The 57,671-nt window shown below is 66.2% G+C and carries 50 protein-coding genes and 1 tRNA gene; 36 read left to right on the top strand and 15 right to left on the bottom strand.

What is annotated here, in order from left to right; translation table 11 throughout:
• Positions 1–111 precede the first annotated feature (111 nt).
• The 6 genes from pgl to serB all read right to left on the bottom strand — a co-directional run bounded on the left by pgl (position 112) and on the right by serB (position 8,802).
• Positions 112–930: a 6-phosphogluconolactonase gene (pgl, locus tag RH857_RS00910; protein WP_310536093.1), complete on the bottom strand. Its 819-nt coding sequence runs from the start codon at positions 928–930 to the stop codon at positions 112–114.
• Between the two features lie 95 nt (positions 931–1,025).
• Entirely contained in the window at positions 1,026–2,513 is a 1,488-nt protein-coding gene (zwf, locus tag RH857_RS00905) for a glucose-6-phosphate dehydrogenase (RefSeq protein ID WP_310536099.1), read from the bottom strand.
• Positions 2,514–2,569: 56 nt separating this feature from the next.
• Positions 2,570–4,216, bottom strand: a complete 1,647-nt coding sequence (locus tag RH857_RS00900; RefSeq protein WP_310536092.1) for a phosphoglucose isomerase-related protein — start codon at positions 4,214–4,216, stop codon at positions 2,570–2,572.
• A gap of 97 nt (positions 4,217–4,313) precedes the next feature.
• On the bottom strand, positions 4,314–5,435 hold the full coding sequence (gene tal, locus RH857_RS00895; RefSeq protein ID WP_310536091.1) for a transaldolase: 1,122 nt from the start codon (positions 5,433–5,435) through the stop codon (positions 4,314–4,316).
• Between the two features lie 75 nt (positions 5,436–5,510).
• The gene (gene tkt, locus RH857_RS00890; protein ID WP_310536090.1) at positions 5,511–7,640 is read right to left on the bottom strand and encodes a transketolase; all 2,130 of its coding nucleotides are present in this window, start codon (positions 7,638–7,640) and stop codon (positions 5,511–5,513) included.
• 148 nt (positions 7,641–7,788) lie between these two features.
• Positions 7,789–8,802 (bottom strand): phosphoserine phosphatase SerB, encoded by a 1,014-nt coding sequence (gene serB, locus RH857_RS00885; protein ID WP_310536089.1) that lies wholly within the window; start codon positions 8,800–8,802, stop codon positions 7,789–7,791.
• Between the two features lie 112 nt (positions 8,803–8,914).
• Between serB and RH857_RS00880 the strand changes: the two genes are divergently transcribed.
• The 3 genes from RH857_RS00880 (at position 8,915) to RH857_RS00870 (ending at position 12,204) form a co-directional block, all read left to right on the top strand.
• The gene (locus RH857_RS00880) at positions 8,915–9,700 is read left to right on the top strand and encodes an ABC transporter ATP-binding protein (RefSeq protein ID WP_310536088.1); all 786 of its coding nucleotides are present in this window, start codon (positions 8,915–8,917) and stop codon (positions 9,698–9,700) included.
• A gap of 4 nt (positions 9,701–9,704) precedes the next feature.
• Positions 9,705–10,598, top strand: a complete 894-nt coding sequence (locus RH857_RS00875; RefSeq protein WP_310536087.1) for a sulfite exporter TauE/SafE family protein — start codon at positions 9,705–9,707, stop codon at positions 10,596–10,598.
• A 94-nt stretch (positions 10,599–10,692) separates the two neighbouring features.
• The gene (locus RH857_RS00870) at positions 10,693–12,204 is read left to right on the top strand and encodes a SulP family inorganic anion transporter (RefSeq protein WP_310536086.1); all 1,512 of its coding nucleotides are present in this window, start codon (positions 10,693–10,695) and stop codon (positions 12,202–12,204) included.
• Positions 12,205–12,293: 89 nt separating this feature from the next.
• Here the strand turns inward: RH857_RS00870 and RH857_RS00865 are convergent, their stop codons facing one another.
• The 3 genes from RH857_RS00865 to RH857_RS00855 form a co-directional block, all read right to left on the bottom strand.
• Positions 12,294–12,677, bottom strand: a complete 384-nt coding sequence (locus RH857_RS00865; protein ID WP_310536085.1) for an FBP domain-containing protein — start codon at positions 12,675–12,677, stop codon at positions 12,294–12,296.
• Positions 12,678–13,012: 335 nt separating this feature from the next.
• A tRNA-Leu gene (locus tag RH857_RS00860) sits at positions 13,013–13,098 on the bottom strand.
• Between the two features lie 80 nt (positions 13,099–13,178).
• Positions 13,179–13,436, bottom strand: coding sequence for a type B 50S ribosomal protein L31 (locus RH857_RS00855; protein ID WP_310536084.1), 258 nt, complete (start codon positions 13,434–13,436; stop codon positions 13,179–13,181).
• 186 nt (positions 13,437–13,622) lie between these two features.
• On the opposite strand from RH857_RS00855, the gene RH857_RS00850 reads away from it, so the two are divergent.
• A complete protein-coding gene (locus RH857_RS00850) occupies positions 13,623–14,951 on the top strand; it encodes a M20/M25/M40 family metallo-hydrolase (RefSeq protein ID WP_310536083.1) in 1,329 nt (442 codons plus the stop codon).
• Positions 14,952–15,040: 89 nt separating this feature from the next.
• Here the strand turns inward: RH857_RS00850 and RH857_RS00845 are convergent, their stop codons facing one another.
• Positions 15,041–15,286, bottom strand: a complete 246-nt coding sequence (locus RH857_RS00845; RefSeq protein WP_310536082.1) for a DUF5703 family protein — start codon at positions 15,284–15,286, stop codon at positions 15,041–15,043.
• Positions 15,287–15,393: 107 nt separating this feature from the next.
• Between RH857_RS00845 and RH857_RS00840 the strand changes: the two genes are divergently transcribed.
• A complete protein-coding gene (locus RH857_RS00840; RefSeq protein ID WP_310536081.1) occupies positions 15,394–15,666 on the top strand; it encodes a hypothetical protein in 273 nt (90 codons plus the stop codon).
• Between the two features lie 96 nt (positions 15,667–15,762).
• The gene (mshC, locus tag RH857_RS00835) at positions 15,763–17,037 is read left to right on the top strand and encodes a cysteine--1-D-myo-inosityl 2-amino-2-deoxy-alpha-D-glucopyranoside ligase (RefSeq protein ID WP_310536080.1); all 1,275 of its coding nucleotides are present in this window, start codon (positions 15,763–15,765) and stop codon (positions 17,035–17,037) included.
• A gap of 166 nt (positions 17,038–17,203) precedes the next feature.
• Here the strand turns inward: mshC and RH857_RS00830 are convergent, their stop codons facing one another.
• Positions 17,204–18,055 carry a proteasome assembly chaperone family protein gene (locus RH857_RS00830; protein WP_374761097.1) on the bottom strand — a complete coding sequence of 284 codons (852 nt, stop codon included), beginning with the start codon at positions 18,053–18,055 and terminating at the stop codon, positions 17,204–17,206.
• A 136-nt stretch (positions 18,056–18,191) separates the two neighbouring features.
• Between RH857_RS00830 and RH857_RS00825 the strand changes: the two genes are divergently transcribed.
• From RH857_RS00825 to RH857_RS00765, 13 genes are all read left to right on the top strand, one after another.
• Entirely contained in the window at positions 18,192–18,893 is a 702-nt protein-coding gene (locus RH857_RS00825) for an HAD family hydrolase (protein ID WP_310536078.1), read from the top strand.
• Entirely contained in the window at positions 18,890–19,951 is a 1,062-nt protein-coding gene (locus RH857_RS00820) for a tRNA (adenine-N1)-methyltransferase (protein ID WP_310536077.1), read from the top strand. The genes RH857_RS00825 and RH857_RS00820 overlap by 4 nt, the downstream gene beginning before the upstream one ends.
• A complete protein-coding gene (gene arc, locus RH857_RS00815) occupies positions 19,944–21,491 on the top strand; it encodes a proteasome ATPase (RefSeq protein ID WP_310536076.1) in 1,548 nt (515 codons plus the stop codon). Before RH857_RS00820 ends, arc begins: the two co-directional genes overlap by 8 nt.
• The gene (gene dop / locus RH857_RS00810; RefSeq protein ID WP_310536075.1) at positions 21,488–23,224 is read left to right on the top strand and encodes a depupylase/deamidase Dop; all 1,737 of its coding nucleotides are present in this window, start codon (positions 21,488–21,490) and stop codon (positions 23,222–23,224) included. Before arc ends, dop begins: the two co-directional genes overlap by 4 nt.
• A 101-nt stretch (positions 23,225–23,325) precedes the next feature.
• The gene (locus tag RH857_RS00805; RefSeq protein WP_310536074.1) at positions 23,326–23,526 is read left to right on the top strand and encodes a ubiquitin-like protein Pup; all 201 of its coding nucleotides are present in this window, start codon (positions 23,326–23,328) and stop codon (positions 23,524–23,526) included.
• A gap of 3 nt (positions 23,527–23,529) precedes the next feature.
• Complete coding sequence (gene pafA / locus RH857_RS00800) at positions 23,530–25,017, top strand: Pup--protein ligase (protein ID WP_310536073.1); 1,488 nt, start codon at positions 23,530–23,532, stop codon at positions 25,015–25,017.
• A gap of 48 nt (positions 25,018–25,065) precedes the next feature.
• Positions 25,066–26,271: an FKBP-type peptidyl-prolyl cis-trans isomerase gene (locus RH857_RS00795; protein ID WP_310536072.1), complete on the top strand. Its 1,206-nt coding sequence runs from the start codon at positions 25,066–25,068 to the stop codon at positions 26,269–26,271.
• A gap of 6 nt (positions 26,272–26,277) precedes the next feature.
• A complete protein-coding gene (locus tag RH857_RS00790) occupies positions 26,278–26,682 on the top strand; it encodes an FKBP-type peptidyl-prolyl cis-trans isomerase (protein WP_310536071.1) in 405 nt (134 codons plus the stop codon).
• Positions 26,679–28,664: a helix-turn-helix transcriptional regulator gene (locus tag RH857_RS00785; protein ID WP_310536070.1), complete on the top strand. Its 1,986-nt coding sequence runs from the start codon at positions 26,679–26,681 to the stop codon at positions 28,662–28,664. The genes RH857_RS00790 and RH857_RS00785 overlap by 4 nt, the downstream gene beginning before the upstream one ends.
• Positions 28,665–28,730: 66 nt before the next feature.
• Complete coding sequence (gene tatA, locus RH857_RS00780) at positions 28,731–29,024, top strand: Sec-independent protein translocase subunit TatA (protein WP_310536069.1); 294 nt, start codon at positions 28,731–28,733, stop codon at positions 29,022–29,024.
• 9 nt (positions 29,025–29,033) lie between these two features.
• Positions 29,034–29,885 (top strand): twin-arginine translocase subunit TatC, encoded by an 852-nt coding sequence (gene tatC / locus RH857_RS00775; RefSeq protein WP_310536068.1) that lies wholly within the window; start codon positions 29,034–29,036, stop codon positions 29,883–29,885.
• A 67-nt stretch (positions 29,886–29,952) separates the two neighbouring features.
• Positions 29,953–32,658, top strand: a complete 2,706-nt coding sequence (pepN, locus tag RH857_RS00770; protein ID WP_310536067.1) for an aminopeptidase N — start codon at positions 29,953–29,955, stop codon at positions 32,656–32,658.
• Positions 32,659–32,666: 8 nt separating this feature from the next.
• Entirely contained in the window at positions 32,667–34,034 is a 1,368-nt protein-coding gene (locus RH857_RS00765; protein ID WP_310536066.1) for a sodium/glutamate symporter, read from the top strand.
• A 5-nt stretch (positions 34,035–34,039) separates the two neighbouring features.
• On the opposite strand, the gene RH857_RS00760 is transcribed toward RH857_RS00765, so the two are convergent.
• Positions 34,040–36,103 carry an acyl-CoA dehydrogenase family protein gene (locus RH857_RS00760; protein WP_310536065.1) on the bottom strand — a complete coding sequence of 688 codons (2,064 nt, stop codon included), beginning with the start codon at positions 36,101–36,103 and terminating at the stop codon, positions 34,040–34,042.
• Between the two features lie 135 nt (positions 36,104–36,238).
• On the opposite strand from RH857_RS00760, the gene RH857_RS00755 reads away from it, so the two are divergent.
• The 7 genes from RH857_RS00755 (at position 36,239) to hemW (ending at position 44,765) form a co-directional block, all read left to right on the top strand.
• Positions 36,239–37,531, top strand: coding sequence for an acetyl-CoA C-acetyltransferase (locus RH857_RS00755; RefSeq protein ID WP_310536064.1), 1,293 nt, complete (start codon positions 36,239–36,241; stop codon positions 37,529–37,531).
• 14 nt (positions 37,532–37,545) lie between these two features.
• Positions 37,546–38,919 (top strand): 3-oxoacyl-ACP reductase, encoded by a 1,374-nt coding sequence (locus RH857_RS00750; RefSeq protein ID WP_310536063.1) that lies wholly within the window; start codon positions 37,546–37,548, stop codon positions 38,917–38,919.
• A gap of 3 nt (positions 38,920–38,922) precedes the next feature.
• On the top strand, positions 38,923–39,864 hold the full coding sequence (locus RH857_RS00745) for a MaoC/PaaZ C-terminal domain-containing protein (protein WP_310536062.1): 942 nt from the start codon (positions 38,923–38,925) through the stop codon (positions 39,862–39,864).
• Positions 39,865–39,908: 44 nt separating this feature from the next.
• Positions 39,909–40,913: a DNA polymerase III subunit delta gene (gene holA / locus RH857_RS00740; RefSeq protein ID WP_310536061.1), complete on the top strand. Its 1,005-nt coding sequence runs from the start codon at positions 39,909–39,911 to the stop codon at positions 40,911–40,913.
• Between the two features lie 184 nt (positions 40,914–41,097).
• Entirely contained in the window at positions 41,098–41,358 is a 261-nt protein-coding gene (rpsT, locus tag RH857_RS00735) for a 30S ribosomal protein S20 (protein WP_310536060.1), read from the top strand.
• Between the two features lie 263 nt (positions 41,359–41,621).
• Positions 41,622–43,475: a translation elongation factor 4 gene (lepA, locus tag RH857_RS00730; protein ID WP_310536059.1), complete on the top strand. Its 1,854-nt coding sequence runs from the start codon at positions 41,622–41,624 to the stop codon at positions 43,473–43,475.
• A gap of 3 nt (positions 43,476–43,478) precedes the next feature.
• On the top strand, positions 43,479–44,765 hold the full coding sequence (gene hemW, locus RH857_RS00725) for a radical SAM family heme chaperone HemW (protein WP_310536058.1): 1,287 nt from the start codon (positions 43,479–43,481) through the stop codon (positions 44,763–44,765).
• 33 nt (positions 44,766–44,798) lie between these two features.
• Here hemW and RH857_RS00720 read toward each other — a convergent pair whose 3' ends face one another.
• Positions 44,799–45,191, bottom strand: coding sequence for a DUF4870 domain-containing protein (locus RH857_RS00720; protein WP_310536057.1), 393 nt, complete (start codon positions 45,189–45,191; stop codon positions 44,799–44,801).
• A 129-nt stretch (positions 45,192–45,320) separates the two neighbouring features.
• Positions 45,321–46,196 (bottom strand): DUF3097 family protein, encoded by an 876-nt coding sequence (locus tag RH857_RS00715; protein WP_310536056.1) that lies wholly within the window; start codon positions 46,194–46,196, stop codon positions 45,321–45,323.
• Between the two features lie 111 nt (positions 46,197–46,307).
• Here RH857_RS00715 and hrcA point away from each other — a divergent pair, with 111 nt between their 5' ends.
• The 9 genes from hrcA to RH857_RS00670 all read left to right on the top strand — a co-directional run bounded on the left by hrcA (position 46,308) and on the right by RH857_RS00670 (position 55,447).
• On the top strand, positions 46,308–47,336 hold the full coding sequence (hrcA, locus tag RH857_RS00710; protein WP_310536055.1) for a heat-inducible transcriptional repressor HrcA: 1,029 nt from the start codon (positions 46,308–46,310) through the stop codon (positions 47,334–47,336).
• 12 nt (positions 47,337–47,348) lie between these two features.
• Complete coding sequence (dnaJ, locus tag RH857_RS00705; RefSeq protein WP_310536054.1) at positions 47,349–48,476, top strand: molecular chaperone DnaJ; 1,128 nt, start codon at positions 47,349–47,351, stop codon at positions 48,474–48,476.
• On the top strand, positions 48,473–49,252 hold the full coding sequence (locus RH857_RS00700; protein ID WP_310536053.1) for a 16S rRNA (uracil(1498)-N(3))-methyltransferase: 780 nt from the start codon (positions 48,473–48,475) through the stop codon (positions 49,250–49,252). The genes dnaJ and RH857_RS00700 overlap by 4 nt, the downstream gene beginning before the upstream one ends.
• A gap of 33 nt (positions 49,253–49,285) precedes the next feature.
• Entirely contained in the window at positions 49,286–50,338 is a 1,053-nt protein-coding gene (locus tag RH857_RS00695; RefSeq protein ID WP_425573397.1) for a PhoH family protein, read from the top strand.
• A complete protein-coding gene (gene ybeY / locus RH857_RS00690; RefSeq protein ID WP_310536051.1) occupies positions 50,335–50,832 on the top strand; it encodes an rRNA maturation RNase YbeY in 498 nt (165 codons plus the stop codon). Before RH857_RS00695 ends, ybeY begins: the two co-directional genes overlap by 4 nt.
• Positions 50,833–50,840: 8 nt before the next feature.
• Entirely contained in the window at positions 50,841–51,839 is a 999-nt protein-coding gene (gene era, locus RH857_RS00685) for a GTPase Era (RefSeq protein ID WP_310536050.1), read from the top strand.
• 273 nt (positions 51,840–52,112) lie between these two features.
• Positions 52,113–53,849: a 2-isopropylmalate synthase gene (leuA, locus tag RH857_RS00680; protein WP_310536049.1), complete on the top strand. Its 1,737-nt coding sequence runs from the start codon at positions 52,113–52,115 to the stop codon at positions 53,847–53,849.
• Positions 53,850–53,865: 16 nt separating this feature from the next.
• Positions 53,866–54,612, top strand: a complete 747-nt coding sequence (gene recO, locus RH857_RS00675; RefSeq protein WP_310536048.1) for a DNA repair protein RecO — start codon at positions 53,866–53,868, stop codon at positions 54,610–54,612.
• A 46-nt stretch (positions 54,613–54,658) separates the two neighbouring features.
• A complete protein-coding gene (locus RH857_RS00670; protein WP_310536047.1) occupies positions 54,659–55,447 on the top strand; it encodes an isoprenyl transferase in 789 nt (262 codons plus the stop codon).
• A 16-nt stretch (positions 55,448–55,463) separates the two neighbouring features.
• Here the strand turns inward: RH857_RS00670 and RH857_RS00665 are convergent, their stop codons facing one another.
• On the bottom strand, positions 55,464–56,498 hold the full coding sequence (locus tag RH857_RS00665) for an alpha/beta hydrolase (protein ID WP_310536046.1): 1,035 nt from the start codon (positions 56,496–56,498) through the stop codon (positions 55,464–55,466).
• Positions 56,499–56,561: 63 nt separating this feature from the next.
• On the opposite strand from RH857_RS00665, the gene RH857_RS00660 reads away from it, so the two are divergent.
• Positions 56,562–57,644, top strand: coding sequence for a quinone-dependent dihydroorotate dehydrogenase (locus tag RH857_RS00660; protein WP_310536045.1), 1,083 nt, complete (start codon positions 56,562–56,564; stop codon positions 57,642–57,644).
• The last annotated feature ends 27 nt before the right edge of the window (positions 57,645–57,671 follow it).

The raw sequence follows: 57,671 nt of genomic DNA, 5'->3' as shown, positions 1-57,671 counted from the left end.
TCGTCTTCATGGTGGGAGGAACAAGTGAACGCACGGTGAATGAGGGATGATCCCCGGGTGATATATGGATGAACCTCCCAGTACACTGCGCTGGGAGGGGCGAGACCGTCCTTAGCTCAGACGAGAGGCCGCCGCTGCATCGATGTGCCAGACCGTCTCCAGCGTCCCACGGGCGTTGCGAGCCGGAATCTCCTCAACCGGTGTCGTCTCGGCGAAAGCCTTGGCCACTGCCTCCGCTTTGTCCTCGCCGGCTACCACGGTCCAGACCCGAGCAGCGGTGTGCACAGCGTCAAAGGTCAGGGAGACCCGCAGGGCGGGAGGCTTCGGGGAGTCTTCCTCCCCCACGGTGGCCGCTCCTTCGGCGTGGAGGGCCGCCTTGCCCGGGAAAAGGCTGTTGATGTGCCCATCGGGTCCGACGCCCAGGAGCATGAGGGCAAAGCCCGGCATCTTCAGGGCTGAGGCTCCGCCGGCTGGAGCGGCGTCCTCCGAGGAGGCGTGAACTTCCAGCTGCTGAGCGTACATCTCGGCGCCAGCCGCAGGATGTGCGGCCTCTTCGGAGGTGGGCATCGGGTGGATGTTCTCCTCGGGGAGTCCGTGCTCTGCTACGAGGAAATCCAGCAGTGCCTCGCGCGCCTGGTGATCATTGCGCTCTGGGTCGCGAGCCGGCAGAAGCCGTTCGTCTCCCCACCAGAAGTGCACACGCCCCCAGTCGGGGGCGGACGCGCCCTCGCGGAGCAGGGCACCGAGCGCAGAGAGCGCCCCGATTCCGGCGCCGCCCCCTGTGAGGCCCACATGCACGACGCCGTCAGCCTCGCTGGTCTCCCGAAGGACAGCAAGCATCTTCCGTGCCACGGCCGCGGTCAGGGCGTCCTTGTCGTCGAAGAACTCCGTGCGCGGGGCTGCAGCAGCGGGATTGATCTCAATGGCCATGGGTCGTGATGTCCTTACGCCTCGGGGGTCTCGTCATTGGCGAGGCTAGCCGTTCCAGCTCCATGTCAGGTGGACGCTCGAGGTGGGCGCCAGTGTTAGGGAATGCGCCACTCGCGTCCGTCGCGGGCGAGCATCTGGTGGGCCGAATCCGGACCCCAGGAGCCGGGCTCGTAGGGATCGGGCTGGGAATCCAGGGACTCCCAGCGCTTGATGAACGGGTCCAGGATCCGCCAGGACAGCTCCACCTCCCGGTGCCTGGGGAAGAGCGGCGGCTCGCCGAGCAGCACGTCCAGGATGAGTCGCTCGTAGGCCTCGGGGCTCTCCTCGGTGAAGGAGCGCCCGTAGCTGAAGTCCATGTTGACATCGCGGACATCCATCTGAGTCCCCGGGACCTTGGAGCCCAGGCGCAGCGTTGCTCCCTCATCCGGTTGGATGCGGATGATGAGGGCGTTCTGCCCGAAGTTCTCCTCCGTAGTGTCGGTGAAGAGCAGGTTGGGGGCTCGCTTGAACACCACCGCGATTTCCGTCACCCGGCGTCCCAGGCGCTTGCCGCTGCGCAGGTAGAACGGGACTCCGGACCAGCGCCGAGTGTGCACGTCCAGCTTGAACGCCGCGTAGGTCTCCGTGGTGGATCCTGGGTCGAAGCCCTCCTCCTCGAGGAAGCCCACCACCGGTTGGCCGTTCTGCACACCGGAGGTGTACTGACCCCGGGCGCTGGCCGAGGCCAGGTCCTCAGGGACACGGACAGCTTCGAGCACCTTCTCCTTCTCGCGGCGGAGGTGATCGGCGTCGAAACTGATGGGCTCTTCCATCGCAGTCAGCGCAAGCAGCTGAAGGAGATGGTTCTGAATCACGTCGCGGGCTGCTCCCACGCCGTCGTAGTAGCTGGCACGCCCGCCAATACCGATGTCCTCGGCCATGGTGATCTGCACGTGATCCACGTGCTGGTTGTTCCACAGCGGCTCGAAGAGGCGGTTGGCAAAGCGCAGCGCCAACAAGTTCTGGACGGTCTCCTTGCCCAGGTAATGATCGATGCGGAAGACGTCGTCGGCAGCGAAGACCGTCTCCACCACGCGATTGAGCTCGCGTGCCGAGTCGAGGTCGTGGCCGAAGGGCTTCTCGATGATGACCCGGGACCAGGGATCAGCTGGCCCCTCGACCGGCCCGGTGACTTCCGCCCTGCGGGCCAGGCCGTGGGCTGAGAGCTTCTCGCACACGGTCTCAAAGGAGTTCGGCGGGATGGAGAGGTAGAAGGCATGGTTGGACTCCGTGCCGCGGGTGTCCGCGAGCTCGGCCAGCACCGTTCCCAGACGGGCGAAGGCATCGTCATCGTCGAAGCCCGAGGCGGTCACGAATCGCAGACCCGCGGCCAGCTGATCCCAGGTCTGCTGGTCGAAGCCGGTACGGGTGCCCTTCTTCACGTGGGTGAGTACCTCGGCCGCGAACTGCTCATCGTTCCAGTCGCGCCGACCGAAGCCGACCAGGGAGAAGCCGCGCGGCAGCCGACCGCGATTGGCGAGGTCGTAGACCGCAGGAAGCAGCTTCTTGCGCGCCAGGTCACCGGTGACGCCGAACATCACCATGGCGCTGGGGCCTGCCGTGCGGCCGTTGCGCGTTCCCTGGGCAGCCACGGTCTCGCTCACAGCGCGTTCACTGCCTCGAGGATCTGTTCGAGGCCGGCCTTCCTGTCGGTCAGGTGCAGCTGGACCACCGGCATGCCGTGGCCGGCCAGGACCTGCGCGTCCCCGGCCGCCTGCGCGGAGATGAGCTGACCCAGGCTGAAGGGCCGGTCCGGAACCTCGATGTCCTGCTCGGATGCGGCAGTGATCTGCAGGAATACGCCAACGTGCGGCCCGCCCTTATGGAACTGTCCCGTGGAGTGGAGGAAGCGCGGTCCCCAACCGAAGGTCACCGGCCGTCCGGAGGCGGCCGCAAGCTGCGGGCGGATCTCCTCCAGCTGGCTTTCCGAGGTGCGGTCGAGGTAGGCCATCACGGCGAGATAACCGGTCTCGGGCAGACGGGACAGCAGCGCCTGGAGCGCATCGGTCACACTTGCCTGGCCAGAGGCCAGCAGGGATTCGTCCCCGGAAACGCGGATCTCCACGGCACCGTCAACGATAGGCTCGGCGGCCTCGGGGGCGGGGGAGTCCAGCAGCGTGCGGGCTGCTGCCTTGGCCGATTCGACGTCGGGCTGGTCGAAGGGGTTGATGCTCAGCAGAGAACCGGCCACTGCGGTGGCGAACTCCCACAGCAGGAACTGTGCCCCCAGGCTTCCTCCGGTGCGGACCACGTGGGGGGAGACCACCGTGTCGCCGGCGTCGCCGTCCACGCTGGAGCCGTCCTCAGCTTCGGCGTCGATGATCTCCACCACCAGCACGTCATCTGCGTCCCGAGTCAGCTCAGGCTCACCGTCAGCGACGATGACGGGCAGCACGCCGGTGCCCTCCTTGCCGGTGGACTCGGCCAGCAGCTGTTCGATCCACGCCCCCAGGCCCACGAGGGGAGATCCGGCGTCGGCGATCACCAGCTTGTTACGCAGCGGAGAAGTGCCGCCCACGGCGGAACCCAGCTGGAGGCCCGGGTTGGACGAGTCGTTCTCCGAAAGAATCTCCAGAGCATCCTCGGCGTCGTCCAGCAGGGACTCCACATCAGCTCCGGCCAGCCCCGAGGGGACCAGACCGAAGGCGGTCAACGCTGAATAGCGCCCGCCCACAGTGGGGTCCGCCTCGAAGACTGCGCGCACGCCATCAGCAGTGGACTGCTCGTGCAGCGGGGATCCGGGGTCGGTCACCACCACGGTGCGGGAGAGCGCGTCGATGCCGGCGTCGGCGAACGCCTTTTGGACGATGCGCCGCTGGGAGTCGGTCTCCACCGTGGAGCCTGACTTGGAGGAGACCACGAGCACGGTGCGCTCGAGATCGGTCAGCGCCGCGGCCACCTGCTGCGGGTCCGTGGAGTCCAGGACTACCAGCGGGACGCCCTCGGTGGCGCAGATGACCTCGGGGGCCAGTGAGGAGCCGCCCATGCCGGCCAGCACCACGCGGTCAACGCCCTCGCCCGCGAGTTCCTCGCGCAGCGCAGTGATGCGCGGGATCAGCGCACGGGAGTCCTCGAAGGGGGCAACCCAGCCCAGGCGCTTGGAGGCTTCGTCCTCGGCAGCCTCACCCCAGAGGGTGTGGTCCTTCGCCGCCAGCCGGGAGGCGAACTCGTGGTCCACCAACCCGGGGACCTGCGCGTCGGCGGCCTCGCGGGCCGCACCCATCAGTGACAGAGACAGCGAGCTCATAGTCCTCCTGCTTTCGCGTGATGCATCAAGACGTGGATATCTCTAGGTGACGATTCGCGGAGAGCCGGCGCCGTGCGACACCGGCCCTCCCAGGGCCTCAGGAGTTGCGCTGAAGGCCCTCGGTGATGGTGGCCAGCAGGCCCTCCCAGGACTTGTCGAACTTCTCCAGTCCCTCATTCTCCAGCGCGTCAACCACGTCGCGGTAGCTGATACCGGCGGCGGAAATGCCGTCGAGCACGCGGTTGGAGTCCACGTAGGTGTCGGTCATGGTGTCACCTTCGACCTCGCCGTGGTCAGCCAAAGCGTTCAGTGTCTTCTCCGGCATGGTGTTGACCACCCCGGCTGCCGCCAGCTCCGTGACGTACAGCGTGTCCGAGAGGGAGGGATCCTTGGTGCCGGTGGAAGCCAGGAGCAGGCGCTGGGGGCGGCCGCCGCGCTCGGCCAGCAGCAGCCAGCGCTCGGAGCTGAAGGACTCTGCAGCGATCTGGTGTGCCAGGCGAGCGTTGGCGATGGCCGCCTTGGAACGCAGCTTGTCGGTTCCGGGCTTGCCCTCCTCAGCAGCCAGCTCCAGACGCTTGTCGATCTCCGTGTCCACGCGCGAGACGAAGAAGCTCGCTACGGAGTGGATCTTGGAGATGTCCAGACCGTCGGCGTGCGCCTTCTCCAGTCCCAGCATGAACGCGTTGATGACCGCGCGGTAGCGCTCCAGGGAGAAGATGAGCGTGACGTTCACGCTGATGCCCTCAGCCAGCACCGCGGCGATCGCCTCGATGCCCTCTACGGTCGCGGGGATCTTGATCATGACGTTCTCGCGGCCGACCGCTTCGTAGAGGCGCTTGGCCTCGGCGATGGTGGCGTCGGCATCCCGGGCCATGCGCGGGTCGACCTCGATGGAGACCCGCCCGTCCACGCCGTCAGTCGCGGCGTAGACGCCCGAGAACACGTCGCATGCTTCGCGTACGTCGGAGGTCGTGATCTCGAAGACAGCCTGTTCGGCGTCGGCGCCCTTGGCGGCGAGTTCGGCGAGCTGCTGTTCGTAGGCCTCGCCGTCAGCGAGTGCGGCCTCGAAGATCGAGGGGTTGGTGGTCACACCGACCACGTTGTGGGTCTCGATTAGCTGAGCCAGGGAGCCCGAGTTCAGACGCTCGCGAGAGAGGTCATCCAGCCAGATAGAGACTCCCACATCGGAGAGAGCCTGTGTATTGGGGTTAGCGGTCACGATGGTGTCTCCTCTTGCCGGACGTGCCGGCGTCGTCGGTCGAGGGCTTCAGATAAGGGGTGAGGGTGCCGTGCTTTAGGACGCGGCGGCGTGGATGGACTCCTCCGCAGCGGCGGCCACGGCCTCGGCGGTGATGCCGAACTCACGGTAGAGGGTCTTGTAGTCGGCGGAAGCGCCGAAGTGGTCTAGGCCCACGATGCGTCCGGCGTCGCCAACGATCTCGCGCCAGCCCATGGGGGAGGCCGCTTCCACCGAGACCCGAGCTTTGACGGCCGCAGGCAGCACGGACTCACGGTAGTCAGCATCCTGCTCCGCGAACCACTCCAGGCACGGGGCGGAGACCACCCGGGCTGCGATGCCCTTCTCGGCCAGGGCCTCACGTGCCTCGACGGCGAGGGAGACCTCGGAGCCGGTGCCGATCAGGATGACGTCGGGGGTGACTACGGAGCCGTCCTTGACGGCTTCGGCCAGCACGTAGGCGCCCTGGGCAGCGCCCTCCACCGATCCGAATTCCTCTGCGGTAGCCTCGGCCGCGCCTCGGGCGTAGGTGGGCACGCCTTGGCGGGTCAGGGCGATGCCGGCGGGCCGGTCGTTGCGCTTGAGGATCTCGCGCCAGGCAATGGCGACCTCGTTGGCATCGGCAGGCCGGACCACGTCCAGGTTCGGGATGGCGCGCAGGCTGGCCAGCTGCTCCACCGGCTGGTGGGTGGGTCCGTCCTCGCCCAGTCCGATGGAGTCATGGGTCCATACGAAGATGGAGCCGATACCCATCAGCGCAGCCAGGCGAACAGCGGGGCGCTGGTAATCGGAGAAGATCAGGAAGGTGCCGTTGTAAGTGCGCAGCGGCACCGAGAGCTGGATGCCGTTGGTAATGGCAGCGGCAGCGTGCTCACGAATTCCGAAGTGCAGGTTGCGCCCGTAGGGGTTGCCCTCGAACTTGTCGGTGGAGCGGTCATTGGGCACAAAGCTGGGCTCTCCGGCGATCAAGGTGTTATTCGAGCCGGCAAGGTCGGCAGAGCCGCCCCACAGCTCGGGCAACACGGGTGCCACGGCGTTGATGACCTTGCCGGAGGCGGCGCGGGTGGCCACGTCCTCGCCGGCGGGGAACTCGGGAAGAGTCTTCTCCCAATCCTCGGGGAGCTCACCGGCGGAGAGCCGGTCGAGCAGGGCTGCCTTCTCGGGGTTGTTCTCGCGCCAGGACTGGTAGCTGCGGTTCCACTCCTCGTGAGCGGCGGCGCCGCGGGCAGAGACCTCACGTGCGTGGGCGAGCACCTCGTCGTCGACCTGGAAGTTCTGCTCTGGATCGAAGCCCAGCAGCTCCTTCAGGGCCGTGAGCTCCTCGCCGCCGAGCTTGGCGCCGTGGATCCCGCCGGTGTTCTGCTTCTTGGGGGAGGGCCAGCCGATGATGGTGCGCAGCGCGATCAGGGAGGGCTTGGAGGTTTCAGCCTTGGCCTCGGCCAGGGCGCGCTGCAGCTCAGCGGCGTCCTCCACGTAGTCACCGGTCTTCAGCCAGTCCACGCGCTGGACGTGCCAGCCGTAGGCCTCGTAGCGCTTGGCCACGTCCTCGGTGAAGGCGATGTCGGTGTCGTCCTCAATGGAGATCTTATTGTCGTCCCAGATTACCACGAGGTTGCCGAGCTCCTGGTGGCCGGCCAGCGAGGACGCCTCGGAGGTGACGCCCTCCTGGAGGTCACCGTCGGAGGCGATGACCCACACGGTGTGGTCGAACGGGGACTCGCCGGGCGCGGCCTCGGCGTCGAGCAGGCCGCGCAGACGGCGCTGCCCGTAGGCGAACCCGACCGCGGAGGCCAGACCCTGGCCGAGGGGACCGGTGGTGATCTCGACACCGTCGGTGTGGCCGTACTCGGGGTGGCCAGGGGTCAGGGAGTCCCAGGTGCGCAGCGCCTTGATGTCATCAAGCTGCAGTCCGTAGCCGGAGAAGAACAGCTGCAGATACAGGGTCAGGGAGGTGTGACCGGGGGAGAGGATGAACCGGTCGCGTCCGATCCAGTGCGGGTCGCTGGGGTCATGGCGCATGACCTTCTGGAAGAGCAGATAGGCCGCAGGCGCCAGCGACATGGCGGTGCCCGGATGGCCGGAGCCGACCTTCTCCACCGCGTCGGCGGCGAGCACTCGCAGAGTGTCCACGGCGCGCTTGTCCAAATCATTGAACACGGCAGATTCATTCACGGCGGTATCGGTCACTTAAGTGTCCTCCAAGGGTTCTTCACGTGATGGTTGTGGATCGGAAAGGAGGCACCCCCTTGTGCCGCAACTCACTCCAGCCTACCGGGGGAAAGCCTATGCGTCTTGTGTCAGAGTCTTATTGCTGAACGTTCACACGGCGGAAAGCTCATCGTGAGATGCCCAGCGCATAGGGCACCAGCAGCAGGTTGCGGTGACTGATCACCAGGTCAGCCTGCTCGGCCAGGGCGGGTTTGGGGCAGAACGCCACACCGAGGCCGGCGGCAGTGACCATGTCCAGGTCGTTGGCCCCGTCCCCGATGGCGACGACGGACTGCGGTGATACTCCGTTCTCCTGAGCCCAGGACAGCAGGCGCTCTCGCTTGGCGGTCCTGTCGACGACGGCGCCCGCGACGGTCCCTGCGAGGCGTCCCTCGTGCAGCTGGAGGTCGTTGGCGTGGTAGCCGGTCAGCTGCAGGACCTCGGCCAGGGGTTCCAGGATTTGCAGGAATCCGCCGGAGACTGCGTAGACGGGCCAGTCCCGACGCCGGAACTCAGCCACCAGCTCCTCTGCACCGGCGGTGGGGGTCACTTGGTGGTAGACCTCCTCCAGGACGCTCTCGGGCAGGTCCTTCAACGCAGCGACCCGGGCGTGAAGCGACTGGGCGAAGTCCAGCTCGCCGCGCATGGCCCGTTCCGTGACCTCCGCGACCTCCTGGGCTCGGCCTGCGTGGGCTGCCAGCAGGTCGATGACCTCCTGATCGATCAGCGTGGAGTCCACGTCCATGATGAGCATGAGACGCTCTCCGGAATCCCCCACGGGACGGTGGCGGGCGGGGACCACAGTAGTGGTCACGATCTGCCCGTCGGCCGAGAGCTGGTGGGCGACGTCCTCCAGCAGCGAACCGATCAGCTGAGTCCCGAAGTCGTCGTCGGAGTCCTCCATGGACAGGGACCAGCGCACGGCCTTCACCTGGTGGCGAGCGGTTCCGGATCCGGCTGTGAACTCAGCGGTATCCGTGGCATGGATTGTGCCGCGGCGAGCGAATTCGGCAGCGAGGGAGCGCAGGAGCCCGGCGTCGAGGGTCTCGGCCGCGATCATGGCGACTGAGCCGGCAGGCAGGTCAGCACTGGTTCCAGGCCGACCGGCGGAATCCGCGGTGCGGGAGAGCGAGGATGTCATAGCGACTTCACTCTATGCGATGTGCAGCCCACAGTCGCGGCATCGTCAGTGTCCCCGACGAAGCTGTGCCGTGGCCGCTCTCAGGTCCCGCAGGAACGATAAGGTGTTGGGCATGAGTGCCGTCCTTTCCCTTGACAGCGTGTCCGTACGCCGCGGGCGCAAAATGCTGCTCAACAATGTCTCCTTCACCATCAACGACGATGAGCGGTGGGTGATCCTCGGCCCCAACGGCGCCGGCAAGACCACCATGCTGCAGATCGCTGCGGCGCGGTTGTTCCCCTCCAGCGGCACCGCGCAGATCCTGGACGAGACGCTGGGTGCCGTGGATGTCTTCGAGCTGCGGCCTCGGATCGGTTTCTGCTCCAATGCCATCGCCAACCATCTGCCCCAGCGTGAGACCGCACTGAACGCGGTGGTCACCGCTGCCTACGGTGTCACTGGGCGGTGGCGCGAGGAGTACGAGCAGCTTGACGAACGGCGAGCTTTCCAGCTGCTCAACGACTGGGGCGTCGGCACCGTCTTTGACCGTCCATTCGGTACCCTCTCTGAGGGAGAGCGGAAGCGGGTCCAAATCGCTCGCGCGCTCATGACCGACCCTGAGCTGTTGCTGCTGGATGAGCCCGGTGCGGGTCTGGATCTCGCCGGACGTGAATCCCTGGTGGCCCGCACCAGTGAGCTCATCGCCCATGAGGACGCCCCCGCCACGGTGCTGGTGACCCACCACCTGGAGGAGATCCCGCCCGGGTTTACTCACGTGCTGCTGCTGCGTGACGGTGAAGTCGTGGCGCAGGGGCCGCTGCAGGAGACTCTGACCTCGGAGAACCTCAGCCGCACTTTCGACATGCCGCTGGACTTGACGGAACGAAACGGCCGCTACTCCGCGTTCATGAAACACTAGTTTCATGGATGCACTGCTGTCTTTTGAGCTTCACGGCCTCGGCCTCGGGTTTCTGCTGCTGATCCTGCTGGCCGCGGTATGGGCCGGCGCCATCAACACCGTGGTGGGCTCCGGCACGCTCGTCACGTTCCCCGTACTGGTGGCTATGGGTATTCCGCCGGTCTCGGCGACAGTCTCCAATGCGATGGGCCTGATCGCCGGTAACTTCACCGGCGCCTGGGGGTACCGCCGCGAGATCATTCAGGTGCGGTCCGTGCTCGCCAAGCTCGTGCCGGCGTCGTTTGTGGGCGGCGTCATCGGCGCGACGCTGCTCATCACCCTGCCTGAAGAAGTCTTCGGGCGCGTCGCCCCCATCCTGATCGTGGTCTCACTGGCCTTCGTCATCTTCCAGCCCAAGCTCTCCGCCTGGGTCAAGCGCCGAGCGGCCGAGCGCACCGCCGATCCGGACCCCGGGACGCCCCAGCCCGACGACGACGCCGAGACCACCGCCCAGAAGGCCTCCGCCTCCGTGGGGTGGCCTCTGATCCTGCTGGTCTTCTTCGCCGGTATTTACGGCGGCTACTTCGTGGCGGCACAGGGCATCCTGCTCATGGGTATCCTGGGGGTCTTCCTCGCCGCCACAATGCAGCAGGCCAACGGAGTCAAGAATCTGCTGGTCGCGTTTGTGAACCTCACGGCGGCTATCAGTTACATTGTGGTCGACTACCTCTTCCGCGATGCTGACGAGCGAGTCATCCTCTGGGGCGTGGTGCTGATCATTGCGATCGGATCCACCATCGGCGGGCTTATCGGGGCCTGGGTGGGCCGACGCCTCAGTCCCGTGGTCCTGCGCGCGGTCATCGTCACCTTGGGCCTGGTGGCGCTGTTCGTGATGCTGCGCAACCTCTTCATCGGCTGAGCTTCATCGACCACCGCGGCCGGCACCTTCTCTGCGGGAGAGGCCAGGTGGTCGGTATCGGAGCACGCCTCGCCCTCTCCTGAAAGTCCGCTCTATGCCCCAGGCTGCTTCAACCGACTCTCCTTCGCCATTGCAGCGCCAATCAGTCTGGCACACGCTGCGTTCTCCCCGGCTCCTCAAAATCGAGGTTCTCGCCGGACTCGTGACCGCCTTGGCACTGATCCCTGAGTCCATGGCGTTCGCCATCATCGCCGGCGTGGATCCGCGCGTGGGTCTCTTCGCGTCGGTAGTGATGGCCATGAGCATTGCGGTGGTAGGGGGCAGGCCGGCCATGGTCTCGGGCGGGGCCGGAGCCACAGCGCTGGTCATCGCGCCCGTGATGGCCTCCCACGGCTTGGACTACTTCATCGCCACCGTCCTGATGGCCGGTGTGCTGCAGGTGGTGCTGGCTCTGGCGGGGGTGGCCCGCCTGATGCGCTTCATTCCCCGTTCGGTCATGGTCGGGTTCGTCAACGGCCTGGCCATTCTGATCTTTTCCTCACAGTTCCCGGAGCTGGTGGGAGTGCCGTGGCTGGTCTATCCCCTGGTGGCTCTGGGCCTCCTTGTGGTCTTCGTTCTGCCGCGGCTCACCCAGGCTGTGCCAGCTCCGTTCATCAGCATCGTCCTGCTCACCGCCGTGACCGCATGTTTCGCCCTCGCGGTGCCCACGGTTGCCGATCGCGGAGAGCTGCCGACGTCGCTTCCTGAGCTCTTCATCCCTGATGTGCCGCTGACATGGGGGACTCTGCAGGTAATTGCTCCCTACGCACTGGCGATGGCCTGCGTCGGACTGTTGGAGTCGCTGATGACCGCGAAGCTGGTCGATGACATCACCGACACCGGCTCGGACAAGACGCGAGAGTCTTGGGGCCAGGGTGTGGCGAACATGCTCTCGAGCCTGACCGGCGGCATGGGCGGCTGTGCGATGATCGGGCAGACGATGATCAACGTGAAGGCTGCGGGTGCTCGCACGCGCATCTCCACGTTCTGCGCGGGACTGTTCATTCTGATTCTTGTCGCATCCCTGGGGGAGGTAGTCGGGATGATACCCATGGCGGCCTTGGTGGCCATCATGGTGTTCGTCGCCTTCATCACCTTTGACTGGCACAGCATTGCACCCGAGACGCTGAAGGCCATGCCGAAGTCCGAGACCGCCGTGATGCTTCTGACGACAGTCACCACCGTCGTCACGCACAACCTTGCGATCGGCGTCGGTGTTGGGGTGCTGAGCGCGGCGCTGCTCTTCGCCCACCGCGTCTCACGGTTCGCCGCCGTGACGCGGGAGCTGATCACCGCAGAGAGGGATCGCCAGCGTGTGCACTACTCCGTCCAGGGGCAGCTGTTCTTCGCCTCGTCTAACGACCTCTACTACCAGTTCAGCTACGCCGACGATCCGCAGGAGGTTGTCATCGACTTCTCCGCCGCACATCTCTGGGACGCCTCGACCGTTGCTGCGCTGGACTCCGTGGTCCGCAAGTACCACGACTACGGCAAGTCCGTGCAGATCACGGGGCTGAACCGCGCCAGTGAGGCCATGCTGAGCCGCCTCACGGGCAAGCTGACCTAAGGTGCGTCTGTAGGGGACTGAGGCCCGAAATTTGCCGCGGATTCCGGGCCTCAGACGTGCTGTCTGCGACCTTGGTCAGTCTGCGCTGGTCAGTCTGTGTCCCTGACCCGGCGCAGGAATTGCTCAATATTGCGCTGCAGCCGCTGAACCCTCTCAGCAATGAAGCGTGAAGGGTCATGCTGTCCCTCAAAGCTCATGCGCACGTCCGACACCTCAGTGATGTCCTCGCACCAGCTGCACATGGTCTGCTTCTTGACCGCTGGTGTCACCCGAAGAATGGCGCCGAGGGGTTCCCCGTCGACGGGGGCGAAGAGATAAGCCCTCTGCGGGGCGTGAGGATCGGTCCACCCGAGAAAGCCCAGGTTGTGCCAATCAAGGCCCGTGAGGTCGTAGGGGATCTTCATCTGGGACGCTTCGCGCCGGCTGGCGTTCATCAGTGCTCGGGAAAGGTCTGAGGGATTAAGCGGTTCCATGGGGTGCTCCAAGGCTGATTCTGAATTCGGGTACGAAAAACAGGGGCAAGGACTCCTCGGTCCTTTCCCGGGCACCCGTCCGCAGCACAGAAGGGTGCTGAATCAGCAGGCGGTGGTGCAGGCCATGGGGGCCGATGTCTCCTTCATTTCAGAGGGCCATTAGAGACTATGCCGTGAGAGGCACGGTGGGCAACACGTTCGGTGATGGATTCTTCTGCTTTCCCGGCAGTCTGAGAGCCCGAAATGTGGTCAAACTCCATCAGCGAATGCTCAGAGGAGCAAAGAGGCCCGGTCTGATCAGGATCTCTCCTGACTAGACCGGGCCTCTTACCCTGTGCGCGGAAGGGGACTTGAACCCCTACCCTCTTATACGAGGACTAGCACCTCAAGCTAGCGCGTCTACCTATTCCGCCACCCGCGCAGGTGACTGCTTCGTTTCTGAAGCCACGAAAGCTTAGCACGTCGGCAGTCTGAATCTCGAATCGAGATTCGAGGGGAGTCTTACTTCTTGCCGCCGAAGCCCTTGAAGCGCGCGTTGAAGCGCTCCACGCGGCCGGCGGAGTCCATGATGCGCTGCTTACCGGTGTAGAACGGGTGAGAAGCAGCGGAGATTTCGACGTCGATCACCGGGTAGGTGTTGCCGTCCTCCCACTCCATGGTCTTGTCAGAGGTGACGGTGGAGCGGGTGAGAATCTTCTCGCCAGAGGCCAGGTCGTTGAAGATGACCGGCCCGTACTGGGGGTGAATATCAGCCTTCATAATGTGTCCTTTGCATGCGCCGCTGGATTTTGCCAGAAGCTTCGGGGTGTTAAGACGTCCGGCCATCCGTAGATGACCAACGATCAATGTTACCCCAGCTCACGTACAGCTCCCAAGTCGGGTCACGACGGCGATAGTGTGGGTGGCAAGCACACCGTCCCCTACCGAGCGAATAGAGGCGCGACTATGACTGCCACCGGAGCTGAGCCCACCCCCGCCGAGCTGGCCGAGACTGAAGTGATCGCCTTCTGCCAGGACCTGATCCGCATCGACACCACCAACTGGGGCGAGGGCCGGTCCAACGGCGAGCGGGAGGCTGCCGAGTACTGCGCGGAGGTCCTGCGCCGGGCCGGCGTGCAGCCCGAGATCTACGAGTCCGCTCCCGGACGGGCCAACGTGGTGGCCCGCATCAAGGGCACCAACCCCGACGCCGGCGCACTGGTCGTCCACGGCCACCTCGACGTGGTCCCCGCCCAGGCTGAGGACTGGAGCGTGGACCCCTTCGCCGCCGAGATCCGGGACGGGCTCATCTGGGGGCGCGGCGCGGTGGATATGAAGGACATGGACGCCATGATCCTGGCCGCCGTCCTACGCATGCACCGGGAAGGCCACCAGCCCGCACGCGACATCGTGGTGGCCTTCTTCGCCGACGAGGAGGACAGCGGCAACTACGGTGCCAAGTACATGGTGGAGAATCACGCTGAGCTCTTCGCAGGCGCCACCGAAGCCGTCAGCGAGGTGGGCGGCTTCTCCGCTGACATCGCCGGCACCCGCGCGTATCTCATCCAGACTGCGGAGAAGGGGCTGCACTGGATGAAGATGATTGCGGAGGGAACCGCGGGCCACGGCTCCGCAGTCCAGAAGGACAATCCGGTGGTGCGCTTGGCCGAAGCGGTCGCGGCCATTGGTAGCTATGAGTGGCCCATCGAATACACCAAGACCACTCGGGCGCTGTTTGAGCAGCTCTCCGAACTGACCGGTATTCCGTTCAACGAGGAGAATCCTCAGGAGATCCTCGACGCCACGGGCTCCACCGCCAAGTTCCTCGCGGCCTCCCTGCAGAACACTTCTAATCCGACGGTGCTGGACGCCGGCTACAAGCACAACGTGGTCCCGGGGCAGGCTCAGGCTCTCATCGATACGCGCAACCTGCCCGAGCAGGATGAGAAGGTCGCCGCCATCCTGGCCGAGCTGGCGGGGGAGAAGGTCCGCTTCGAGACCATGAACAAGGAGATCTCCCTGGAGGTCCCGTTCTCCGGAACGCTCGTGGAGCAGATGGTCGACTCCCTGCGCGAAGAGGATCCCGACGCCGTCGTGCTGCCTTACATGCTGGGCGGGGGCACCGATAACAAGCACCTTGCAGCGCTGGGAATCGCCGGCTACGGTTTTGCGCCCCTACGACTGCCTGCTGAGCTGGACTTCACGGGGATGTTCCACGGCGTGGACGAACGCGTTCCCGTGGACGCGCTGACCTTCGGAGTGCGGGTGCTCTACCGGTTCCTCGCCGAGCAGTAGGCAGGCCTCCGCCGCAGGGATCTTCAGGCGTGAAGGTCGCAGCCACTGCATGGCCGAGAGGCTGCTGAGAAGTGCCCGCCACCGGGACTTCACAACGTCCGCTCCACCCTCATGAGGCGCCGGCGCAGCCAGTACTTGCGCACCCCGCCGGAGTAGATCGAGGAGCGCCGCAGCTCCCACTTGCCGTACTCCGCGTGGTCCACGATGCGTCGTCGCACCTCAGCGAGAGATTCATGCGGCTGGCAGGTGAGGACCAGATACTGCCAGCCTGTGCCGTCCCCGTTCTGGGTGGTGTACCGCGCCGCGGGAAGGGGGGAGGAGTGCTGTGCCGCCATCGTTTCTCCTTGCCGTCAGGGCCGGTGAGAGGCCGGTTAGCTGAACACGATAACAACTTTCGAGCCGGGGTCTACCCGGGCTGACCACGCATTGGTACTGTGAGCGTATGAACATGGATCCACGTGTGGCACTCTCCGCGCTGACGAACGCTCTGGAAGAGCACCTGTCGGCCTCGGTCAACCGTCGCGGCGAGAACGACCCTGCTGTGGAGCAGGCCTTCTACGGCATCTCGGATGCTTTCGAAGCCTACGAGGACGCCCTCTTCGCCGCGACCGGGGAAGTCACCCCCCTCGACCTCTACGACGAGGACGAGGAGAAGGACATCGATGATGTCCTCGATGAGGACGACGACCTGGACGACGAGCTCGATGAGGACTGACCAGGACTGAGGCGTTCCTCAGACCCCGAGGAATGAAACGGCACAGCCGCGCTGTTGCCGACTTCTGGACTGTCAGCGAGTTTTAAGGACCCCTGCGTGAGATCGTGGCCTACCCCTTCCGTGCCTTCCCTTCCGGCGCTCCCCGAGAGTCTGGAGCTCTATGACACTTCGCGGGCGGGTCTGATCCCCGTGCAGTCCCGGGAGAGTACTGCGTCTCTTTACGTCTGCGGCATCACGCCCTATGACGCCACGCATCTGGGCCATGCCAATACCTATGTCCACTTCGACGTACTCGTGCGCTACTGGCTGGCCTGTGGTCTGAACGTCAACTACGTCCAGAACGTCACCGATATTGACGACCCGCTGCTGGAGCGCGCTGCCGCAACGGGAGTGGACTGGCGCGACCTCGCCGAGCAGCAGACCGACCTCTTCCGCGAGGACATGACCGCACTTCGTGTTGTGCCCCCCACCACGTATCTGGGTGCTGTCGAGACCATCCCCGACGTCGTGCAGGATGTCGAGCGCCTGGCGGCTGCCGGTATCGCCTATGAGGTGGCTGTGCCGGAGGGGGAGGGCGCGACGACGTCGGACTACTACTTCGACATCTCCGCAGCCGAAGCGGCGACTCCCTGGCGGCTGGGCAGTGTCGGCGGCTACGACCGCCCGGCCATGGAGCAGATCTTCCCCGAGCGCGGCGGCGACCCCGAGCGCCCCGGCAAGCGCGACCCCTTGGATCCCCTGCTCTGGCGTGCGGCGCGCGAGGGCGAGCCCCAGTGGGACGGCGGAAGCCTCGGGGCGGGCCGGCCCGGTTGGCACATCGAATGCTCCGTGATCGCCCGCCGGCATCTGCCCGCCCCCTTCACCGTCCAGGGCGGAGGGTCCGACCTGCGCTTCCCGCACCACGAGTTCTCCGCGGCACACGCGACCGCCGCCGACGGGACGCCGCTGGCCGAGACCTATGTCCACACCGGCATGGTGGGACTCGACGGCGAGAAGATGTCCAAGTCCAAGGGCAACCTCATTCTGATCTCACGCCTGCGCGAGGAGGGTGTGGACCCCCAGGCCATCCGTACCCTGCTTCTGGGACACCACTGGCGCGAGGACTGGAGCTACACCGCCGAGGAACTTGCCGCGGCCGAATCCCGGCTGGCCCGGTGGAAGGACGCGGCGGCACAGGCCCATGAGGGATCAGCCGCAGAAGGACCCAGCGAGCTGCAGTACGCCCTCATGTCTGCGCTGGGGAACAACCTCAATGCCCCCGCCGCGCTGGACACCCTGGACCTGTGGGCTGCCGGACATATGGCCGCTGGTACGAGCCGGAGCGAGGCAGTCGACGTCGTCGACGCGCTCCTGGGCATCGACCTGCGCTGAAGCCGCCAACCCGGGCGCGTCGCACCCCCTTTCGGCATGATCGGGGCTGCCTAAGGTGGGGGCGAATGCGCGAACCGGGGTGTGTTTGCACTGGGGTGTGGTTGCACGGCACGGGCCCGGGGCAGGACTGCGCGGAGGACTCCTTGAAGAGGCGAGTCCTAGTGCCTCAGCCCTCGGGCGGACGACGACGGCGCAGATAGCGCTCGAACTCCTTGGCGATCGCCTCGCCTGAGGCTTCGGGAAGATTCGTGGTGTCAGTGGCCTCTTCCAGGCGCTTGACGTAGTCGGCGATCTCTTCGTCCTCCTCCGCGAGCTCGTTGACGCCGCGTTCCCACGCCTCAGCGTCATCGGCCACTTCAGAGGTCTCGAGGGTGACCCCCAAGAGCTCCTCCAGGCTGCGCATGAGCGACAGCTGAGCCTTCGGAGAGGGCGCCTGTCCCACATAGTGCGGCACCGCCGCCCACAGAGACATTGAGGGAATGCCTGCCTGGTAGGCAGTGTGGGCGAGCACTCCGACGATCCCGACGGGGCCCTCATAGGTGGGCTCATCAAGGTCCAGAGCGTCGCGCAGCTGCTCGTCCTCGCTGGAGAGCTGTGCCGGAATCGGGCGGGTGTGAGGAACATCGGCCAGCAGGGCGCCCACCAGCAGGACCGCGCCGACGTGATGCTCTGCCGCCATGGTGAGAATCTCGGCGGTGAACGCCCGCCAGTGGAAACTGGGCTCGACGCCGTGGACGAAGAGGATGTCGAACTCCTCCGCCGAGGCGCGCAGGATCTTGGCGGCGGGCCAGACGATCTCCCGGTGACCGGAGACGTTGACCACCTTGGGGCGGGAGAACTGGAAGTCATAGTACGACTCGTCGTCGAGCTTCTGGACCAGCTCGGCCCCCAGCGCCTGGGCCACAGAGCGGACCGCCGCGCTGGCGGCACCCCCGGCATCGTTCCAGCCCTCGAAGGCCAGCACCATCACGGTGGGCCGGGCATCAGCAGAGCCTTCCTCGGCGGAGGATCGCAGCAGCGCAGCAAGCTGTGCAGCACGGTCCTCGCTCTGCGCGGGGGCGTCCTGATCGGGGGTTTCCGGATCGCGGTAATCCTCACTCACGTTCCTCACACTAGTAACCGAGGGCAAGGATGGGAAGCGTACGATGGAGTCCATGTCATCGCTGCAAGCTGTGTTCTGGGATATGGACGGCACCCTGGTGGACACGGAGCCGTATTGGATCGAAGCCGAGCATGAGCTCGTCGAGGCCCACGGGGGAACCTGGTCCCATGATCAGGCCCAGCTGCTGGTCGGACAGGCCCTGACCTACAGTGCGTCCATCCTCCAGGAGGCGGGGGTCGCGATGGGCAACCGCGAGATCATCGACCACCTCACCCAGCGGGTCATCAGCCGATGCCGCCAGCAGATCCCGTGGCGCCCCGGGGCTCGCGAGCTGCTGGAGGACCTCAACGCCGCAGGAGTGCGCTGCGCTCTGGTGACCATGTCGTTCAAGCCCCTGGCTCAGGCCATCGTGGACGCCCTGCCGGCGGATCATCTGGAGTTCATCATCTCCGGGGACATGGTCTCCGCGGGCAAGCCGGACCCTGAGGCCTACCACACAGCATTCTCCACGATGGCCGCCGACCACACGGAGCGCACCGGCGAGGAGCTTCACCGCGCCCGCTGCGTAGCCATCGAGGACTCGGTGCCGGGCACCGCCGCGGCAGCAGCCTCGGGCATGGTGACGCTCGCCGTCCCGCACTTCACGCCCCTGCCCGACACCGGCCAGTGGCACCTGGCAGAGACCCTGCACGGGCTGCGCACCGCTGATCTGCAGAACCTGCTGGCCAATGCGCCGGCTCCCATCACCGCATGAAGGACACCATCATCACCACCTCATCAGGACCCGTCGGTGCGCATATGCGCAAAGGACCCCTCAAGCCCGGTCAGCGTGTTCAGCTGACGGACCGACGGGGCAAGCCCTCCACCATCACCCTCGCCGAAGGCGGAGAGTGGCACACCCACCAGGGCGTGCTGCGCCATGACGTACTCATCGGCCAGCCCGAGGGGATCGTCGTGGCCAACGACGCAGGCTATGAGTACCAGGTGCTCCGACCGCTGCTGAACGACTACGTGCTCTCCATGCCGCGGGGTGCCACCGTGGTCTACCCCAAGGATTCCGCCCAGATCGTCCAGGTCGCCGACATCTTCCCCGGTGCGCACGTGGTGGAGGCCGGCGTGGGCTCGGGGGCGCTGTCGATCTCACTGCTGCGAGCGGTGGGCGACGCCGGCACTCTGCACTCCTACGAACGTCGTGAGGACTTCCGCGACATCGCCGTGGGCAACGTCGAGGCTTTTTTCGGACAGCCCCATCCCGGCTGGGAGGTGCTGGTGGGCGACATGCAGGAGCTCGCCGCTCAGAAGGAGGCCCCCGGAAGCGTCGACCGGGTGGTGCTGGACATGCTGGCCCCCTGGGAGTGCCTGAACACGGTGAAGACCATCCTGGCCCCCGGCGGGGTGTGGGTCTCCTACGTCGCCACCGTCACGCAGCTCTCACGCCTTGCCGAGGACATCCGCGCAGACGGAGGGTTCACCGAGCCTGAGGCGCATGAGACCATGCTGCGCACCTGGCACCTGGACGGACTCGCCGTCCGGCCCGACCATCGCATGGTGGCCCACACCGGTTTCCTGATCTCCACACGGCGACTGGCCGATGACCAGACGCCGCTGCAGCTGAAGAAGCGCGAGAAAGTCTCGGAGCCCTCGGCCGAGGACCAGGCGGCCTGGGGCGCCAATGACCCGAACGCCAGCTGGGATGAAGACAGCCTCAAGACTCGGGTGGTATCGAAGAAGAAGGCCCGGAGGGCCGCGTCCCACGCCCAGCAGATTGCCGAGAAGGCCAAGGAGGTTCCGGTTGACCGAGGCGATGACTGAAGAACTGCAGTCCAAACTCGACCAGGCCCACCGCCAGATCGACTCCCTGCGGCAGCGCCAGCGTGACCTGCAGCAGCAGCTGCAAACCGCCGGGCGCCACAATGACCGTCTCTCAGGCCTGCTTGAGGCGACCAAGGGACAGATCGAGCAGCTCAAGGAGGCCCTCGAAGCGGACGGGCAGACGCCCTTCACCTTCGCCACTATCATCGGCTACCGGCCCAGCCACGAGGCGGTGGCCGGTCGCGAGATCGCCGCTGCCGCCGCGCCGGGCTGCGACGTGCTGCACTCGGGACGCAAACTGCGGGTCTCCGTCTCCCCGCTGCTGGACGTGGAGCAGCTGACTCCGGGATCCGAAGTGCTGCTCAACGAGAACTACACCATCATCGCGGTGCTCGAGCCGGAAGGCACCGGTGAGCTCGCCCGGGTCAAGGAGATCCTGCACGATGACCGCCTGGTCGTCACCACCCGGGGCGAGGAGGAGCGGGTGGTCCGGCTCTCCGCCGGCGCGGCAGCCTCCCAGGAGGATTCCCGGGTGCGGGTCGGGGACGCCGTCGTCGTCGATCTGCGCACCGGCACGGCCACGGAGATCGTCCCGCTGTCTGAGGTGGAGGACGTGGTCCTGGAGGAGAGCCCGGACGTCTCCTACCGCGACATCGGGGGCTTAAGCGAACAGATCGAACAGATCCGTGATGCGGTGGAGCTGCCCTTCCTGCACGCCGATCTCTACCGCGAGCACGGACTGCGTGCCCCCAAGGGAATTCTGCTCTACGGTCCTCCCGGCTGCGGTAAGACGATGATCGCCAAAGCTGTGGCCTCCTCCCTCGCCGAGGGCGCGGGGGAGGACGACGCCGGCTCTGCCTTCTTCCTCAACATCAAAGGTCCCGAGCTGCTCAACAAGTACGTGGGTGAGACGGAGCGGCACATCCGAGTGATCTTCTCCCGTGCCCGGGAGCGTGCCTCCGCCGGCAACCCGGTGGTGGTGTTCTTCGATGAGATGGAAGCGCTCTTCCGCACCCGCGGCACCGGGGTCTCCTCCGACGTCGAGACCACAATTGTTCCCCAGCTGCTGGCAGAGATCGACGGCGTGGAGTCGCTGGACAACGTCATCGTCATCGGTGCCTCTAACCGCGAAGACATGATCGATCCCGCTATCCTGCGACCAGGACGGCTGGATGTGAAGATCCGGGTCCAACGCCCAGGACCCGACGGAGCCCGGGAGATCCTGGCGATCCACCTGGGCGCCGAGGTGCCGCTGCGGGCCAGCCTCGTCGCCGAGCACGGCAGCCATGAGGCCGCGCGCGAGGCGCTGATCGAGGCTGTGGTGACTACCGTCTACCCTGCCCACGCCGAGTTCATGTCCGGCGCAGTGCTCAGCAACATCGTGGACCGGGCTAAGAAGGCCGCCATCAAGGAGTTCCTCGCCCACGGGCAGAGCACGGAGGCCAAAGGCATCACCAAGGAGCACCTGCTCGCCGGCGTTGCCGACGAGATGGCGGAGCAGCGCGCCATGGTCGCCAACCTGGAGGGCAGCCTGCGATGAGCGCACGCCGACTCATCGGACTCGAGACCGAGTACGGGATCCACGCTCCCGCCAATCCGCGGGCCAGCCACGTGGCACTGTCCATAGAACTGGTCAACGCCTACGCCGCGCACGTCACCGAGTCCGGGGGAGCGGTGGCGGGCACCGAATGGGACTACCAGTCGGAGTCGCCCCTGGTCGACGCCCGCGGCTGGGTGCTGCCGCGCTCCGCCGCACACCCCAGCCAGCTCACCGACACCGATGAAGCCCTCAGCTACGCCTCGGAGCAGGAAGCAGGCTCGGGCCGCGTGCGGGACGCCCTGGGCAACGTCAGCGACGGTGACCCTTCCCCGGCAGACATCTCCGAGCGCGGGGACCTTCGGACTGAGGGATATCACGCTCCGGGCTCACCGCATTGGCGCGGCGACTTCTTCCAGCCCCGGCCCGGCCAGCCGCAGCTGCTGATGAACCTGGTCCTGGGCAACGGGGCACGCTTCTACGTGGATCACGCGCATCCCGAGTATTCGGCACCCGAGACCATCGGTGCCAAGCGGGCGGTGCTCTACGACGTCGCCGGGGACTCCATCGCCCGTGCCGCTGCAGCTCGCCTCGCGCAGGAGGACGGGGCGCCCGAGGTGCTGCTGTACAAGAACAACACCGACAACAAGTCAGTCTCCTACGGGGCGCATGAGAACTACCTGGTGCCGCGTTCGGTGCCCTTTGACGCCCTGGTCGCTGGGCTGCTGCCGTTCTTCGTGACCCGGCAGATCATCTGCGGCGCGGGGCGGGTGGGGATCGGCCAGCAGGCACAGACTGCTGGCTTCCAGATCTCCCAGCGCGCCGACTTCTTCGAGGAGCAGGTCGGTCTGGAGACGACGGTGCGCCGGCCCATCATCAACACCCGCGACGAACCCCACGCTCATCACGATGCATGGCGGCGCCTGCACGTGATCATCGGGGACTCCAACATGAGCGAGTACTCGGCATGGCTGCGCGTGGGCACCACGGCGCTGGTGCTGGACCTCATCGAATCCGGCCGCGCTCCCGAACTGACTCTGAAGGATCCGGTCGCCGCACTGAAGGCCATCTCCCACGATCCGACCCTGACCACCCGGGTGTGGACAAGCCGCGGCCAGCTCAGCGCACTCGATATCCAACGCCTCTACCTGGAGGCCGCCAAGTCCCGGGCAGCGGAGAAGGTGGCCCCCTCGCTGCCCCACGCCGCCCCCGACACCGAGACGGCCGAGGTGCTTGAAGCCTGGGAGGAGGTGCTCGAGGACCTCAGCGAAGACCCGGCGAGGGCTGCCGACCGCGTGGACTGGGTGGCCAAGCTGCAGGTGCTGCAGTCCTACCGACGCCGGGACGGGCTCGACTGGGACGCTCCGACCCTGGGCCTGATCGACCTTCAGTACCATGATCTGCGCCCGGAGAAGGGGCTCTACTACAAGCTTGCCCGTGCCGGACGCATGCGACGGCTCTTCACGGACGACCAGATCGCCTGGGCTGCGGCACATCCGCCCGAGGAAACCCGCGCCTGGCTCAGGGGAGAGCTCATCAGCAAGCATGCCGGCGTCGTTGCCGGAGCGTCCTGGGATCAGGTGCTGCTGCGCCCCGATCCGGTCAGCCCCCCGGTTCGCCTCTATCTCTCCGAGCCCACCGAGGGCAACCGGGTCGCCGCCGAGCCGGTCATGCGGCAGGCCTCCGATCCGGCAGAGCTGGTGGCCGCTCTGCAGCGTCTGCTCGGCCAGGAGTGAGTCGCTGACAGGCCTCGAAAGATCACCGACCGCCGCCGGAGACCCGGCCGACGGTGCCCTACTATGTGTGGAGATCTGTTCCACCGTAAGGAGTAAACACCATGGCAGCTCAGCCCCAGAAGCAGCCCCACCGCCCCGGCGGTGAGGACGAGGCCGGCACCGACGCCGGCCAGCTCAAGGCCAACCCCCAGGCGGCCTCTCAGGCGCAGGAGCTTGACAGTCTCCTGGATGAGATCGACTCCGTGCTGGAGTCCAACGCCGAGGAGTTCGTCAAGGGATTCGTCCAGAAGGGCGGCCAGTAGCGCGTGGATCGTCGCGTCATCGGGGTCGAGACCGAATTCGGACTGGCCCACCGTCCGAGCAGCGGTCGCGGACTTCCCCCGGATGAGCTGGCCCGCTACCTCTTCCGTCCCGTGGTCGAGTACGGGCGAAGCTCTAACATCTTCATCCCCAACGGTTCGCGGCTCTACCTCGACGTGGGCTCCCACCCCGAGTACGCCACCGCCGAATGCGCCGACCTTATGGACCTCCTCGCCGCGGATCGTGCCGGCGAGCAGATGATGCACGAGCTGGCCGTGGAGGCCGAACGGCGCATCGCCGCTGATGGTTTTGACGGCCAGGTGTATCTGCTGAAGAACAATGTTGACTCGGCCGGCAACTCCTATGGCAGCCACGAGAACTACCTGATCCCGCGGACCACCCATTTCCGCCGTCTTTCCGGGATCCTGCTTCCCTTCCTGGTGACCCGGCAGATCCTGGTGGGCGCGGGTCGAGTGGTCCCGGCCACCGAGGACCGCGAGGCCCACTATGCGTTCTCCCAGCGCGCCGATCACATGTGGGAGGGCATTTCCTCCGCCACCACACGGTCACGGCCGATCGTCAACACTCGCGATGAACCCCATGCTGACGCTGCTCACCATCGGCGTCTGCACGTGATCGTCGGGGACTCCTCGATGTCTTCGACCACCTCTCTGCTGCGCTACGGCAGCACCGACCTGGTGCTGCGCATGGTGGAATCCGGGGTGCCCATCGGTGATTTTGAGCTGGAGAATCCGATCGGTGCCATCCGGCACGTCAGCCACGACATCACCGGGAAGGCCACGGTGCGCATCCGCGGGGGAGAGGAGATGACCGCGGTTCAGCTGCAGCGGGGACTCCTGCAACGCGCCAAGAGGTTCGTGGCCGAACACGGCGCGCACCACGAGCATGTGGACCGGGTCCTCGAGCTGTGGGAGCGCACCTGCGAAGCGGTGGAGACCGGGGATCACGGTCTCATCGACCAGGACATCGACTGGGCCATCAAGAAGCGTCTCGTGGAGGACGTTGCTGCCAAGCACGGCATCGGATGGGACCACCCCCGCCTGGAGCAGATTGATATGGCCTACCACGACGTGCACCCCCAGCGGGGTCTCTTCCACCTGCTCGCCCGTCGCGGACGCGTGAGTTCCGTGATTGACGACGACGCCGTCACCCACGCCATGATCACTCCGCCTGCCACTCGTGCCGCCCTGCGCGGAGAGTTCCTCTCCACCGCACGGGCCTACGGAGCCGAGCACACCGTGGACTGGGTCCACCACAAGCTGACTGATCGTCCGCTGGACACGATCATGCTCAAGGACCCGTTCGCCCACCAGGACGAGCGCATCGAGGCGCTGTTGGACACCCTCGGCGATCGAAGCTCGCAGCTTCAGGAGCAGAGCCTCCGGCAACGCAGGGCACAAGGTGTGCCCTTGGCGCTGACCGAGAAGTACCACCTGACCGCACCCGTGCACGCCGAGCCTCCGTTGATCTGAACGGAATGACCTGACGAACCCCAGCAGAAAGCTGTACAGTTCCACGTGATGAACTCACCTGCCAAGCTCACCGCCCTGACCGCAGCCCTCGCCCTCATGCTTACCGCGTGCGGCGGGAACGACGATACGGACAACGACACTCCCGACGAGGTGGAAGGCTCCGAGAGCCAGCCCCAGCGCGAGGACGCCACGGGGGAGGGCTTCGGCGACACCTCCGCGCTCTCCGAGGTGGACGTCAACATGTCGGACGAGCAGAACCCCGAAGTCATGGTGTACTCCCCGCTGGAGGTTGACGAGGAGTCCGCCTACGTGGTCAACCAGGGCGAGGGGGACGAGATCCACCCCAACGCGATCCTGGAAGTCTCCTCGGCAGCGGTGGACCCCGAGGACGGGAACATCATTCAGCACGACTATGACAGCGGACAGTCGGGCCTGGTGTTCCTTCCCTCCCTCGAGGGCGACGACGCCAACACCGCGATCTACGATGCACTGACCCTCCCCGAACTGCGCGTCGGCGCGGATGTGCTCATCTATGCCCCGGCTGAGGAGCCGGAGGAGACCGATGAGGACACCCCGGAGGAGCTTCAGATGCCCTCCCAGGACCAGTTCATCCTGCTGACCATCGAAGAACAGACCATGCCGCACGCCGAGGGCGAGGTGCAGGAGCAGTCCGGCGACCTGCCCGCCATCGAGAACACCGTGGGTGAGCGTCCGCAGCTGCAGGAGCACGACGGCGACACCGAGGCGCCCGAGGAACTCGCCACTGAGGTGCTTATCCAGGGCGAGGGCCGCGAGGTCGAGGAGAGCGACATGGTGCTGGCCCACTACACGGGCTGGCGCTGGGAGGACGGCGAGGTCTTCGACGACTCCTGGGAGTCCGAGGACGGTTCCTTCCCGCAGCCGCGCGAGTTCTCCCTACAGCAGGTGATCGGTGGATGGACCGAGGGTCTGGCCGGCCAGAACGTGGGATCCCGCGTGCTGCTCGTCATCCCTGCCGAGGACGCCTATGGTGAGGCGGAGAACGAGGACGGCACCACGGCCGACGGCCGTCCCGGCGGCGCCCTGATCTTCGTCGTCGACATTGTCGAAGCACTCCCGATGCCCGAGCAGCCTCAGCAGCAGGCCCCCGAGATGGACCTCAGCGAGGAAGAAATGGCTGAGCTGGAAGAGATGCTCCGTGAAATGGAGGAGCAGCAGGGAGGCAACCCCGAGGCGGAGAACGAGAACCCCGAGCCGGAGAGCAACGAGGAGTAAGAAGACATGTCATTCGGAGCACGCAGCTACGACCGCACCAAGCCTGAGATCGACTTTCCCGGGGACACCCCGCCGCAGGAACTCGTCGTGGAGGAGCTCATCCCCGGCGGCGGACCGGCGGTGGAGCCCGGTGACCAGATCTCCTGCCACTACGTGGGTGTGGCGTGGTCGACCGGCGAAGAGTTCGACGCTTCCTGGAACCGCGGCCAGACCCTGGACTTCACTGCCGGAATCGGTCAGGTCATCCAGGGCTGGGACCAGGGTCTGATCGGGATGAAGGAAGGCGCTCGTCGTCGCTTCGAGATCCCGCCCCACCTGGCCTACGGTGAGCGCGGCGCCGGATCGGCGATCGGCCCCAATGAGACGCTGATCTTCGTCGTCGACCTCGTGGGCGTCCGCAAGGCGAAGTGACCGAACACGCCCCGGAGGAGGCCCAGGACGTCACCGCGGACTACGGTGTCGCCCGGGCCTTCTCGCTTGCCGCCACTCTTTTAGAAGCCGGCAGCGCCGGCCTGACCAAAGCCCAGCTGCGCCAGCGTGTGGCTCCCTACCGGGATCTCATAGCGCAGGGCCAGAGCGAGTCCGCCTGGGAACGGACCTTCAGCCGCGACAAAGCATATCTGCGCGGCTGCGGCCTCGTGATTCCTGAGCCGGAGACGACGGGACACGTCGATTACCGCTATCGCCTCGATCCGGCCACCTACGGACTCCAGAGCCTGAGCCTGACCCCTGTGGAGATGCTGGCCCTGCAGCAGGCCCGGCACATGCTCTCGGCCAGTCGCCACGCCGGGGCGCTCGACCATGCCCTCTGGGCGCTGAGCACCCGTGCGCTCGCCCAGTCTTCCGAGGGGTCGATGCACCCGTCCCAAGCCGCTGAGCCGGGTGCCGGTGCGGCCGCGCCTGCTGTCGTCGATCTCGGGTCGGAGCGCGAAATCGATCGCCTTCTAGAGATCGCCGAGATCGGCCTGCGCCGCCCGCTGGTCTTTGACTACACAGCGCTGCGGGAGACGACGGGCGGTCCCGCACAGCGGCGCACCGTGGCCCTCGGGCTTGGAGTGCGGGGACGCTGGTACCTGGTGGGTCATGATCTGGACCGGGACCAGCTGCGCACCTATCGCCTGGATCGCATCCACTCGCCCGTGCGGGCCGGGGGCGCGTCCGACGCCCAGGCGGCGGATTCCCTGCGACGCAGAATCGAGGCGGGGGAGCTCTACCCGGACTTCAGCGTCCACGAGGCGCTGAGCTCGTTCCCCTCCGAGCCGGCTGACCCGGCTCGTCAGCTGACCGCCGTGATCGAGGCGCACCGCCAGCCAGCACCGCCTGTACCCAGGCTCCGGCCGGTGACTGTCAGCCGGGGACCGGATCCCGCCGAAGCCAAGATCGAGCGGGTCCTGAACATGACCGCCTACCTGCTCTCCGAGGACGGCGTGCCGCCGAGCGAACTCATGGCCAAGTACGGGCAGAGCCCCGAACAGCTGCAACGCGACCTGCTGAGCATCCAGCAGAGCGGAACCTTCGACTCTGATCAATTCGGTGACTACATCGACGTGCGGCCCTCTCCGCCCCTGACCCTGCAAGAGTTTCTCACCAGCTACCTGCCCCAGGACGCTCCCATCACCCTGGATCTTCCGCTCCGGGCCACGGCGGAGGCCATCAGCCGCCCCATCAGCCTCACGACACCCGGCGCCCTGGCCCTGCTCATCGGGTGCACGAGCCTGGCAGGGCTGACCGAAGAGCCCGCAGTGGCCGGTGCGGCCGACGCAGTAGCGAGGAAGCTCGCTGACATCGTCCCCGAGACGGTCAGACACACCGCCGAGTCGCTGGCCCTGATCTATGACGAGGGCGATGCGCACCACAGTGCCGACCGCGAAGCCGTACAGGCCAGCATACGGCAGTCCTGCGGTCTCCAGCTGGTCTACCGGAACGGGCAGGGAGAGCGCAGTGAGCGGCTCATCGAGCCCGTGCAGCTGGTGCACCACGGCCCCCGCACCTATGTGCGCGCCTGGTGCACGAGGGCCCAGGGCGAGCGCCTCTTCCTGCTCCATCGCATCATCACCGCCTCACTGGTGCCGGACCACGAACGGTCCACCCAGGCCCGCGCGCTGCTGCAGACTCCCGCACCGCGACCAGCCGTCCCGCGCGGGGATGACTCCATCGACGTCGTCCTGCGTTTCTCAGCAGCCTCCGCGGCACAGGCAGACGCCTACGCGCCCGAGCGTCAGGTCACCCAGCAGGGCGGCAGCCGCGTCATCGCCACTCATGTGCGCAGCCCCGAGTCGGCAGTCCAGCTGTGCCTGGACTCCGGCGGCGAGATCGAGCTGCTTAAGCCCGCCCACCTGCGCGAGGACATCGTGCGCCGCGCCCACGAGCTCCTAAGCAGTTCCGCGCACTGAGGTACCGCGCATGGACCACTCAGGCGCCTGGCGTACCATAGTCTGGTCAAGGAAAGGACAGCTGACATGAACATCCAAGGCTGGCAGTGGGTCATTATCCTGGCCATCGTGCTTCTGCTCTTCGGCGCGCCCAAGCTTCCGAAGCTCGCCAAGTCCATGGGTGAGTCCATGCGCATCTTCAAGTCCGAGGTGAAGACCATGCGCGAGGATGAGAACCCCAAGGATCGTGAAACGGCCCAGGAGCGTCCCGCAGTGGAGGGCCGGGTCATCGACGCCGAGGGCACCTCCCGCCGCGCTGACGACGCCCAGGCTCCGGCTGCCGAGCAGCCCACCCGCGCCCCGCGCGACGACCGCGCCTAGAGCAGGCTTGTGAACCACCAGGACGTGGCGCGAGCGGAGAAGGACCTGTCCCCGCGGCAGGACCGCACATCGGGACAGTCCAAGCGTGGACGTCGTCGTCGTGATCCTGAGGGACGGATGTCCCTGGGAGAGCACCTGCGGGAGCTGCGACGGCGACTGCTGATCTCCGTGGCAGCGATTGCCCTGGGCGCTGTGGGCGGCTTCTTCCTCTACGACTGGATGTTCTCCGCCCTCGCCGATCCTGTGCTGGCCTATGGTGACGGCGAGGATGGGCGCCTGACGCAGATCGCCTTCAACACCGTGGGGTCCCCTCTGGACCTGCTGATTCGCATGTCCTTCTTCGCCGGCGTCGTCATCTCCTCGCCAGTCTGGCTCTACCAGATCTGGGCGTTCATCATGCCTGGACTGAAGAAGAAGGAGAAGTGGTACGCCATCGGGTTCATCGGCGCAGCAGTGCCGCTGTTCCTCTCCGGAATCGCCCTGGCCTACTCCGTGCTGCCCCAGGCGATCAGCTTCTTCTTTGCGCTGAACCCCGAGGGCACCGCCAACCTCATCGCCCCCGATGTCTACTTCACCTTTGTTCTGCACCTCTTCCTGGCCTGCGGCATCGCGATGGTGATTCCCGTCGTGCTCGTGGGCGTGAACATGATGGGGCTGCTGACCGGGCGCCGCATCCTGAAGTCCTGGCGGGGAGTCGTCATGGTCATCGCCATCATCTCCGCGCTGGCCGCCCCCGGCGGTGAGGCCTTCACGATGTTCTTCATCGCCCTGCCGCTGACTGTCCTCTTCGGCATCGCGATCGTCATCTGCCTGATCAACGATAGGTTCCGCGCCAAGCGCGAAGCGGCCGCCGGCCTGTAGTCCCTCCCGGGCAGAGACCTCCCTTGACCCGGCAAGAAGTCCGGGCGGTACATGCTTGAATGGGGCTATGCCTGAGATGGAGACCCCTGAATCGCCCCTGAGCTCGACGCCGACCGGCCCTTCCCTTGACCGGGAGAACCTGACCCGGGAGGAGGCGGCAGCCCGGTCAGCGGCCGTCACCGTCTCCCGCTACGAGGTGGAGGTCGACGTCACCGGAGCCGCTGCCGAGGGCGCGACCACCTATCCGGTGACCACCCGGGTGGAGTTCTCCGTCACCGGTGCCACCGACCTCTCCTTCCTGGACTACGTCGGAGCATCGGTGGACTCGCTGCGCGTCAACGGCCAACAACGCGATCCCCAGCAGGAGGCAGGCACGGCGCGCATCCTGCTGCGCGACCTGCAGGAGGGGGAGAACGTGGTGGAGATCCGCTCCACGTCCCGCTACTCCCGCTCAGGAGAGGGCCTGCATCGCTTTGTGGATCCTGCCGACGGGCAGGTCTATCTCTACACGCAGTACGAGCCGGCCGACTGCAAGAGGGTCTTCCCGGTCTTCGACCAGCCCGATATGAAGGCGCGCTTCACCTTCCGCCTGATCGGACCGGAGGACTGGCAGCTGCGGTCCAACTCCCCGGAGATCTCGCGGGAGGAGGTGGCCTCCGGCGTCGCCGTGACCTTCGCCGAGACTGAGCCGATCAGCTCCTACATCACCGCGCTCCTCGCCGGGCCCTACCACCTGCGCACAGGCCGGTGGCGCGATATCGAACTGGCCGTGCTGTGCCGCGCCGCGCTGGCCGAACACCTCGATGCCGAGGAGATTCTGAAGATTACGGTGCAGGGACTCGAGTTCTTCCACGAGGAGTTCGCCTACGGCTACCCCTGGGGACGCGGCACCAACGGCCTGGCCAAGTACGACCAGGTATTCGTCCCGGAGTACAACCTCGGCGCCATGGAGAACCCCGGGCTGGTGACCTTCACCGAGTCCTATGTCTTCGACAGCGCGGCGACCGAGGCCCAGCACCAGCTGCGCGCCACCACGATCCTGCACGAGATGGCCCACATGTGGTTCGGAGACCTCGTGACGATGGGGTGGTGGGATGACCTGTGGCTCAAAGAGTCCTTTGCGGACTACATGGGCACTCTCGCCGTGGATGAAGCCACGGACTTCACCACCAGTTGGATTGCTTTCGCCAGCGGCCGCAAGGCCTGGGCCTATGTTCAGGATCAGCTGCCCACCACTCATCCGATCGTGGCTGATATCACCGACCTGGAGGCAGCGGACCAGAACTTCGACGGGATCACCTACGCAAAGGGTGCGAGCGTGCTCAAGCAGCTGGCCGCCTTCGCCGGGCGCGACGCGTTCCGCGAAGCCTCCCGCCGATACTTCGCTCGGCACGCCTTCGGCACCGCCACGCTGAGAGACTTCCTGAGCATTCTCCAGGAGGTTACCGGGCGGGACATGAGCGTCTGGGCCCAAGCCTGGCTGCAGACCTCGGGCATCCCGGTGCTGAGCACCGAAATCCACGACGACGGCACCCTCGCCCTGCGCCAGACCGGCATCGATCCCACCACCGGAGAGACGGTGCTGCGCCCCCATAAGATCCGCATCGGCCTGCACACGCTGGACTCCGACGGACGCTTACACCTGACGGCGACGGCACCGGTGGAGATCAGCCCAGACGCACCCGAGGGGCTGACCCGCATCCCGGAGTTGTCCCCACTGCCGGATGTGGGATCCCCGCGCCTCATCCTGCCGAACGAGGGAGACCTCACCTACGCCAAACTCAGCCTGGATCCCGAATCGGTTGCTGCCGCGCTGCAGTATCCGGTGGCCGACCCGCTGGCCAGAGCCACGGTGTGGGCGTCGCTATGGTCCATGACCCGAGACTCCGAGTTGCCCGCCGAGATGTTCGTCGACGCCGTCTGCCGGCTGGGGCTGCAGGTGCCCGAGGTCTCGGTGCTCACCACCGTGCTGAGGCAGGCGGACGCGGCGTGTGAGCGTTTTACTCCTCATCAGCAGCGAGCCCAGCTGCAGCAACGCTTCGCCGCACGTCTGGCGGAGTTCCTCACTGCGTCCCACGGAGACCTTCAGCGGGCCGCGGCGCGGACACTGGCCGTCCTCAGCCGGCGCGAGGGCTCGCAGCTTGATCTGCTCGCAGGATTGCTGGACGGCAACGCTGCGGACTTCGGCATCGCCGGCCTCACGGTGGACGAGGAGCTGCGGTGGGCATTCTTGCAGGCCTTGGCCGCCCACGGGCGTGTTACCCAGGACCAGTTGGACGCGGAGCTCTCCGCTCGCACCACGGCACGCGGCCGGATCGCGCACCGGCTCGCCAGTGCGGCACGCCCGGAAGCCGCCGTCAAGGCCTCGGCCTTCCGCCAGGCCATCAGCGGTCGGGATGAGGAGGGCCAGGAGCTCTCCAACGATCACCTCACCGCAGTAGTCGAGGGTTTCCGCACCGACACTTCCGCAGATGCCGCACTCACCGGCGACTATGTGGTGGAATACTTCACTGCGCTGCGCACCGTCTGGGACACCATGACCCAGGGGCAGGCCACCCGGGTCGTGCGAGGTCTCTACCCGGGCACCGAGCCATTGGCGGACACCACACCCGAGCACCACCCGGTGGTGCTTCTGTCCGGACGCTGGCTCGACCAGCACGACGACGCCCCCGCAGCACTGCGCCGCCTCATCATTGAGGAGCAGGACCACCTGCTGCGCGCCCTGCGCGCCCAGGACCGGGCCCGCGCCGGCCACCCAGCCACCACCGTCTAAGGAGCTCCATGACTGCCTGGAACCTGTTCACCGACCTCGGGTTCATCTGCCTGCTGCTGCTGACGGGCGCTTTCCTGCGGGCCAAGGTGAGGATCATCCAGTCCTTCTTCCTGCCTGCGAGCCTCATCGCCGGCGTCCTGGGACTGGTGCTGGGCCCCCATATGCTGGGCGTCATTCCCTTCTCCGAGGCTCTGGGGGACTATGCCGGCATCCTCATCGCCGTCGTCTTCGCCGCGCTGCCCTTCACCTCCCGGCTGGCCTCGTTCTCCCAAGCGGCGAAGAACGTGGTGACCACCTGGGCCGTCTCTCAGGCCGTCGTCGCCCTGCAATGGGGAGTGGGCCTGCTCTTCGGACTGGGCGTTCTGGCCGTGGTGTTCAGTGCCATGGAGATTCCCGACGGATTCGGCCTGATGCTCGCCGCCGGCTTCATGGGCGGGCACGGCACCGCGGCAGCGATCGCCGAGGTCTACGGAGAGCAGTGGGCTGAGGCTCAGAGCCTGGGTATGACGGCGGCAACTGTCGGCATCATGGTCTCGGTGATCGGCGGAATCATGATCATCAAGTACGAGTCCCAGCGCGGGGGCACCGCGTACCTGAAGAGCTTCAAAGACCTGCCCGAGGAGCTGCGGACCGGCATCGTCCACACTGAACGCCGTCAATCGGTGGGGGTCTCACCGGTGAGCACGATGTCGATTGATCCGCTGATCTACCATGCGGGGCTCATCCTCGGCGTGGCTGGCATCAGCTACCTGGTGGCCAGTGCGCTCTCCGACCTGGGGGATGGCATCAGCGTCCCCACCTTCTCCGTGGCCTTCCTGCTGGGCTTCGTGGTGCTCTTCCTCCTGAAGCTGGTGCGGGCGCAGCGCCACTTCGATCAGCAACTGTTCGAGCGCACCTCCAGCTCGGCCACCGATCTGCTCGTCGCCTTCGGCATCGCCTCTATCAACCCTGGGATTGTGGTGGCCTATGCGGGCCCCCTGGCGCTGCTGCTGGGCTTCGGCGTGCTGTTCATCCTGGGCTTCTACTTCCTGGTTGCCAAGCGCCTGTTCACCGATCACCAGGTGGAGCAGTCCATCTTCCTCTGGGGCTGGAACACGGGCACCGTCGCCATGGGCATTGCCTTGCTGCGGGTGGTGGACCCGGAGATGCGTTCCAAGACCTTGGACTACTACGGGGTGGCCTATGTGCCGATCGGCTTCGCTGACATTGCCATCATCGCCCTGCTGCCCGTGCTCGTGATGGGCGGATTTGCCTGGCCGGCCGCCTTGGTCCTCACGGCCGCGGGCATTGCGCTGCTGGTTGCCGCTCGGCTGACGGTCTCCCGCTCAGGTCCGAAGGAGCCCGAGCGGGAGGTGCCGCAGCCGAGCGGAGTCTGAAGGCTTCAGGACACAGGCGCCTTCTGCCGTGCCAGGTTCTTCTCCTCCACCGGTGCCTGGGAGGAGGCGCGCAGCCGGCGGTAGTGCTCCCGTGCCTCGTCCTGACGCTGAAGCTCGGTTCCCGAGGTGACCTCCATGCGTACGTGCTCGGGCTCGTAGCCGAAGGAGTCCACGATATCCTGCAGGTGCGGCCGCAGGCGGGCCAGAAGACGGTTCACATATGGAGTGAGCGTCTTGGCGCGGTGGGTCGAGATCCGGCCATGGCCCAAATACCAGTCCAGGGTTTGCTCCACGGTGGTCAGCGCGTAGACGTCCCGCAGCCACGTCATGATCTGCCGGGTGCCCTCGTCCTCGATCTCTGAGAGTGCCTCGGTAAAGGACTCCCACAGTAGCAGCTCCGCATGGGCCTTGGCGGCGTTGATGATCTCGAACTGGTGCTCGTTGAACACCGACGCTTGCTGAGCCTGGGGGAGCTTCGCGGCGCTGCGCAGCTGCGAGGCTGCGTCGATCACCATCTGGCGGGAGCGGTCCGTCAGGAGGTCGCGCTGGACGTCCTCCTGCTTGAACCAGTTGGCGCTGCGGCGCTCATCCCCGGTGTCCTGCACGGACTGGAAGGCCCGCCGCAGTCCAAAGCGGTGAATGACGGTGGAGCCCGCCTGAGACGCTACATAGCTGGCCAGAGCGCCCACATCGGCGCCCTTGAACTCCGAGGCGTAGTCGGAGAGCAGCCGTTTGGCCACCAGCTGTAGCAGCACATTGTTGTCGCCTTCGAAGGTGACGTAGATGTCCATGTCTGCCCGCAGGGACGCGAAGCGATTCTCGGAGATGAAGCCGGCGCCGCCGCAGGCCTCGCGCGCCTCCTGCAGGGTGTCCAGCGCGTGCCAGGTGGCGGTGGGTTTGATCGTGGCGGCCAGGGTCTCCAGCTCCTGCCTGTTCGCGTCGGAGTCGTCGCGGCCGGAGAAGACGTCGTCGAGCTTGGCGAGCAGCTTTTCCTGCGCAAAGCTCAGAGCCACCGTCTTGGCCAGGCGGGGGATCAGCCGTCGCTGGTGCAGCTGGTAGTCCAGCAGGACCTCTTCCTCGGTGGGAGAGGAGGCGTTGAACTGGCGGCGCTGGTTGCCATAGGTGACAGCGCCGATGAGTGCCAGCTTGCTGGCCGCCACGGCGGAGCCGCTCAGGGAGACCCGGCCCTGCACGAGGGTGCCCAGCATCGTGAAGAACCGCCGCCCGGGTGACTCGATGGGGGAGGCGTAGGTGCCTTCCTCATCGACGTCGCCGTAGCGGTTGAGCAGATTCTGGCGCGGGACGCGGATGTGGTCGAAGGCGATGCGCCCATTGTCGATGCCGTTCAGGCCGCCTTTGTGGCCGTCGTCGGTCAGGGTGATGCCTGGCAGCGGGTCTCCGTGCTCATCGCGGATGTCGACGTAGAAGCAATGCACGCCGTGGTTGACGCCGCGCGTGATGAGCTGAGCGAAGACCACCGCGGCCCGTCCGTGAAGGGCCGCATTGCCCAGGAACCGTTTGGTCGCCGCGGTGAACGGGGTGTGGATGACGAACTCGCCGGTCTCGGGGTCAAAGGTCGCGGTAGTGCCGATCGAGGCGACGTCGGAGCCGTGTCCGATCTCCGTCATCGCGAACGCTCCGGGGACCGAGAGGTCCATGGCTCCGGGGAGCCAGCGGCGCTGATGCTCCTCGCTGCCCAGGTGCATGATGGCTGCGCCGAAGAGGCCCCATTGGACCCCGGCCTTGATCTGCAGCGACGGGTCGGCGGTGACCAGCTCTTCGAAGGCGGCGATATTGGCGCCGTGGGCGTCGTCGCCGCCGAACTCGGTGGGGAAGGCGCGGTGGACGGCCTTGGCCTCCACCAGCTGATGCGCCTGCTGCAGGACGCGTCGCCGGTGCTCGTCCATAGTCAGTCCCTCGATCTTGTGGAACTTCGGATCTTTCAGGACGTCCCTGGCGGTCCGGCGAGTCTCGGCCCAGCGGCCCAGCAGAAGATTCTGCAGGGCCTGCCGGTCGACGACGGGAGTATCAGAAGAAACGGGGGTGGGGTGTGCGGGGTGGTGTGTCATGGTGACCTCCTGGGGTGTGACCCTCGACACAAACTAGTTTAAGATACTCATGAGTAATAAAAGCAAGTCCTGACCTTGCCATACTGATCCCAGGCCCGCTTGCCGGGACCGTGCCGAACCGCAACGGAGGTTGCTGTGGAAGAGATCACCGTCCGAGACGCCGTCATCATTGGCGGAAACCGCATTCCCTTTGCCCGCGCCCATCGTGCCTATGCCACCGCGTCCAATCAGGACATGCTCACCTCCGCGCTCAACGGGCTCGTCGCCCGCTTCGGGCTGCAGGGGCAGCGTCTCGGGGCGGTCGCCGGCGGCGCGGTGCTGAAGCACTCCAAGAACTTCAATCTGGTCCGTGAGTCCCTGCTGGGCACTCCGCTGGATCCCGCGACACCGGGCTTCGACGTGCAGATGGCCTGTGCCACCGGCATGGAAGCGATCGGCTCCCTGGCCAACAAGATCCGACTAGGCCAGATCGATTCGGCGATTGGAGCGGGAGTCGACTCCGTCTCCGACGCGCCGATCGTGGTCACCGACGAGCTGCGGGGAATCCTGATGGAGGCCAACCGCGCCAAGTCTGTGGGGCAGCGGCTGAAGGCGCTGTCCAAGATTCGCCCCGGACACCTTGCTCCGCAGGCACCAGGAGTCAACGAGCCACGCACCGGGCTCTCCATGGGGGAGCACATGGCCGTAACTGCCTACCGCTGGGGCATCACCCGGGCTGAGCAGGACGAGCTCGCGCTCGCCAGCCACCAGAACCTGGCTGCCGCCTATGAGGACGGGTTCTTCGATGACCTGATGACGCCGTTCAAGGGCGTCACGCGAGATAACAACATGCGGCCCGACACCACCCTGGAGAAGCTCGCATCCCTGAGTCCGGTCTTCGGCAAGGACCTGGGGGATGAGGCCACCATGACGGCGGCGAACTCCACGCCGCTGACCGACGGCGCGGCGACTGTGCTCCTGGGCTCCGAGGAGTGGGCTCGGGCCCACGATCTGCCGGTGCTGGCCACCTTCGTGGACTACGAGGAGGCAGCGGTCGACTTCGTGGACGGTGCGGAGGGGCTGCTCATGGCGCCCACCTACGCCGCCGCGCGCATGCTGGCCCGGCACGGCCTGAGCATGGAGGACTTCGAGTACTACGAGATCCACGAGGCGTTCGCCTCAACCGTCCTGGCGCAGATTAAGGCCTGGGAGTCGGAAGAGTTCTGCCAGGAGAAGCTCGGCCTTGACCGTCCCCTGGGCAGTGTGGACCGCAGCCGTCTCAACGTCACCGGCTCCTCATTGGCCGCCGGGCATCCCTTTGCTGCCACGGGGGCCCGCATCGTGGCCACGCTGGCGAAACTTCTGCACGGCAAACCCGGCAAGCTGGGCTTCATCTCCGTCTGCGCCGCCGGTGGTCAGGGCATTACCGCAATCATCGAGGGACGTTAGGGATGGAGGCACGCATGCCGAAGGACACCTACACCGAATTCGCCAACACGGGCCTGGGGCGGAAGCTCACCAAGGCGCTCGGTCTGCCGCAGCCGGCAGTCCTGCGCCGCTACGACCCCGAGGCCCCGCTGATCCCGGGTCCAGTCGTGGTCCTGGGCGAGGGGGAAGCGGCCGACGACGTCGCGGAGACCCTGCTGCGCTGGGACCTCGACGTGCGTCGTCATGTGGGCCCAGGCAGCATCAGCGCCTCCGAGCGGCTCTCCGCCGTGGTCGCGGTCTTCAGCACAGCGGCCCGCCCCGCGCAACTCTCTGAGCCGGCGCTGGGACTCGGAAGCCTGCTGAAGCAGCTGGGGTCATCGGCGCGGGTGGTCACGGTCTTCAGGGATCCCGCCGGTACCGCGGATCCCGCTCAGCGCGCGGCCCGCAAGGGCGTCGAGGGGCTCACGCGCTCGCTGGCCCACGAGATGCGCGCCGGCGGCACGGCCAATGGCATCATGCTTGAAGAGTCCTTGGACCTCACCGCTCCCAGCGTCACAGCGGCCCTGCGGTTCCTGCTCTCCGGACGCTCAGCCTTCGTCTCCGGCCAGTTCATCTCAGTGACGAGCACCACCGGGGCCCTGCCGCAGGAATGGGTATCTCCGCTGCAGGGGCAGGTCGCGGTAGTCACCGGGGCGGCCCGCGGTATCGGGGCAGCCATTGCGCGGACGCTCCACCGCGACGGCGCCGATGTCATCACGGTGGACATACCCGCCGCGGGGGAGCAGTTGGCCAGCGTGGCCAACGAGGTCTCAGGGACCGCGCTGCAGGTCGACATCACCGCCTCCGACGCTGCCGAGCGGATCCTCGAGCACGCTGAACAGCACTATGGACGTCTCGACATCGTGGTGCACAACGCGGGCATCACTCGCGACAAGCTCCTGGCCAATATGGACCTGGGGCGATGGGACTCGGTGATCGCGGTGAACATCGAGGCTCAGCTGCGCATGAACGAGGCATTCCTCGCCTCCGAGCTCTTCAGCCGCACGGATTCCGGCGTCGGCCCCCGGATCGTCTCCCTGGCCTCGACCTCCGGCATCGCCGGCAACCGCGGCCAGACCAATTACGCCGCTTCCAAAGCCGGAGTCATCGGGATGGTCTCGGCGACCTCACCGGCTCTGCAAGCGCGCCATGGGAGCATCAACGCCGTGGCGCCCGGGTTTATCGAAACCGAGATGACGGCGAAGATCCCCTTCGCCACGCGCGAGGTGGCCCGCCGCCTGAACTCGCTGAACCAGGGCGGCAGGCCCGAAGACGTGGCTGAGACCATCGCCTACCTGGCCTCACCTGCGGCAGCCGGAACCTCGGGGATGACCCTGCGGGTCTGCGGACAGAACCTCGTAGGAGCGTGAACAATGCCGCTGCCCACCACTGATGACACCACCCGGCCCCCACGACTGAGCCGGCTCTACGCCCGTGCGGCGATAGGGGCCGTACGCAGTCGGCTGAGCTTCAACGGCACCCTCAGCGCACTGCCCGATGACCCGGTCAGTGTCCTGCATCCCGGCATTAGCGTCGCCCAGGCGGAGGCGTATCGCCGCCTGGTCGGGGGAGAGGCGTTTGACGGCGTCCACCGTGCTTCCCTGCCGTCCGTGCTGGTCCACACAGCGGCCTTCCCGGTGCAGATGGCTTTGATGAGTGCGGAAAACTTCCCCCTGCAGCTGATGGGGATGGTGCACTTGAGCAACGAGGTGCACCACCGGCACCAAGTGCTCGCCGGTCAGGCCCTGCGCATTCAGGCACGGGCCAGGAACCCCCGAGCGCACCGGCGCGGAACCCAGGTGGACATCGTCACGGAGATCCGGCTCGCTGATCAGCAAGAGTCTTCGGCGACCGTGCTGTGGAGCAGCACCTCTACCTACCTCAGCCGCGGCACTTACATCGCCGGCAGGCCTACTTCGAGTGACCAGCGTGAAGTGACTGAGCCTTTCATCCCTCCGCCGAAGACTGCGCTGTGGAGCTTCGGCGCCGAGGCAGGCAGGGACTACGCCGCCGTCTCCGGGGACTACAACCCCATTCATCTCTCCGGGATCAGTGCTAAGGCGCTGGGCATGCCGGGGCCGATCCTTCACGGCATGTTCTCTGCGGCCAGGATGCTCGAAGGCCGCGAGCCCGAAGCGGCAGGGCATCGGTGGGAGATCACCTTCGAGGCGCCGGTGCGGCTTCCGGGACGCGTGGCCTTCGCCGTGGAGCAGGACGGCGACCACCTGCAGCGCTTCACGGGATGGAATCCGAAGCCGCGGGCCGACGGAAGCTTCCGCCGGCACTTTCGGGGAACTCTGCACCTGCCGGAATAGCCTCGGGATGGGATGGCCGCCCATGCGAGGAGTAGGATTCTCCCATGGCACCACCGAGGGGACGCAGCAGCGCCAAGAAGGACGACGGCGCAGACTTCCGCACGGTGACCCCGGCTCCGCTCATGCTGTTCAAGGGTTCCGAAGATTACGTGGCATCCCGGGCTCTGGACCGGGTCAAAGCCTCCCTCCGGCAGCAGCACGCGCAACTGGAGTACACCCGGTTCAACGTCGCCGACGCCGCCTCCGGTGAACTGGCCACGCTGGCTTCGCCGTCGCTCTTCGGGGAGCCCCGGCTGATTCTGGCGGAGGACTTGGCGGGAATGAATGACACCTTCCTCGCGGACGCGCTCGCCTTCCTGAAGGAGCCGGTCGATGAGGACGTCACGGTCATCTTTCGGCACACCGGCGGAAATCGGGGCAAGAAGCTGCTTGACGCCTTGTCCAAGCGCGCCGTGGTGGTGGACTGCTCGCCGGTCAAGAGCGACGCCGACAAGCTGGACTTCGTGCGTCAGGAGTTCCGTGCTGCCTCCCGGAGCATTCATCCTGAAGCCGCGCGCGCCCTGGTGGCGGCTGCCGGAGGCACGTTATCCGACCTGGGCGGCGCCTGCCAGCAGCTTATGCGGGACGTCTCCGGGGACATCAGCGCCGAGCACGTGGACCGGTACTTCGGGGGACGGGTGGAGGCCAGCGCCTTCAAAGTCGCCGACGCAGCCTTTGAAGGCAGGGGAGAGGCCGCTACCCGGCTGTACCGCCACGCTCTGGCCACCGGCGTCTCTCCCGTGGCCGTCACCGCCGCCCTGGCCCGAAAGGGCCGCCAGATCGCCGCGCTGGTGGACTATCGCGGCCCTCAGGCACAGATCGCTTCAGCCCTGGGCGTGCCACCCTGGCAGCTGAAGCAAGCCGCGGATACCGCGCGCCGGTGGACTCCCGCCCGGGCAGCGGATGCGGTGGAAGCCGTCGCTCAGGCAGATGCCGAGGTCAAAGGCGTCTCTCGCACGCCGGAGTACGCGGTGGAGAAAGCGATCGTGAAGATCTCTGCTAAAATTTAGAGCTAGTGTCTACTGGTCCTTACCGGACCTTGCACTCCCTGCGACGGCATTTGCGTGCAGCTTAGGGCCCCTCTACCCGACGAGCTGCGCGAATCGCCACGGCACCCCACGCCTGAGAGTCTTCCGTCGTCGCGCCGGTGAGTGTGCCCGTCTACCAACGCATGATGAAGTAAGGAACCACTACGTGGCAAACATCAAGTCTCAGAAGAAGCGCATCCTCACGAACGAGAAGGCACGCCTGCGCAACCAGGCCGTGAAGTCTGAGGTGAAGACCGCCTCCAAGAAGGTCCGCGTGGCCGTGGCCGAGGGTAACAAGGACGCCGCTGTGGCCGCACAGCGCGAGGCCGCCCGCAAGCTGGACAAGGCCGTCTCCAAGGGCGTCATCCACAAGAACCAGGCCGCCAACCGCAAGTCCGGTCTGGCTGCCCTGGTCAACAGCCTCTGAGTTTGTTCCGGCAGCGGGGGAACCCCGCTGCCTCTCGGCGACCTGACGCTCGCCTTCGGGCCTGAAGGTGGTCCCGCAGGCGGGAGGTCCGTCTGCTCTGGGCGAGCTGAGGCTCGCCTTCACGCCTGAAGTCGGAACCACGCGATTGCTCCGCAGGGACCGTCCGGCAGCACGAAGGCCCCGCACGGCATCACCGTGCGGGGCCTTCGTCGTAGTATGGAGGGTCAGTAAGCGAAGTACGCGAGCAAAGGACGTCTCACACCGTGTCACCCAAGGCCCGCACCCCACTGGTGCCCGCCGCTACCGATCCCGGAGCGATCCGCAACTTCTGCATCATCGCCCACATCGACCACGGCAAGTCCACCCTCGCCGACCGCATGCTGCAGTTGACCGGTGTGGTCACCCCGCGTGACATGAAGGCCCAGTACCTGGACCGCATGGACATTGAGCGCGAACGCGGCATCACCATCAAGTCCCAGGCCGTGCGCATGCCCTGGGAGCTCGATGGTCAGACCTACGCCTTCCACATGATTGACACCCCCGGGCACGTGGACTTCTCCTACGAGGTCTCGCGTTCCCTGGCGGCCTGCGAGGGTGCTCTTCTGCTGGTCGACGCGGCACAGGGCATCGAGGCCCAGACGCTGGCCAACCTCTACCTGGCCATGGAGCACGATCTAGCCATCATCCCGGTGCTCAACAAAATCGACCTGCCCGCGGCCCAGCCGGACAAATACGCCGAGGAGATCGCGGGCCTCATCGGGTGCGAACCTGATGATGTGCTGCGAGTCTCCGGCAAAACCGGTGAGGGCGTGGAGGCGCTGCTGGACCGGATTGTTGCCGAGATCCCTGCACCCGTGGGCGACGCCGATGCGCCGGCCCGTGCCATGATCTTCGACTCCGTCTACGACACCTACCGCGGCGTGGTCACCTTTGTGCGTGTGGTTGACGGCAAACTCAGCCACCGCGAGAAAATCCAGATGATGTCTACCGGCGCTACGCATGAGCTCCTGGAGATCGGTGTCTCCTCACCCGAGCCCGAAGCCACCAAGGGCCTCGGTGTGGGGGAGGTGGGCTACCTCATCACCGGTGTGAAGGACGTGCGGCAGTCCAAGGTCGGCGATACCGTCACCAGCCAGGCCCGTCCCGCAGAAGCGATCATCGGCGGCTACGAGGAGCCCAAGCCCATGGTCTTCTCCGGGCTGTTCCCTATCGACGGCTCAGACTTCCCTGTGCTGCGCGAGGCCCTGGAGAAGCTTCAGCTCAACGACGCAGCGCTGAACTTCGAGCCGGAGACGTCGACAGCGCTGGGCTTCGGATTCCGCGTGGGCTTCCTGGGGCTGCTGCACCTGGAGATCACGCGCGAACGACTGGAGTCCGAATACAACCTGGACCTGATCTCCACCGCCCCCAACGTGGTCTACGAGGTCACGGCAGAGGACGGCACCGTCCACAAGGTCACCAACCCCTCCGAGTTCCCCGAGGGCAAGATTCACGAGATCCGCGAGCCCGTGGTGGACGCGACCATCATTGTGCCCAGTGACTACATCGGTGCGGTCATGGAACTCTGTCAGTCCCGCCGTGGCCAGATGGAGGGGATGGACTATCTCTCCGAGGAACGCGTGGAGATCCGCTACAAGATGCCTCTGGCCGAGATTGTCTTTGACTTCTTCGACCAGCTGAAGTCGCGCACCAAGGGGTATGCCTCGCTGAACTGGCAGGGCACCGGAGATCAGGCGGCTGACCTGGTCAAGGTCGACATCCTGCTGCAGGGCGACAAAGTGGACGCTTTCAGTGCCATCACGCACCGGGACCACGCCTACGCCTACGGTGTGAAGATGGCCTCCAAGCTCAAGGAACTCATTCCGCGCCAGCAGTTCGAGGTGCCCATTCAGGCCGCCATCGGTTCGCGCATCATTGCGCGCGAGAACATCCGCGCGATCCGCAAGGACGTGCTCTCCAAGTGCTACGGCGGCGACATCAGCCGCAAGCGCAAGCTGCTGGAAAAGCAGAAGGAGGGCAAGAAGCGCATGAAGATGGTCGGCACGGTGGAGGTTCCCCAGGAAGCATTCATCGCCGCGCTCAGCTCTGACGAAGGCAACGCCAAGGAGAAGAAGTAGCCGGTGCCGGGGACCCTGCCGCTGGGAGACCCGGTACCGGCTGACGGCTCCTTCCCCTCGGCCGTTCGCGAGGCCCTGGACGCGCGAGCTGACAAGCCCTTCGGGCTCTACGTCCACATTCCGTTCTGCAGCGTGCGCTGCGGCTACTGCGACTTCAACACCTACACCGCAGAGGACCTGGGTCCTGGGGCATCGCGGGCGAGCTACCCAGATACGCTGATTGCGGAGCTGGAGTTAGCCGCACGCGTGCTCGAGGCCGCTGGTGCCCCGCAGCGCAGGCTCTCCACGGTGTTCTTCGGCGGCGGCACGCCCACCCTGCTGCCCGCCGAAGACTTGGCCCGCATCCTGACACGAGCCCGGGAGCTCTTCGGCTTTGTTCCCGGTGCGGAGATCACCACCGAGGCGAACCCGGATACGGTCAGCCCGGAGACGGCGCAGATCCTCGCTGATGCAGGCTTCACGCGTCTGAGTCTGGGGATGCAGTCAGCAGTGCCGAAGGTTCTGCAGGTGCTGGATCGCACCCACAATCCTTCTAATGTGCCGAAAGCCCACGCGGCGGCCCGCGCGGCGGGGCTGGAGACCTCCCTTGACCTGATCTATGGCACACCGGGGGAGAGCCTGGAGGACTGGCGCGTCAGCCTTGAAGCGGCGTTGTCCTGCGCCCCAGACCATGTCTCCGCCTACTCGCTCATCGTCGAGGAAGGAACCGCGATGGCGGCCAAGATCCGACGCGGTGAACTCCCTGACATCGATCCTGATGACCAGGCGGACAAGTATCTGCTGGCTGATGAGATGCTCAGTGCCGCCGGCTATGACTGGTACGAGGTCTCGAACTTCGCCACCGCCGAGACCACGCGTTCCCGGCACAACCTGAACTACTGGCTGGACTCCGACTGGTGGGGAGCGGGTCCGGGTGCTCACTCCCACCTGGCGGGGCTGCGGTGGTGGAACGTCAAGCACCCGGCGGCCTATGCCCAGCGACTCGCGACTGGAACCTCGCCCGGCCATGGGCGTGAGCTTCTGGATGACGAGGCGGTGGTGCTGGAGCATCTGATGCTGCGCCTGCGCATCCGTGAGGGACTTGATGTCGCCGAATACAACGGGCTTCCCCAGCGGGCCCGTCGTGGAGGGGAGCCGATCACCGCGAAGGTCCTGAACCAGCTCGTCTCGGACGGACTCATCGAGGAGCAGGCCGCCCATGCGTCGTCGTCGGCCCCCGAAGGGCGTGCCGTACTCACCCTGAAGGGGCGCCTACTGGCCGACGCGGTGACTCGCCGTCTGGCGCCGTGACAGGCGGTCAGGGCTTTGTGGCGCCGCAGGTAATCAGCGGATCAGGCGCAGGTTCAGCACGTAGCGGTAGGGGCGGCCCTTATTGCACTCGATACCGCCGATGAGTCCAGAAAGGGCCATATAGGCCCAGGTCAGCACAGCAGCGATGCTGCCGATCCAGTCGATGCCGGGGATGAAGGCCATACCGTAGAAGACCACCATCACCACAGTCAGCGGGAGCGCGAAGTTCAGCGCCTCCTTGGACTCCTGCTCGGTGAAGGGACCGCGGTCGCGGAAGACGAGCCAGATGACCAGCGCCGGCAGGCAGCCGGCGACACCGCCGAAGTGCGCCAGTGTGGCCCATCGGCGGTCTTCGGCCGGGGTCAGCGCAGGAGCTTTGGGACCCGAGCCCTTGGTGGGGCCTGAGCCTTTCAGCGGGGAGGACACAGTCAATCGGGCCTTTCTTCACGACGTGCGGGACAGTGCAGAAGTGTCACTAATTCTACGGGCGGTGGCTGAAAGAAGACTGGTGAGAGAGGGTGTGTTGGCAGCCTTCTGCCGGCGCATGAGGGCCCGTCAGGACTCGACAGTGACGAAATCGATCAGTTCCTCGACCCGGCCCAAGAGGCTGGGCTCGAGGTCGGCGTAGCTTCGGACCCGACCAAGAATCTGCTTCCACCCATGGGCGATGTCACGCTGGTTCCGCGCCGGCCACCCGAGGGCTCGCAGTGTCCCTACCTTGATGTCGGTGCCGCGGGGAATGGTGGGCCACTGCTTCAGTCCCAGCAGCTGGGGTTTGACGGCCTGCCAGACATCTACATAGGGATGCCCCAGCACCAGGACGTTGCCGCGGGCTCCCGGCAGGGACATCGCGGCCTCCGCGATGCGCGTTTCCTTGGAGCCGCTGACCAGGTGGTCCAGCAGCACCCCGATGCGCCGCTGGGGGCCGGGCTGGAACGCTTCGATCGCCGCCACGAGGTCATCAGCTCCGTGGAGAGGTTCGACGACGATACCCTCCACGCGCAGGTCATAGCCCCACACTTTCTCCACCAGCTCCGCGTCGTGGGTCCCCTCAACCCAGATGCGGGAGGCGCGCGCGGTGCGGGCACGTGCAGTGGCCACCGCGAAGGAGCCTGAGGCGGTGCGCGTCGGGCCGGCCGCCGTCGTGGGCTGTGGTGCAGGGGGCGCCAGCTCCACGGGCTCGCCGTCAATGAGAAATCCGTGGCCGAGCGGAAACGCCCGGACCTTGCCGCGCCGGTCCTCCAGGCGAACCACCTGTACGCCGCCGGCCTTCTCGACTCCGATCACTGCTCCGACCCAGCCGGAGTCAGCCTCCTCCACCACCGTGCCGTGCTCAGCTGCCACGGAGGGCACCTGGCGGAACTGGCGTCGTCGTCTCTCACTCAGGTCCTGGGCGCCCCAGGAGGAGTAGTCGGTGAAGTTCGGTGTCACAGGCTCGGAGCCTAGCAACCGCGGGTGGCGGATGCTGGGCAGCAACGCACAAGCTTGTAGAATTAGCAGTCAAAGAACGCGAGTGCTAATGACTCAGCTCGGAGGTGTGACGTGTCGGATACCCGCAGGCTCCATGTGCTGCGCGCCATTGTGGAGGACTATGTCCACACCCGCGAGCCCGTGGGCTCCAAGGCCCTTGTGGAGCGCCATCACTTGGAGGTCTCGCCGGCCACGATCCGCAATGATATGGCCCATCTGGAAGAGGAGGGACTGATCATGGCGCCCCACACCTCCGCGGGGCGCATCCCCACGGATCAGGGGTATCGCCTGTTCGTGGACCGGATCACCGAGGTTCGACCGCTCTCAAAGGCTGAGCGCAAAGCCATGGATGCCCTGGTCGAGGCCGCCGACGACTATGAGTCCATGCTGGAGCAGACCGTGCGCCTGCTGGCTATGCTCACCAACCAGGTCGCGGTGATCCAGCACCCTCAGCAGTCCACGGCCAAGATCCGTCACGTGGACGTGGTGCAGATGAGCCCGCACAAGGCCCTGACCATCGTGATCCTCTCCTCCGGCAGGGTGGAGCAGCGCATGGTCACGCTGTCGGATGACATCGACGAGGATTCCCTGCACCGCATCGGCCAGCGGCTCTCCGAGCAGCTCTACCACCGGTCTGCATCAGCCACCCCGCTGCCCCTGGATGAACTGATCGGCTCCGTGGAGCCGGCGCTGCAGCCGCCCATGGCGGTCATCGCCAACGCCGTAGAGGCCATTCTTGAGGCGGGGCGAGTGGATCGCATCATCATGGCCGGGACTGCTAACCTCGCCAAGTCGGGCGGTGACCTGGGACCGGCCATCGGACCCATCCTGGAAGCGCTCGAGGAGCAGGTCGTGCTGCTGCGGCTGCTGCACGAGATGCAGCAGGATCAGCGGGGGCTCTCCGTGGCCATTGGTCGGGAGACCTCCCACGACTCCCTGGCCGAGACCTCTGTGGTTGCCGCGGAGTACGTCACGACCGGCCCCGGGGGTGAGGGCGCCAAGCTCGGCGTCGTCGGCCCCACGCGCATGGACTACGGCTCCACCATGTCCGCGGTCCGTGCCATGGCCCGATACCTGTCCCGCATACTCTCTGAAGGGTGAGAACCAACACGCATGAGCTCTGACTACTACGAGGCGCTCGGCGTCAGCCGCGACGCATCGGCCGAGGAGATCAAGAAGGCCTACCGCAAGAAGGCCCGCAAGCTCCATCCCGATGTGAACCCTGGAGAGGACGCCGAAGAGCAGTTCAAACTCCTGGGCACCGCCTACGAGGTCCTCTCCGATCCGGAGAAGCGCCGGAACTACGACACCACGGGCGACCCCAACGGACGGCCGGCCGGCGGATTCGGCGGTGCAGGAGGTGGCGGATTCGGCGGGTTCAGCGACATCTTCGAGACCTTCTTCGGGGGAGGAGGATCCGGCGGTCCTGCCTCGCGCACCCGGCGGGGCCAGGACTCTTTGATCCGTGTGCGCATCGACCTGCGCGATGCGGTCTTCGGGACCACCAAGGAGATCGAGGTCGAGACTGCTGTGACCTGCAGTGAGTGCAACGGCTCCTGCATGCGCCCGGGCACGACGCCGACCACCTGCCCCGACTGTCACGGGCAGGGACAGATCCAGCGGCCCATGCGCTCCATCCTCGGCACCGTCATTCAGACTCAGACGTGCGCCCGATGCGCTGGCTTCGGCAACATCATTGAGGACCCGTGCCAGGAGTGCGACGGGCAGGGCCGGGTGCGTGAGCGCAAGAGCCTGAAGATCAAGATCCCTGCCGGGGTGGATAAGGGTAACCGCATCCATCTGGCTGGCGAGGGCGAGGCCGGGTTGGCCGGAGGGCCTGCGGGCGATCTCTTTGTTGAGGTCGACATCCGACCCCACGAGGTCTTCACGCGGCGAGGCAATGACCTGCATGCGACCGTGACCGTGCCGATGACTGCCGCGGCCCTGGGCACCACCGTGACGCTGGAGACCTTCGACGGCGAGGAGGAGGTCGAGGTCAAGCCGGGCACGCAGTCCGGCCAGGTCCTGACTCTGCGCGGCAAGGGCGTATCGCACCTGCGCGGCTCGGGCCGGGGCGATCTGAAGATTCACCTGAAGGTGGAGACGCCCACGAAGCTCACCGACAAGCAGCGTGAGCTGCTGCGGATGCTGGCCGAGGAGCGCGGCGAGGAGCTCGGCGAATCCACCACCGAGCATCGCGGGGTATTCGCGAAGCTGCGTGAGGCCTGGGACTCCCTGTGACCGCGCCCCTGTTCCATCTCACCCCCGATGCCCTGCAGGAGGCTGCAGTGGGACAGACCGTGGTGCTCGATGGAGCTGAGGGCCACCATGCGGCGACCGTCATGCGTCTGGGGGTGGGGGAGCAGGTCCTGCTCTCGGACACCCGGACCCGACGAGTTGCCGGCGTCGTGGTGGAAACCGGGTCCGGGGCCCTCACCGTGGAGGTCCGCGAAGTTCATGATGAGTCAGAGCCCCTGCCCCGGCTGGTGCTCGTACAGGCTCTGGCCAAGGACCGGCGCGACCTGCAGGCGGTGGAGTCCGCCACGGAGCTCGGGGTCCACGCCGTGATTCCCTGGCAGGCAGAGCGCTCCGTGGCACGTTGGAAGCAGGGGCGGGAGGCGAAGAAGCACGCCGAATGGGTCAACATCGCCGTCACCGCCGCCAAACAGACCCGCCGGACGTCGATTCCGGACGTCAGGTCCCTGCACACCACCGCGCAGTACGCGGCTGCCGTGCGGGAAGATTCCCGGGTCGTAGTCATCACGCTGCATGAGGTCGAGACAACCAGCTTCCGCAAAGCCGTGGAGCAGGCCGCCGCGCAGGAAGGGATCCATGAGCTGCACCTGGTGGTCGGGCCCGAAGGCGGCATCAGCGAACGTGAGCTTGGCCTGCTAAGGGAAGCGGGTGCTTCCTCCGCCCGGCTGGGACCGAACGTACTGCGCTCCTCCACCGCGGGTCCCGCGGCCCTGGCCACCGCGCAGCTGCTGTTGGGACGTTGGGATTCGGGCGTAAACTAAGCACCACCACCACCGACCACTAGCGAGGTTCTCATTACCGAGGTTCCCACGGCGACCGCCGAGCAGACCGTCCATTTCGCCGATTCGGAGACCATGTTCCGCACGCTCGGCGTGCAGGACCTGGCGCTGCGCATTCTGGCCGGCCTCTACCCGGACACCAGCGTCGGGCTGAGGGAGAAGCTCATCACCGTCGCCGGCCCCGCTTCGGAGGTCTCCCAGATCGTGGAAGTCCTCACGCAGCTGAAGACGCTGGGCGCCTCGGGTACCACGGCCACCGAGGAGATCGTCGAACAGATCGCCACCATGGTCCGCGCGGCCGATGCCAAGACCAGCGCGCGCATGGTCTCCACCAACATCCTCTCCCACCGGGGCCGGACCATCCGCCCTAAGACCTCCAACCAGCAGAGGTACGTGGACACCATCGACGAGTCCACCGTGGTCTTCGGGATCGGTCCCGCCGGCACCGGCAAGACGTACCTGGCGATGGCCAAGGCGGTGCAGGCGCTGCAGGCCAAGGAGATCAACCGGATCATCCTCACTCGCCCGGCCGTGGAGGCCGGTGAAAAGCTGGGGTTCCTTCCCGGTTCGCTCAACGACAAGATCGATCCCTACCTGCGCCCTCTCTACGATGCGCTGCACGACATGATCGAGCCGGAGTCGATCCCGCGGCTCATGGAATCCGGCACCATCGAAGTGGCGCCGCTGGCGTATATGCGCGGCCGCACCCTCAACGACTCCTTCATCATTCTTGACGAGGCGCAGAACACCACCGCCGAGCAGATGAAGATGTTCCTCACCCGACTGGGCTTCAACTCCAAGATCGTGGTCACCGGAGACATTACGCAGGTTGATCTGCCTCGCGGCACCGACTCCGGCCTGCGCACCGTGCTGGACATTCTCGAGGGCGTGGAGGACATCAGCATCTGCCGCCTGACCAGTGACGACGTGGTCCGGCACGCCCTGGTCGGACGCATCGTGGACGCCTATGAGTCCTACCAGGCCCGGGGTGAGCAGGCCCGGGGGGACCGTACACGGGTCAACCGGTCCCGTCGCGGACGCGAGGCCGACGGGGGCTCTCGCACATGACCGTAACGCTCGACGACGAGTCCGGGAGTCCTCTCATCACCGCCGCCCATCTGGCGGAGCTTACCGATCTCACGGCGTTCCTCTACGCCCGGCTGGGACTGGGGAGTGCAGTGGAGCTGTCGGTGACCCTGGTGGACGAGGAGGAGATGGAGCGCCTGCACCTGGAGTGGATGGATCTACCCGGTCCCACGGATGTGATGAGCTTTCCCATGGACGAGCTGCGTCCCGGCAGTCCCGAGCAGCCTGTCGCAGAGGGAACTCTCGGCGATATTGTGCTCTGTCCCGCCGTCGCTCAGAGTCAGGCGGAGACTGCCGGGCACTCCCTTAGCGACGAGCTCTGCCTGCTGACCACCCACGGCATGCTGCATCTGCTAGGCCACGACCACCATGAGCCCGCAGAGCGCACAGAGATGTTCGGACTGCAAAAGGCTTTGCTGGAAGAGTTCCTGGGGCGGGAAGCCCCTGTCCCCACCGAAACCGACCCCGCAGAGTGAGTGTGCCGATGACCGAGCCTGACCCCGTCCTGAGCGAGTTCCCCGAGTACGACGAGAACTTCCGTGCTGGCTTCGCCAGCTTCGTGGGGCGGCCGAATGCCGGAAAGTCCACGCTGACCAACGCACTCGTGGGCGAGAAGGTGGCGATCACCTCCTCGAAGCCCCAGACCACCCGCCATACGATCCGCGGGATCGTGCACCGGCCCCAGACCCCGGAGCGGCCCGGAGCCCAGCTGGTGCTGGTGGACACCCCCGGACTTCACCGGCCGCGCACCCTGTTGGGCAGCCGGCTGAACGATCTGGTCGTCGACACCCTCAGCGAGGTCGACGTCGTCGGATTCTGCATTCCGGCTGACGAGAAAGTCGGTCCAGGAGACCGGTTCATTGCAGGCCAGCTGACCAAGGTCTCCCACAAGCCAGTGGTGGCCCTGGTGACCAAGGTGGATAAGATCCCGAAGGACCAGCTTGCTGAGCAGCTGATCGCGGTGGACCAGCTGGGGCGAGAGCACCTGGCCGGCGAGAAGAAGCAGGCCGAGGGTTTCACCGCGATCATCCCGGTCTCGGCGGTCAAGGGGGAGCAGGTCGACGTCGTCGCCGATAAGCTCATCGCCATGATGCCGAAGTCCCCGCCGCTCTACCCCACGGGTGAGCTCACCGATGAGCCGGAAGTCGTCATGGTGGCGGAACTGGTGCGCGAAGCGGCCCTGGAGGACGTCCGCGACGAGCTTCCGCATTCCATCGCCGTGACCGTCGAGGAGATGAATCCCCGCGAAGACCGGCCTGCGGATAAGCCGCTGTTGGACATTCACGCGACCATCCACGTGGAGCGCGACTCGCAGAAGGGCATCATCATCGGCAAGGGCGGGTCCCGGCTCAAAGCAATCGGCGCCCAGGCCCGGGAGGGGATCGTGAAGTTGCTGGGCACACCCGTCTATCTCGACCTGCACGTGAAGGTCACCAAGGAGTGGCAGCGCGACGCGAAGAAGCTCAACCGACTCGGGTTCTGAGCTGGACCTCGCCAGTCCACATCCTGGACGAGCTTCAGGAGGGGTTTCTCGGCGTCGTGGGGCGTGCTAGGTTCTGTGATGTGCAGAGCATTCACCACACCGCGCTACTACTAGAGCTTCTCCGCCGCAGCGGGGAAGAGCTTGTGCGCGTGTAGGTCACCGCGGGCAAACTTCCAGGTCGAATCCCCGCTGCGGAGTCACCGGCACTTTTCACAGTCGCCAGCTCGACCGCAGTCTCGATTGCTCACTCTATGAAGCACTAAGGAAGTTCCTATGCGTCAGCTCCAGAAACCCTCAGCGATGCCGTACCAGCGGTACACCCCCTTCCAGGACCAGATCACCGTCTCCCTCCCGGAGAGGACCTGGCCGGACAAGGTCATCACGGAAGCCCCACGCTGGTGCGCGGTGGACCTGCGCGACGGCAACCAGGCGCTCATCGATCCCATGAGCCCGGACCGCAAGCACCGGATGTTCGATCTGCTGGTCAAGATGGGCTACAAGGAGATCGAGGTCGGATTCCCGGCGGCCTCGCAGACGGACTTCGACTTTGTCCGCCAGCTCATCGAGCAGAACAAGATTCCCGACGACGTCTACATCCAGGTGCTGACCCAGGCTCGCGAGCACCTGATCGAGCGCACCTTCGAGGCGATCGACGGCGCCCCCCGGGCCATCGTGCACCTGTACAACTCCACCTCGGTGCTGCAGCGAGAGGTCGTCTTCAAGCAGGACAAGGACGGCATCGTCGATATCGCCACCACCGGCGCGCGCCTGTGCAAGAAGTTCGAGGAGAACCTGAGGCACAACACCGAGATCGTCTACCAGTACTCCCCGGAGTCCTTCACCGGAACCGAACTGGACTTCGCCGCCCACATCTCCAATGAGGTCGTGGAGATCTTTGGGGCGACGCCGGAGAAGAAGGTCATCGTGAACCTCCCGGCCACCGTGGAGATGGCCACGCCCAACGTCTATGCCGACTCCATCGAGTGGTTCCACCGGAACATTGCCAACCGGGACTCCATCATTCTGTCTCTGCACCCGCATAACGACCGGGGCACCGGAGTCGCCGCAGCGGAGCTGGGATACATGGCCGGTGCCGACCGCATCGAGGGATGTCTCTTCGGCAACGGGGAGCGGACCGGCAACGTCGACCTCGTGACCCTGGGCATGAACCTCTTCAGCCAGGGCATCGATCCGCAGATTGACTTCTCCGACATGGACGAGATCCGCCGCACGGCCGAATACTGCAACCAGATGCCCGTCCCGGAGCGCTCACCCTGGGCGGGCGACCTGGTCTTCACCGCATTCTCCGGATCCCATCAGGACGCCATCAACAAGGGCTTCGCCCACATGGACGCCCGGGCAGAGGCTGAGGGGAAAAACCGCGATGAGCTCACGTGGGCCGTGCCCTATCTGCCGATCGATCCGAAGGACATCGGGCGCAGCTACGAAGCGGTGATCCGCGTCAACTCCCAGTCGGGCAAGGGCGGCGTGGCCTACGTGCTCAAAACCGAGCACGGACTGGACCTGCCGCGGCGGGCTCAGGTGGAGTTCTCCGGGGTCATTCAGCGCCGCGCCGACACCGGCGGGGGAGAAGTCACCCCCGCAGAGATCTGGCAGATGTTCCAGGACGAGTACCTGCCCGTGGACGAGGATGCACGGCAGTGGGGTCACTACCGGCTGGGCACGGTGACCACCGCGTCAACTCCCGAGGGGGAGTTCTCCATGGAGGCCGAGCTCTACACCGCAGGCCAGCTGGCCACCAAGGAAGCCAGGGGCAACGGCCCCATCTCCGCACTGCTCCACCTTCTGCAGGCCGACGGCGTGGACGTCCGCCTGCTCGACTACAGCGAGCACACCCTCAGTGCCTCCGGGGACGCTGCGGCAGCCTCCTTCGTCGAACTGGCCATTGGAGAGCGGGTCCTGTGGGGCGTGGGCATCGACACCAATACGACCCTTGCGAGCCTCAAGGCCGTGATCTCTGGCGTGAACCGCGCTATTCGCGACGCCTGAGGACTACTCTTAGGGCATGACCGGATCCACGTTCGCCTCGCGCAGCTGGCGCGACCTCGCGATAGTGCTGCGCACCCAGAAGCTGGGCGAGGCGGACCGGATCATCACCGCACTGACCGCCTTCAACGGCCTGGTGCGGGGCGTGGCCAAGGGTGTCCGCCGCACGCAGTCGAAGTTCGGTGCCACCCTGGAGCCCTTCATGGTGGCCGATGTGCAGTTCGTCCACGGCCGCAGCCTGGAGATCATCACCCAGGCCCAGGGCAGGGGATCCTACGGCACGGCCATCGCGGCGGATTATGAGAAGTACACCGCGGCACACACCATGGCTGAGGCGGCTGAGCGCCTCACCGAAGCGTCGGGCGACTCCGACAGCAAGCAGTTTGATCTGCTCCACGGCGCCTACTCTGCGCTGGCACGGGGAGTTCATGCGCCAGATCTGGTGCTGAACTCCTACCTTCTGCGCGCGCTGGCGGCGGCGGGCTGGGCGGTCACCTGGTCGGCGTGTGCGGCATGCGGGCAACCCGGCGCCCACACCGGCTTCCACGCCGCAGCAGGGGGACCGGTCTGCGAGGCATGCCGTCCCCCGGGGACCCGGACCATTCCCGACGGGACCGCCCGGTTCCTGCACGCCCTACAGCAGGGACAGTGGGGGCACACCGTCGACATCCATCCGGATATCCGGCACGAGGCGACGGGCGTGGTCACTAGCTACGCCCAGCACCATCTGGACCGGCGTCTGACCTCCCTGGGCACGCGTCATTGACCGGGAAGGCACCGCATCAGCACCGCCTCCTGAGACAATAGGCACGATGACGCCTCAGAACTATGACGATCCCTGGCCGCACGCGGGCGGCGCCACGGCCCCGAACCTTCCCCCGGAGCTCATTCCAGCCCATGTAGCTGTGGTGATGGACGGCAACGGCCGGTGGGCCAACCAGCGCGGACTGCCCCGCACCGAAGGACACCGTGCCGGAGAGCACTCTCTGATGGAAGTGATGGCAGGCGCCATCGAGTCCGGGATCAGGCACGTCAGCGTCTACGGATTCTCCACCGAGAACTGGAAGCGCTCCCCGGAGGAGGTCCGGTTCATCATGAGCTATTCCCGGGACGTACTGCGACGGCAGCGGGACGTTCTGAACTCCTGGGGCGTGCGCATTCGCTGGAACGGGCGGCGCCCCAAACTGTGGCGATCGGTGATCAAGGAGCTCGAAGCCGCTGAGGAGCTGACCCGTCACAATACTCGGGCCACGCTGACGATGTGCGTGAATTACGGGGGCCGCGCTGAGATCACCGATGCCGTGAAGCAGATTGCGGAAAAGGTCGCCCGCGGAGAGCTCAGTCCCAAACATATCCGCGAGTCCACCGTCGCCGCTCACCTGGATGAGCCGGACCTGCCGGACGTGGATCTCTTCCTGCGCAGCTCCGGAGAGCAACGCATCAGCAACTTCCTGCTGTGGCAGTCTGCCTACGCAGAAATGGTCTTCCTCGATACGCTCTGGCCCGACGTCGACCGCACGACGCTGTGGGAGGCCATCGAAATCTACGCCCAGCGGGACAGGCGCTACGGGGGAGCGGTGGACAAGGTTCGTCGCGGCTGAGTGCGGCCGCGTCGGCCTACTCCGTGTCGGGACCGTAGGCCCGCAGCCAGCGGACCGTCTCGGCAAAGGCTCCCATACGGACTGTCTCCTCGGAGGCGAAGACGTCGTGCATGGCCCGCGGGACCCGCAGGACGGTGACGCAGCGGCCCAGCTTGACGGCTCGGCGCGCCAGCAGATCCACGTCCAGGACGCCGTCGTTCTCCTGGTACTCCTGCGTCCAGTGGCGGCGGTAGACCGTCCCTGAGGAGAGCAGGACCAGAATAGGCATGGGCAGGTCCAGGCCCCGGTGGACCTGGCGGTGACCTGCGAAGACGGCCTTCAACCACCCCACCGTCATGGGGAAGGGCTGACGAGGTCGCCAGCGCGGATGCAGCGTCCACTCCCCGTGCGCCTGGTCGGAGAGGGACTCCCAGTAGTTGTCTAGACGCGGCACCTTCAGGGTAGCCTTCGGATTCAGTGCCTTCACCGGTGCCACCAACCCTTCCGCGGCTGTGCGCGCCGGTACATCACCGGGCACCTCCAGCCAGGGGCTGTTGAGCACCAGAGCACCGACGTCGCGCGGATGCCGGTGGGCGTAGAGCGCGGCGATGAGACCGCCAGTGGAGTGACCGTGAATGATCGGGACGGGCGCTTCCGGATTCTCCTGCCGCAGTACCCGCAGCGCCGCGGTGATCTCCTGGTCGTACTCCTCGAGATCTTCAATATGTCCCGGAGACTGCCCCTCACGGAGGCTACGTCCATACTTGCGCAGATCCAGGGCGTAGAAGCGGTGACCTGCACGGGCCCATTCGGTGGCCATCGGCAGGTTGTAGAAGTAGTCCGTCCAGCCGTGGATCTGCAGCACCGGAGCTCCCGGTGCCTCACGGGGCTTGCCGGAAGGCCCCTCGGACTCCAAGCGCACCAAGGTCGCGGACACAGGGCCTTCAAAGTCCTCACCCAGGGGGAGGGTGCGGCGGGAACAGCCCGGCAGGTAGTCCTCAACCCACTGGTTCGCAGGAGCATCCTCCAGCAGGTCCTCGGACAGCTCATGAAGCTCGGTGATGGACGGCATGCCATCGAGTTTAGAAACTGCTCCTGAGGGGCGGCTGAGTGCATCCCAGATAGGATGATTCTCATGTCATCCTCGGCGCCGGTCTACCAGCTCATCTTCCGCTCCGTCCTCTCCCGTCTGGATCCTGAGCAGGCTCACGGACTGGTCGTCAGCGGACTGCAGACTGCTCAGCGCCTAGGAGTCACGCGGGTGCTGGAGAAGCTGACTCGCCCCGCGCCCCGGCTGCGCACCCAGGCGCTGGGGTTGACGTTCCCCTCACCTTTCGGACTTGCTGCCGGTTTCGACAAGGGGGCGCACTCGGTGCTTCCCCTGGCCAGCCTCGGCTTCGGCCACATCGAGATCGGAACCGTCACCGGCCAGGCCCAGCCCGGCAACGACAAGCCCCGCCTCTTCCGGCTGGTGCAGGATCGTGCGCTCATCAACCGCATGGGCTTCAACAACGACGGCGCCACTGCAGTGCGGCAGCGCCTGGAGAGAACCCGGTCCCGAATGGAGCGAATGCGCCGCGCCGGACGCCATGTCCCAGTGGTGGGCGTGAACATCGGCAAGACCAAGATCGTTCCCCTCGAGGGCGCGGTGGAGGATTACCTCATCTCCACACGCACGCTGGCTCCGGTGGCCGACTATCTGGTGGTCAACGTGTCCTCGCCCAATACCCCGGGGCTGCGCCAACTGCAGGACATTGAGGCGCTGCGCCCTCTGCTTCGAGCGGTGGGGGAGGAGGCGGACGCTGCCGCAGGGCGGCACGTGCCCCTGCTGGTCAAGATTGCCCCGGACCTGGCCGACGCCGACATCGACGCGGTGGCGCAGCTAGTGCAGGAGCTGGCCCTGGACGGCATCATCGCCACCAATACCACCGTCTCCCGAGACGGCCTGCGCACCGCACCTGAGAAGGTCTCCGCCCTTGGAGCTGGAGGCCTGAGCGGGCCGGTCCTGGCCCCGCGTTCGCTGGAGGTGCTCAAGCGGCTGAGGAAGGTGCTGAAGGACGACGTCGTCATCATCTCGGTGGGGGGCGTCCAGGGACCCGAGGATGTTGCTCAGCGGCTGGCCCACGGAGCGGATCTGGTCCAGGGCTACACGTCCTTCATCTACGAAGGCGCGTTCTGGGTCCGCCGCATCAACAGGGGACTGGCAAGACGACGGTAATCCCGCAGAGGATTTCCCCGCCCGCGG

The sequence above is a fragment of the Nesterenkonia flava genome (assembly GCF_031432335.1).
GTDB classification, from domain to species: domain Bacteria; phylum Actinomycetota; class Actinomycetes; order Actinomycetales; family Micrococcaceae; genus Nesterenkonia; species Nesterenkonia flava.
This window is presented reverse-complemented; position numbering and strand designations above follow the sequence as displayed.

Coding starts and splice junctions, on each gene's coding strand:
- RH857_RS00760 (WP_310536065.1), bottom strand. CDS start 36,103: ATGACACACCACCCCGCACACCCCACCCCCGTTTCTTCTGATACTCCC.
- RH857_RS00665 (WP_310536046.1), bottom strand. CDS start 56,498: ATGCCGTCCATCACCGAGCTTCATGAGCTGTCCGAGGACCTGCTGGAG.
- RH857_RS00750 (WP_310536063.1), top strand. CDS start 37,546: ATGCCGAAGGACACCTACACCGAATTCGCCAACACGGGCCTGGGGCGG.
- RH857_RS00660 (WP_310536045.1), top strand. CDS start 56,562: ATGTCATCCTCGGCGCCGGTCTACCAGCTCATCTTCCGCTCCGTCCTC.
- RH857_RS00855 (WP_310536084.1), bottom strand. CDS start 13,436: ATGAAGGCTGATATTCACCCCCAGTACGGGCCGGTCATCTTCAACGAC.
- pepN (WP_310536067.1), top strand. CDS start 29,953: ATGCCTGAGATGGAGACCCCTGAATCGCCCCTGAGCTCGACGCCGACC.
- arc (WP_310536076.1), top strand. CDS start 19,944: ATGACTGAAGAACTGCAGTCCAAACTCGACCAGGCCCACCGCCAGATC.
- RH857_RS00670 (WP_310536047.1), top strand. CDS start 54,659: ATGACGCCTCAGAACTATGACGATCCCTGGCCGCACGCGGGCGGCGCC.
- RH857_RS00745 (WP_310536062.1), top strand. CDS start 38,923: ATGCCGCTGCCCACCACTGATGACACCACCCGGCCCCCACGACTGAGC.
- recO (WP_310536048.1), top strand. CDS start 53,866: ATGACCGGATCCACGTTCGCCTCGCGCAGCTGGCGCGACCTCGCGATA.
- RH857_RS00850 (WP_310536083.1), top strand. CDS start 13,623: ATGACTGCCACCGGAGCTGAGCCCACCCCCGCCGAGCTGGCCGAGACT.
- tatA (WP_310536069.1), top strand. CDS start 28,731: ATGAACATCCAAGGCTGGCAGTGGGTCATTATCCTGGCCATCGTGCTT.
- zwf (WP_310536099.1), bottom strand. CDS start 2,513: ATGGTGATGTTCGGCGTCACCGGTGACCTGGCGCGCAAGAAGCTGCTT.
- RH857_RS00820 (WP_310536077.1), top strand. CDS start 18,890: ATGAAGGACACCATCATCACCACCTCATCAGGACCCGTCGGTGCGCAT.
- RH857_RS00825 (WP_310536078.1), top strand. CDS start 18,192: ATGTCATCGCTGCAAGCTGTGTTCTGGGATATGGACGGCACCCTGGTG.
- serB (WP_310536089.1), bottom strand. CDS start 8,802: ATGACATCCTCGCTCTCCCGCACCGCGGATTCCGCCGGTCGGCCTGGA.
- RH857_RS00790 (WP_310536071.1), top strand. CDS start 26,278: ATGTCATTCGGAGCACGCAGCTACGACCGCACCAAGCCTGAGATCGAC.
- RH857_RS00845 (WP_310536082.1), bottom strand. CDS start 15,286: ATGGCGGCACAGCACTCCTCCCCCCTTCCCGCGGCGCGGTACACCACC.
- RH857_RS00765 (WP_310536066.1), top strand. CDS start 32,667: ATGACTGCCTGGAACCTGTTCACCGACCTCGGGTTCATCTGCCTGCTG.
- RH857_RS00865 (WP_310536085.1), bottom strand. CDS start 12,677: ATGGAACCGCTTAATCCCTCAGACCTTTCCCGAGCACTGATGAACGCC.
- RH857_RS00900 (WP_310536092.1), bottom strand. CDS start 4,216: ATGAGCTCGCTGTCTCTGTCACTGATGGGTGCGGCCCGCGAGGCCGCC.
- RH857_RS00805 (WP_310536074.1), top strand. CDS start 23,326: ATGGCAGCTCAGCCCCAGAAGCAGCCCCACCGCCCCGGCGGTGAGGAC.
- era (WP_310536050.1), top strand. CDS start 50,841: ATGACCGAGCCTGACCCCGTCCTGAGCGAGTTCCCCGAGTACGACGAG.
- RH857_RS00875 (WP_310536087.1), top strand. CDS start 9,705: ATGGATGCACTGCTGTCTTTTGAGCTTCACGGCCTCGGCCTCGGGTTT.
- holA (WP_310536061.1), top strand. CDS start 39,909: ATGGCACCACCGAGGGGACGCAGCAGCGCCAAGAAGGACGACGGCGCA.
- RH857_RS00795 (WP_310536072.1), top strand. CDS start 25,066: ATGAACTCACCTGCCAAGCTCACCGCCCTGACCGCAGCCCTCGCCCTC.
- RH857_RS00870 (WP_310536086.1), top strand. CDS start 10,693: ATGCCCCAGGCTGCTTCAACCGACTCTCCTTCGCCATTGCAGCGCCAA.
- leuA (WP_310536049.1), top strand. CDS start 52,113: ATGCGTCAGCTCCAGAAACCCTCAGCGATGCCGTACCAGCGGTACACC.
- dnaJ (WP_310536054.1), top strand. CDS start 47,349: ATGAGCTCTGACTACTACGAGGCGCTCGGCGTCAGCCGCGACGCATCG.
- ybeY (WP_310536051.1), top strand. CDS start 50,335: ATGACCGTAACGCTCGACGACGAGTCCGGGAGTCCTCTCATCACCGCC.
- RH857_RS00880 (WP_310536088.1), top strand. CDS start 8,915: ATGAGTGCCGTCCTTTCCCTTGACAGCGTGTCCGTACGCCGCGGGCGC.
- RH857_RS00840 (WP_310536081.1), top strand. CDS start 15,394: ATGAACATGGATCCACGTGTGGCACTCTCCGCGCTGACGAACGCTCTG.
- dop (WP_310536075.1), top strand. CDS start 21,488: ATGAGCGCACGCCGACTCATCGGACTCGAGACCGAGTACGGGATCCAC.
- pgl (WP_310536093.1), bottom strand. CDS start 930: ATGGCCATTGAGATCAATCCCGCTGCTGCAGCCCCGCGCACGGAGTTC.